Raw genomic sequence first — 57671 nt, forward strand, 5'->3', positions numbered from 1 at the left:
CCCTGCAATACAGCGAAAAACAGATGGTCGACAAACTCTCCAACCGTGAGCTGACCATCCTGCGGGATTTGGCCCTGGGCATGCCCAACAAGACAATCGCCGAGCATCGGCATTTGAGTGTCAAGACCGTCAGTACCTACAAACACCGATTGATCGAAAAACTGGGGCTGAGCGCAGCGGTGCACCTGCGGGATTTCGCCAAGCGCAATCATCTGATCTGAGTGAGCCCGACCGTGCGCATCTTTCTGATGGCCTTGATGCTGTGCCTTGTGATTCAGGTTCCGCCGGCGCTGGCCGACGAACCGCAGCGGTTGTATCTGCTGGGGCGCTCCACAGTGGAGGGTTTTGAGGTCAAGCTGGATGAAAAGGACTGGCAATGGCTACGCGATAAACGGGTCCTGCGCCTCGGGGTGACGGGGCCGGACTATCCTCCGTTCGAGGTGACGCGCCACCGCGATGAGCTGGAGGGCATCACGGCCGATTACGCCGAGCTGCTGGGGCAACTGCTGCACGTCAAGATCGACGTGCTGCGCTATGCCACTCGTGAAGCCGCCATGGATGCCCTCAAACGCCATGAGCTGGATCTGCTCGGAACATCGAACAACTTCGAGGCGGCCGACCCCGCGCTTACCCGGTCTCGAGCCTATGCCGAAGATCAGCCGATGCTGGTCACCCGAGTGGACGAGCGAATGCCCGTCGACCTGGCCGGTAAACGTATCGCCATGGTCGAAGACTATCTGCCGGCCCAGACGGTCAAGACCTTCTATCCCGACGCGACCTTGCAGCGCTACCCCTCGGCACTCGATGCGCTCGGCGCGGTGGCATTCGGGCCAGACGATGTGTACCTGGGGGACTTTATCAGTGCCAATTACCTGATCAACAACAACTACCTTAATAATGTTCATCTGACGGGGCCTTCCGGTCTGGATGCCAATCCGTTCGGCTTCGCTTTGGCGGCGGATAACCCGCGTCTCAAAGGCATCATCGACAGGGCTCTGGCGGCGATTCCCATGGACCAGCGCTCGGTCATCACGTTGCGCTGGAGTGCTGGCAGGGCCAGTACGGCGGGGCAGCAACAGGTGCGTCTGAGCGCCAGTGAACAACGCTGGCTGGACCGGCATCCGACGGTCACTGTCGGCGCGATCGACGACTTTGCCCCGCTGACGTTCTACGATGCCCAGGGCCGGCTCAGCGGGTTGACCGCGCAGTTGCTGACGCTGATCAGCCAGCGCAGCGGGTTGACCTTTGAGGTGCAACGCGGCCACTCGCTGGACCGGCAAATCGAGCAACTCCAGGACGGTGAGATCGACCTGTTGCCCGTGGTCACGCCCAGTGTCGAACGTGAAGAAACGTTGCTCTTTACCCGTGCCTACCTCAGCAATCCGTTTGTGCTGGTCAGTGCAACGACCCAGGGTAGCCCCAGGATGCTGGATGATCTGGCTGGTAAGCGCCTGGCGATTTATCGCGGTCATCCGTTGTTCGGGTTCATCCAGGCCCAGGCGCCGCAGGTGCGCCTGGTCGAGGTGCAAAGCCCGGCCGAGGGCATGGAGTGGGTGATCGAGGGGCAGGCTGACGCGACGCTCAGTTCATTGATCGTCGCCCGTTACCTGATCGCCCGGCAGTATCGCGAGCGTCTGCGCGTCAGCAGCACCGTAGGCGATCAACCCGCCCACATCGCCTTGGCCACCGCCCGCGATGCGCTGGAGTTGCACTCGATTCTGAACAAGGCATTGCTGAGCATTTCGCCTCAGGAAATGGACGATCTGGTGACGCGCTGGAGCCACGATGTGGTGGTGGATGACAGCTATTGGCTGCGTCATCGCCAGGGCATTCTTCAGGCGTTTGCCGTGGCTGGCGTCTTGCTGTTGCTCGCCCTGGGCTGGATCGCCTGGCAGCGTCGGCAGATCCGCCAGCGCCAGCAATGGTTGCAGCAATTGCAGGACGCCAAGGATCTGGCGGACGATGCCAACCGTGCCAAAACGACCTTTCTGGCGACCATGAGTCATGAGATACGCACGCCGATGAGCGCCCTGATCGGCATGCTCGAACTGGCGCTGAAGCGTGCGGATGAGGGGGTCACCGACCGTTGCGCCATTGAGGTGGCGTCCAGTGCCGCACAACAATTGCTGGCGCTGATCGGCGACATTCTGGATATCGCGCGTATCGAGTCCGGGCATTTATCCCTGATCCCTGAACGGGCCAATCTGCGGGCGCTGGTGGCGTCGGTGTGTCGGGTTTTCGACGGCCTTGCACGGCAGAACGAGCTGGCGTGGCGAATCGATCTGGACGAACACAGCGACTGCGAGGTGTTGATCGATCCCACACGCTTCAAGCAGGTGCTGTCCAATCTGCTGAGCAACGCCATCAAATTCACCCGAGAGGGCGAGGTGAGCCTGACACTGCGGGTGGCGCCCGTTGCGTCGGGGCAGCTGGCGGTCAACGTGCGCATTGAAGACACCGGCATTGGCATCAGTGCTGTCGACCGGCAACGGCTGTTCAGCCCGTTCATCCAGGCTGATAACGGCCGACAATCAGCTCGAAGCGGTTCTGGCCTGGGGTTGGTGATCAGCCGCACCCTGTGCGAAATGATGGGTGGCCGCTTGCAACTCGACAGCGTCCTCGGACAAGGCACGCAGGTTGATATCAACCTTGAGCTGATCGCGTTGCAACCGTTGCCTTCCAGTGTGGGGAGCAATATCGGGTTGCAGGCGCCGACGCGGCCACTGACGATTCTGGTGGTTGACGATCACCCGGCCAATCGATTGTTGCTTTCACGGCAGCTGAGCCACTTGGGGCATCGTGTTCTGGAGGCTGAAGAGGGCGCGCGGGGGCTTGAGCTGTGGCGCGAACATGAGTTCGATCTGGTCGTTACCGACTGCCACATGCCGAGGCTCAGTGGTTATGAGCTGGCCGGTGCCATACGCGATGAAGAGCGTGCCCAACGCTTGCCGCCGACGCTGATTCTGGGGTTTACCGCCAATGCGCAGCCCGAGGAGAAGCTGCGCTGTCTGGAGTCGGGCATGGACGACTGCCTGTTCAAACCCATCCTGCTAGCGGATTTGAACGCTTGGCTGGCGTCCAGGTTTGCCAGTCAGGTGCCAGAACCTATTGAGGAACCCTCAACGCCGGAAATGGACCTCAGTGGCTTGGAGCAATACGTCGGTGCGGACCGTACGTTGATTGATTGTCTGGTGCGCGAACTGACGGTGACCAACCGGGTGGATCGGGATGATCTGCTCCAGGCGCACGCCAGTGGCAATCGCCCAGGCCTGCAAGAACTGGCGCACCGCATCAAGGGCGGTGCGCGCATGGTTCGGGCGCAGCGCTTGATCGAGCATTGCGAGCAACTGGAGCGTGTCATCGACGTGGGGGATTCGGCGCTGCTCGACGAAGCTGTCGATCGATTGCAGCTCGCGATGTCAGTGCTGGATAAGCACTTGAGCCAGGGTTGAAACTCAATCCCACTGCGGCGCAATACCCTTGGGGCTGGTCAGCCGCAGGCCGCGATCCAGGCCCGCGATCAGCGCCATGTCGGCGTCGCTCAGGGTCAGGGTGCAGGCGTGCAAATTGCTTTGCAGGTTGGCGTGTTTGGTGGAAGAGGGGATCACCGCGTACCCCAGTTGCATGGCCCAGGCCAGGGTGACCTGGGCCGGTGTTGCCTGAAGGCGATCGGCGATCTGCAAAATGACCGGATCCTTCAGCACTTCGCCGTAGGCCAGGGTCATGTAAGAGGTGATCTGGATGCCCTGGCGTTGAGCGAATTCGACGACCTTGCGGTTTTGCAGGTACGGGTGCAGCTCGATCTGGTTGGTGGCGATGTTCTCGGCGCCAATCGCGGCAATGGCCTGCTGCATCAGGTCGACCGTGAAGTTGGACACGCCGATCTGCCGGGTCAGGCCCAGTCGTTTGGCTTCGAGCAGCGCGTTCATGAATTCTTCGACCGGCACCTGATCTTCCGGCGACGGCCAGTGGATCAGCGTCAGGTCCAGGTAATCGGTTTGCAGTTTGTTCAGGCTCTCTTTGAGGCTGTCGATCAACCGGTCTTTGGCAAAGTTGGCGACCCAGATTTTGCTGGTAATGAACAACGCTTCACGGGCAATGCCGCTGGCGGCGATGGCTTGGCCGACTTCGGCTTCGTTTTCGTAGATTTGCGCGGTGTCGACGACCCGGTAGCCCAGTTCAAGACCGGTGCTCACCGAATCGATGACCACCTGGCCTTGCAGGCGAAACGTACCAAGACCGAATGCAGGGATAGACATCAATGACTCCAGGGGTTGCAGTGGGAACAGGCGGGAGTATCCCCGGCCGGACCCTTGAGAAAAACCGCTGGATCGGCAAAGCACTGTTTACCGTAAGTCATGAATGGGTGAGGGTTCAGTGGCATTGATGGTGTGTGGTCTTACGCCTTCGCGGGCTTGCTCGCGAAAGGCGCGACTCGGTGTCGGAATTTAACCCCGCCCCTAAGCCATATCGCTGTGGCTGAATTCCTCGCCCAGAAAGTCGATCAAGGTACGAACCGACGGCAGCAACCCGCGTCGTGAAGGGAAGATCGCATGCACGATCCCGCACTTGGGTGTCCAGCCCGGCACCAGTTCCACCAGCCGACCGGCGGCAATCTCATCACGCACCACCACTTTGGGCAGGTGGGCGATGCCGACCCCGGCGAGCACCGCGTGACGCAAGGCCAGCAAGTCGTCGGTGACCATTCGCGGGGTATGACGAATCAGCGCGCTGGCACCGTCGGCGCCGAACAACTCCCACTGATATTCACGCTGCGCGCCACCCCAATGCAGGCTCGGCAGACCGCTGAGGTCGGCCGGCGTGGGCGGTGACGACAAGCGCTGCACAAGCGCGGGAATGCCCACCAGGCATTGGGTGCTGTTGCCCAGCACTTTCATCACCATGTCGGTGTTTTCCAACGGCGGAAAACGCACCCGCAGAGCGATGTCGAACCCCTCGTGGATCAGATCGACCCGGCGGTTGGTGCTTTCGATGAACAACTCGACCAACGGGTACTTGAGCATGTAACGGGTCAGCATCGGCCCGACCCAGGTGTTCAACAGCGCGGTGGGGCAACTGATGCGCACCAGGCCCTGGGGTTCGGAACGGTTGCGTTCGATCAGCTCGGCGGCACTTTCGGCTTCCACCCGCATGGCCAGGCAACGCTGGTAATAAGCCTGGCCGATTTCGGTCAACGAGCAATGCCGGCTGGTGCGGTGCAGCAGCCGCACACCGAGGCGTTCTTCGAGCTCGGCAATGCGTCGGCTGAGCTTGGATTTGGGCATGTCCAGCGCGCGCCCGGCCGGGGCGAAACCGCGGTGTTCCACCACTTGGGTGAAGTAGTAAAGGGTATTGAGGTCTTCCACCATCGTTCTCCAAATAGAACGCTAAGGCTGATTTTTGCAGTCTAGCGCACCAAGTGCCGCGGTTTTAAGCTTTGTTCATCGCGCTACACAACAGTTTCGGAGGAAAGATGAAAAACATCATCGGTATCTACACCAGCCCACGAGCCCATTGGGTCGGCGACGGTTTTCCGGTTCGCACGCTGTTTTCCTACGACAACCTGGGCAAACACATCAGCCCGTTCCTGCTGCTGGATCACGCCGGTCCCGCCGAATTCACCCCCACCACCGAGCGTCGTGGCGTCGGCCAGCACCCGCATCGCGGTTTCGAAACGGTGACCATCGTCTACAGGGGCGAGCTGGAGCACCGCGACTCCACCGGCAGCGGCGGCAAGATCGGCCCCGGCGACGTGCAATGGATGACCGCGGCCTCGGGGATTCTCCATGAAGAATTCCACTCCGAAGGTTTCGCCAAAACCGGCGGCACGCTGGAAATGGTTCAACTGTGGGTCAACCTGCCGGCCAGGGACAAGATGGCCGCCCCCGGTTACCAGACGATTGTCGACGGTGACATCCCGAGCCTCCCGCTCAAGAACAACGCTGGCAGCCTGCGTTTGATTGCCGGTGAGTTCGACGGCCATCGCGGCCCGGCGCGGACCTTCACGCCGATCGACGTGTGGGATGTTCGCTTGAACGCCGGCAAGTTGCTGACCCTGGATCTGCACGAAGGGCGCAACACGGCACTGGTGGTGCTGCGTGGCACGGTTCAGGTCAACCAAAAGGAACGGGTGCGTGAAGGGCAGTTGGCACTGTTCGAGCGCGACGGCGATCAGCTCAGCCTGGAAGCCAGTTACGACGCCGTGGTGTTGCTGCTCAGCGGCGAGCCGATCGACGAACCCATCGTCGGCCACGGCCCGTTCGTGATGAACAGCGAGCAGGAGATTCATCAGGCCTTCGCCGACTTCCAGTCCGGTCGGTTCGGCCGGATGAGCGGCTGAAATCATTGTTGTAAGGCTGTGGCGTGCCGGGCTTGACTCACTACGCTTGCTTGGCCGCGGTTTAACGAAAAATCAGTGTTCACTCACGCCGGCCCGTTCGGCATCGATAAAAAGCGAGGATTACCCATGACTACTTCCTACAAACGTCTCGACAAGGATAACGCCGCCGTTCTGCTGGTCGATCACCAGGCGGGTCTGCTTTCTCTGGTGCGCGACATCGATCCGGACCGTTTCAAGAACAACGTGCTGGCCCTGGCCGACCTGGCCAAATACTTCAAGCTGCCAACAATTCTGACCACCAGTTTCGAAACCGGTCCTAACGGCCCGCTGATGCCGGAACTCAAGGCGTTGTTCCCGGATGCGCCGTACATCGCTCGCCCTGGTCAGATCAATGCCTGGGACAACGAAGACTTCGTCAAGGCGATCAAGGCCACCGGCAAGAAACAGCTGATCATCGCCGGTGTGGTGACTGAGGTGTGCGTGGCGTTCCCGGCGCTGTCGGCCCTGGCCGAAGGCTTTGAAGTGTTCGTGGTGACCGACGCCTCCGGAACGTTCAACGAACTGACCCGTCAATCGGCGTGGGACCGCATGTCGTCGGCCGGCGCCCAGTTGATGACCTGGTTCGGCCTGGCCTGTGAACTGCATCGCGACTGGCGCAACGACGTGGAAGGTCTGGCGACCCTGTTCTCCAACCACATCCCGGACTACCGCAACCTGATGACCAGCTACAACACCCTGACTAACAGCAAGTAAACCCTGGCAGCACATACACACATAACTTGTGGGAGCGGGCTTGCCCGCGATAGCGGTCGATCAGTCAACATCCCGGTGACTGATCAATTGCCATCGCGGGCAAGCCCGCTCCCACAGTGTTTTGTGGTGTTCTGAAGACATCAAATCCTCCTACACTGTGCCCATCCGTACTATTGCTGGAGTCGCTCGATGCTGTCACTGCTCACCGAACACCCATTGATCAGCGCATTGATTCTGATCCTGATCGATCTGGGATTGTGGCGTTTGATCGCGGCCAGCGGCAGCAACTGGAAACTGGCGGTGCGGGTGGTGATTTTCGCGCTGTTCAGCATGCTGCTGTTCAACGAAGGCATGAACCCCATGGAGACGGCGCCCTGGGTCGACAACGTCCCGCTGCATCTGGCGGCCACCGGTTTGCAGATTGGCTGGTGGCTGTTTGGCGCGCGCACTCTGACGGTGCTGATCGGTGCGGTGATGATGCAACGGGTCGGGCACACCGGGCGCTTGCTGCAGGATTTGCTTGGCGCGGTGATCTTCCTGATCGCGATTATCGCCGCCCTCGCGTATGTACTCGATCTGCCGGTCAAGGGCGTGCTGGCAACGTCCGGCGCGTTGGCAATCATCGTCGGCCTGGCCTTGCAAAGTACCCTCAGCGACGTGTTTTCCGGGATCGTCCTCAACACCACCAAACCCTATCAACTCGATGACTGGATCTCCATCGACGGCACCGAAGGCCGGGTCATCGACATCGACTGGCGCGCGACGCGCCTGCAAACGGCCCAGGGCAGCATGGCGGTGATCCCCAACTCCCTGGCCGCCAAGGCCAAGCTCATCAACTTCAGCCGGCCCAGTGACATTTTCGGCGTCTCCATCAGCTTGCAACTGAGCCCGCACGCACGTCCGCAAACGGTGATCGACGCGCTGGAACGGGCGATGCAAGGATGCCGCTATCTATTGAATAAACCGGCGCCGTGCGTAGCGTTGAAAGGCTCCAGCGCCACGGGCGTGGAATACGAAATCAGTGGTTTCGTCGTCTCGATGGACCAGAAACGCATGGTCCGCAATCTGCTGTTCGACCTGGCGTTCCGGCACTTGCAGGCCAGCGGTGTCAGCCTGTTGTCGAACGTCGAACCGAATGCACCTGCCAACCTGTCGCGGCCACGGGCATTGCTGGACGCCTCGAACATTTTCTCGACCCTGCGTCAGGAAGAGAAAGAAACCTTCAGCCAGAACATGACACTGCAAACTTTCCGCCCCGGTGAAATGATCCTGCCGGCGGGGGAGGTCAGCGATCATTTGTTCATCATCGAATCAGGCGTTGTGTCGGTGGAGCTGAGTCGTGGCGGGGTCAAGTTCGAAACCGGGCGCATGGGGCCGGGAGAGGTGATCGGCGAGGGAGGGATTTTGTCCGATACGGCGATGCCGGCGGACTTTAGCGCCAAGACGGTCTGCACGTTGTACCGGATCGAGAGGGAATACCTCCAACCATGCCTGGATGCGCGGCATGACATCGGCGAAGCGATGAAGGCGTTGCTGGATTTCCGCTTGAACAAGGCTCAGACGCTGATTCAGGAAACACCCAAGGTGGTGGAGAAGAAGGGGTTTTTGCAGTGGTTGCGCCAGCGTAGCGGCTGATGTGTTGGTGGCCTGTTCCGGCCCTTTGCGAGCAGGCTCGCTCCCGCCTGGATTGCGCGTTATTTACTCGTTGTTAATCAGCGAATCTTCCTACATCCATTTCCACCTTTCCCGACTTCTTTCCTGATCGATCCCCCGCACAGTCCCCGCGCCTAATTTTCTGCGCGAGGGATTGCTCATGTTCGACTCCTTTTCTCTAGCAACTCCGTACTTTTCGGTGCGTTGATGGAGCACGTTATCCGCATCGAGCAGGAACTCGACAGCTTCCCGCACACCCTTTCGCTCTATCGCGAACAGCTCAAGCATTGGTTCAACCGAGCCGCCGACAAGGCCAGCCACGTGGCGGATCTGCCTTCGCTGATGGGCATGGAGCGGATCATCCGGTTCGGAGGCTCTAGCACCGTTGTCAGCAGCGGTGACGACAAGTTTATCTCCACCGTCGTGCAGTGCCCGAAAGGCGGAAAGCTCGAAATCGAGAGCAAGTTCGAATCGGTTTATGACATTCCCGTGGGGAATATTCAGGTCGATGTGATTGCGCAGGAGAGCGGGGAGTCGACGCCGGTCACACTCGATAAAAACGGCAAGGGATTGTTCCGAGGGGAAGAGGGCAAGTTCTACCGCATTCACGTCCACAACGAAGTGACGCCGCAGCAAGTTGAAGATCTTTTCGCTTCCTACGATGGCCTGACGAAGGAACTCGACAGCTGGCTGCACGATGAATGGCGGACGTTCAAGCCGAAGTGGTCGCAATCGTCTTCGGTGGCTGTAGGCAATGGAATGCTCGCGGGCAGTTGGGCGGCCATTGAAGGTGTGTGGGACGGCATCAGCCTGCTGTCAGACATTCTCAAGGATCCGGCGAGGTTCGCAGAGCGGTTGGGTGAAAGCGTCGCAGAGCTGGAGAGGCTCGCCAAAACCGCACCGGATGTCATGGAAAAAGCCCAGTTGCTAGCCAGTGACGAAGCAGCGCTGTGCCTGCTGGTGCGCTGCGCCAGCCTGTGGTTGGACATGCTGCCACCGAGCGAAATCGCCGGCAAAACCGCCGAAGCGGTGTCGATGGTGGTGGTGCAGCTGTTGATCGACATCCTGATTGGCATCGTCCTGACGTTCGCCGGGGCGGGCGCCGGCATCGCCTATTTGACGATGCGCTTGGCTGATCGAGCCGCGCAGTTACTCAGTGCCGTTCTGCGTCTCGTGAAGGCGATTTTCACGATCATCAATAACTTCATCAGCTACGTCGACCGCTACAAAAAAGTCGCCGCGCGTGGCATCGCGGCGGGCATGAAAAAAGGCCGGATGCAATTGAGCTGGAGCGCACGTCGCAACGCTTCGCTGAAGAAAGACGAACACCACGACGACTCCCCCGATCAAGCGAAAAACCCCAACGGTGACAGCGCCACTTGCGCGCCGTCGACCTGCAAAAATGGCTGCCCGGTATCGATGGTCACCGGTGAAGAACTGCTGACCCTCACCGATGGTTCGCTGGACGGCATCCTGCCGTTTGACTTCACCCGGCTCTATCGCACCAGCGCCGCCGAGATCGACTGCGGCCTGGGTTTTGGCTGGAGCCATTCGCTCGCCCATCGACTGGAAATCGACGGTGATCAGGTCATCTGGATCGACCACGAAAACCGCCGCACCACTTTCCCTATCCCGTCCGCTGAACGCCCGGCGATCCACAACAGCCTCTCGCGCGCCGCGATTTATCTCGGCGCTGCCCCCGAGGAATTGATCCTCGCCCAGGCTGGCGAAGATGCACGTTTTTATCACTTTCATCACGGTCGGCTGACGGCGATCAGCGACGCGTACGACAACCGCCTGCGCCTCACCCGCGACCGCCAGGAACGCATTCAACGCCTCGATAACGGCGCCGGTCGCGCCTTGCTGTTGCGTTATGACCGCGCTCATCTGATCGCCGTCGACTATCAGGTGTTTGTCCCGGCGCAGACCCTCGCCGAGGCCTGGCACACCGAGCAGACGCTGGTCAGTTACCGCTACGACGAATGCGATCAACTGATCGAGGCGAGCAACGCCGCCGGCGAGAGCGAACGCTACGACTACGACGACCAGCACGTGATCCTGCAGCGGCAATTGGCCGGTGGGGCGAGTTTCTTCTGGGAGTGGGAACGGTCTGGCAAGTCGGCCAGATGTGTTCGGCACTGGGCGTCGTTTTCGCAGATGGACACCCGGTACGTCTGGGATGACGAGGGCAGCGTCACCGTCCAGAACATCGACGGCAGCGAAGAGGTTTATGTCCATGACGACCGGGCGCGGCTGGTGCGCAAGGTCGAGCTGGACGGCGGCGAACACCTCAAGGCCTATGACGATCAGGGCCGCTTGCTGGCCGAGCAGGATCCGCTCGGCGCCGTCACTGAATACCGCTATGACGAAGTCGGACGGTTGGTGGCGCTGATTCCGCCGGAAGACGAGCCAACGGCCTACGAATACCGCAACGGTTTCCTGCATGCGCGCTATCGCGGCAACGCGATGTGGAAGTATCAGCGCAACGCGCAGGGGGATGTCACCGAAGCCACCGATCCCGATGGTCAGGTCACCCATTACCACTACGATGCTCAGGGGCGGTTGCTGTCGATCCGTTACCCGGACACCAGCCGGCATGTGTTCGTCTGGAATGCCTTGGGCCAGTTGCTCGAAGAGACCTTGCCCGACGGTGGGCAGCGAAAGTTTTCCTACGATGCGCTGGGGCGGCAGACGACCCGTCAGGACGAACACGGTGCGGTCACCCAGTACCAATGGGACGCCGTTAGCCGACTGGTTCAGACGACGCTTCCTACCGGTGCCACTCGCGCCTTCAGCTACAACGCCTACGGCAAGATCACCGCCGAACGCGATGAACTGGGCCGCGTCACCCGCTACGAATACGCCGACGACCTGCACCTGGTCAGCCGCCGGATCAACCCCGACGGCACCCAACTCAGGTATCGCTACGACAACGCGCAGCTACTGCTCACGGAGATCGAAAACGAATCTGGCGAAACATATCGCCTGGACTACACACCCAACGGATTGATCCGACAGGAAACCGGCTTCGACGGCCGCCGCACCGCGTACGTCTACGATCTCAATGGCCACCTGCTGGAAAAAACCGAGTTCGGCGATGACGGCTCGCAGCGGGTTACGGGGTATCAACGGGACTCGGCCGGACGGTTGCTGACCAAGACCCTGCCCGACGGCATCCAGGTCGACTATCGCTACGACTCGCTGGGCCGACTGACCAGTGTCGACGACGGCCACGACCATCCGCTGGAATTCGAGTACGACCAACAGGATCGCCTGATCACCGAGCACCAAGGCTGGGGCACCTTGCGTTATGGCTACGACGCCTGCGGCCAACTCAACCGCCTGCGTCTGCCGGACGGCAGCAAGCTCGATTACCACCACGCCAAGGGCGGCGCGCTGACGGCCATTGACCTCAACGGCACACGCCTCACCACCCACCAATTCGCCTTCGGCCGCGAACAGCAGCGTCAACAAGGTCAGCTCACCAGCCAATACCACTACGACGAACAAGGCCGGTTACAAGCCCACGCCATCAACCAGCAATCCAGTCCGCTGTACATGCGCCATTACGGGTATGCGGTCAACGGCAACCTGGCAACCATCGCCGACAGCCGTCATGGCCAGCGCAGCTATTACTACGACGCACTCAACCGCCTGACCCGCGTGCGCCACACCCGCGACGACCCACCGGAAACCTTCGCCCACGACCCGGCCGGCAACCTGCTGATGCAGGACCGCCCCGGCGCCGCGAAGGTGCTCGGTAATCGCCTACTCATGCAGGGCGACCGCCACTACGACTACGACGCCTTCGGCAACCTGATCCGCGAACGCCGCGGCACCGCACAGAAACTCGTCACCGAATACCGCTACGACTGCCAGCACCGGCTTATCGGCGTCACCACCCCGGACGGTCGTTGCTCAAGCTACCGCTACGACGCCTTCGGCCGCCGCATCGCCAAAACCGTTGACGGCAAAACTACCGAGTTCTTCTGGCAGGGCGACAACCTCGTCGCTGAAAGTAGCCACGAGCATTACCGCAGCTACGTCTACGAGCCGGGCAGTTTCCGTCCGCTGGCGATGCTCGACGGCAAAGGCCCGCGCAAGGCTTGCCCGTTCTACTACCAACTCGATCACCTCGGTACGCCGCAGGAACTGACAGATTACGGTGGTGAGATCGTTTGGTCGGCGAAGTACAACGCCTATGGCAAGGTCACGCATCTGGCGTTCGGAGGGGGAGAGCAGCTCGATCAGCCGCTGCGTTTTCAGGGGCAATACTTCGACGTCGAAAGCGGCCTGCACTACAACCGGCATCGGTACTATGATCCGGAGGTTGGTCGGTATCTGACGCCGGATCCGGTCAAGTTGGCGGGTGGGCTGAACCAGTATCAATACACCCCGAATCCGACGGGGTGGGTTGATCCGTTGGGGTTGAGCGGGAATTGTCCGCCGCCGAATAAGCCGGAATGTTCCGCGCCGGATGATGTGGGTAAGGCTAAGGTTGATGAGGGGGAGCCTGAGTTACCGAAGCCGAGTGTTGAGGAGATAGCTAAAAAAGAGATTAATAGACTAAACGACAGCCAGGGCATGCATATGGTTGGGAAACATGGTCCAGAGGTTCCAGATACGCCTTTCAAGCAACGGGCAATTGACGGTACGAATCCGATTACTGGTCAACCTCATCGACGAAGGAGAGGAAACCCGAGTTCTAGATTTCATAGTTATACGCTAATGCATAAAGCTTATATTCTTGCAACAACGAGAACGGAAAATGGGCTCCCACGTTTTACAGGAAAGGACAGTGAGGAAAACGATATTGTCAGAATGAGGCTTCCGGGCGCTGGTGAGGGGTATTTCCCCAATCCCCAGTCGCGGGAGAATCCAGAGCTTATTAGATTGGATGGCTTTGAAATGAAATTCGATTCTGATGGCATCCCATTTACGTTATTTCCGATTAAATAGAGTGAAAAATGCTTATTGATCCTGGAACTGGGCAGCCGTATATCCCTACACCCTCTTATTTTTTGGGGTGTTTTGATATTTATGATCGTGAAGAGACTCTGGGTGAGGAATTGGAGGGGTTCGATCCTAATGATCCGACGGACAGGGAGGAGCTAATTCTTAAATATTGCCTACCCAGAAAGCGATCATATAGGCAAAGATTTTTACTTTACAAATGTCTGGAGGAAGCTCTTCAGGACAGAAATTATGATTTCCAATCATTGCTGAAGTATGACCCTGAGGCGTATTCATCATTTCCTGATGGGTGGGATGAGATGAAAAATACCAGGGCATTTTTTGAAGACATTTTTCGCTTGGCAACTGTTGTGTGGGAAGACGACCTTCAAAAAGCCAGCCTTGAAGATCAATCCACTTGGACGACTATCGGTTAGTTGCGTTGATAGTCGTACATGCTGCGAAATTTCTGGACAAGGTCGTCGGAAGTTTCCTTCAACTCGTAGCGGTTTCCATGAACTGGTGTGAAATGTTTTCCATCGATAGTCTCTGGTGGTCACTGAAGATTCAGTGGCAGGGTGTAGGAACCCTTCAATACCGTTAGAGCTACATTGACGTCGATGCTTGGTTTGCGGCCGTTAACGTGCGTCCGTAATATCTGTTGCGGCGGCTATGCGCGGGCACGCTTCGGCGTGGTCGAGTTTTGCTCTAAGGGTCTCGATATTCCTACCCCGTGCATAGCTGCCACCCTAGCCTGTAGGAAGGCCTAAGGCAGCTCCATTTCTTCCTTGGAGCATCTCAAATGAAAAATCTTCACCCCGATCCACCCTACGAAAAACCAATTCCCCACCCCAAAAACCGCTTCATGGCACTCACCAGCAATTGCACCGACATGCCCACCTGTTCGTCGATACCCACGCGCCGTTGGATATCCTGACCAACGCCGCCAGCTATCGAATTCGCGCAGTCACTCAGGTGCTCGAAAACATGTCCATGCGCGGCTCGGTCGAGTGCGACTCGATCATTCTCAGCGACTTCGCCTTGCTCTGCGCCATTCCGTTACGGGACGGGTGCGATGTGCTGGATGTGATTGGGCGACGGTTGAGGGCACGGCCTTCGGAGTAGCGGCGGGACGGTGCGGCGTTCCGACAAGCTCCCTCGCCACAGGATTTTGAATGGCCGGGATGTTTTGGGGCCGCTTCGCGACCCGAAGGCGGCAAGCCTTAATGAGCATCAGCACTCGGCGCGGCCGGTGGTTGTACCTTGTGCATCAAGGGCACCATCGCCGTGGCGAGGATGAAGCAGACCATGATCATCAGGAACGCGTCACCGTAGGTTTGCGTCTGCGCTTCGCGGTAGGTCAGCAGCCACAGCTGATGCAGGCTGGCGGTGACGCCGATGTCACCGCTTTGGCCGAGGGCGGCAAAGTTATGGCCGACCTGGGACAGCCACTGATTGAGTGCTTCGTTGGTGCTGTTGAGGTTCTCCGCCAACCGGGTGAAGTGCAGGTTGGTGCGGTCATTGAGGATCGTGGCGCACGCAGCGATACCCATCGCGCCGCCGAGGTTGCGCATCAGGTTGAACAACCCCGACGCATGTTTGAGCCGTGCCGGTGCCAACCCGCCGAGGGTCAGGGTCACTGCAGGCGGCACTGCCAGTTGTTGCGCGATCCCGCGCAAGGCTTGCGGCAGCATCAGTTCTTTGGCCCCCCAGTCGTGGGTGATCGGGCTGAAATCCCACATCGACAAGGCGAACAGCCCAAGGCCGGTCATCATGATCCAGCGCAGGTCGACGCGGTTGGCCAAAAAGGCGTACAGCGGAATCGCCAGAATCTGGAACACCCCTGTGGAAAAAGCCGCGAGGCCAATGTCCAGCGCGCTGTAACCGCGCACGCGCCCGAGAAACAATGGCGTGAGGTAAATCGTCGCGAACAGGCCGATCCCCGTGACGAACGAAAAGAAACAGCCGAGGGCGAAGTTGCGGTCCTTCAAGGCACGCAAATCGACGATCGGGTTGGCCACGTACAGGGTGCGACCAATGAAGGCTAATCCAGCCAGGCCGCTGATCCAGGCGGTGCTCAGAATCGTGCTATCGCTGAACCAGTTCCAGCGTGGGCCTTCTTCGAGGGTGTATTCCAGGCAACCGAGAAACACTGCCAGGAACAGCATGCTCAGGTAGTCGGCACCTTTGAGCAGCGACAATTCCGGCTGGTCGATTTTCACCAGCATCGGCACCGCCACGGCAACGAAAATCCCCGGCACCAGGTTGATGTAGAACAGCCAGTGCCAGGACGAAATGTCGGTGATCCAGCCACCGATTTCCGGCCCCAGCGTCGGTGCCAGCGAGGCCACGGCACCAATGGTCGCGGCGGCGATTACCCGTTGTTTGCCGGTGAAGAAAAAGAACGCCGTGGTAAACACCAACGGAATCATCGAACCACCGAGAAACCCTTGCAGGGCGCGGAAGGCGATCATGCTCTGGATGTTCCAGGCCGCGCCGCAGAGCAGGCTGGCTAAAGTGAAGCCCACCGCCGAAGCGCAAAACAACCAACGGGTCGAGAACACCCGGGACAACCAGCCCGACAGCGGAATCACGATGATTTCGGCGATCAGGTAACTGGTCTGCACCCAGGCGGTTTCGTCGGTGCCGGCCGAGAGCCCGCCGCCGATGTCACGCAGCGACGCCGAGACGATCTGGATATCCAGCAGCGCAATGAACATGCCGATGCACATCGTGGCGAAGGCGAACACCTTGGTCGCCGTCGCCATGTTGGCGGCGTTGAACGGCTGCGCGGGGGCGGCGAGGGCGCGGCTCATGGCGCGCTGGCCACGGTTGGGGATTCAGGCTCGGCGCGGGTGTCCACTTCGGCAGTCACCGACAGACCGGGACGCAGATGACCGAGCACGCCATCGGCCGGGTCGAGAAGGATCCGCACTGGCACTCGCTGGACGATTTTGGTGAAGTTGCCGGTGGCGTTTTCCGGTGGCAGTACGCTGAACTGCGAACCACTGGCCGGCGCGAGGCTGTCCAGATGACCGTGGAATTCACGCCCTTTGAGCACGTCTGCATGAACGATCACACGCTGGCCCGGCGTCATTCGGGCCAGCTGATCTTCCTTGAAATTGGCATCGACCCACAGCCCGCTGGCCGGTACCACCGACAACAGTTGCGAACCGGCCTGGGCGTAAGCACCAACCCGTGCCCGGCGATTGCCGATCACGCCATCGACGGGGGCTTTCAACTCGGTGTAACCGACGTTCAACTGCGCCAGATCACGCTCGGCCCGCGCTTGTATCAACGCCGCGCGGGCTTGCTGTTTCTGGGTATCGATCACGTTCAACTGACGTTGCGCGGCCAGCAGTTCGGCCTGGGCCCGGGCACTCTGCGCCTGGGCAGTCTTGAAGGTGGCGTTGGCTCGTTGGGCGCTCTCCACCGAGACGGCGTTGCTGCCAACCAGTTTTTTGTAGCGAGCATCATCGTCCCGCGAGCGGGCGGTTTCAGCGCCTGTGGCATCAATGCCGGCACGGGCCTGGCCGATCACCGCGTGTTGCAGTTGTTCGGTGGCGTCGAGGTTGGCGAGCAGCGCTTCTTCGGCGGCCACCGCACCTTCGGCCTTGGCCAGGTTGGCGCGGTAATCGCGGGCGTCGAGACGAATCAGCACATCGCCGGCCTTGACCCTCTGGTTGTCGGTGACCAGCACCTCTTCGATGTAACCCGCCACCTTCGGCCCGATCACCGTCACATCGCCGCCGATGTAGGCGTCGTCGGTTTCTTCGATGAAGCGGCCGGCGGTCCACCAGTGAGTTGCGTACAGCCCGGCGAACACCAGGGTCGCGATGGCCGCCGTCAGCAGCACCAGCCGTTTGAGCAGGGGAGGCTTGGGTGGGTTCACCGTGACAGCGAGGTCGGGTTCAAGGCTGGGCATGCTGGTCATGGAGATTACCTGTGAGAAACGCTTCTTTATTACGGGCGTAATATGTCGCAGGTAATATTTACTGGCAATGGGTATCTGCTGCCGGTCGTCGTTTATTTAATCCACGCGCCAGGGGGGATGCCGGTCATGTCCTTGAAGAACGCCATGAATCAGTTTGCGACGTCTCAAACCTTCAACACCTTCCCGCCAATCGCCACGGCCACCAGCAATACCGCCATCAACCCAAAGGCAAAACTCAAACTGCTGCCATGGGCGATAAAGCCGATCACTGCGGGCCCGGCGAGAATTCCTGCATAGCCCAACGTGGTAATGGCCGGCACGGCGATGCTTTCCGGCATGACGGTCTGTTTGCCCACGGCGGTATAGAGCACCGGCACAATGTTCGAACAGCCAGCCCCCAGCAGCGCATAACCCACCAGCGCCGCTTCCCAGCTTGGTGCAAGTGTCGCCAATGTCAGGCCCGCCGCGGCCGTCAGGCCACCAAACACGATCACTCGTGTGGCACCGAGGCGCCGGACAATGGCATCGCCGGTCAAGCGCCCGACGGTCATGGTCAGCGCAAACGCCGCATAACCCAGCCCCGCATACGCCGTGTCGATCCCACGCTCCTGCGCCAGGAACACCGCGCTCCAGTCGAGCGCCGCGCCTTCGGCCAGGAACACGATGAAGCACATCCCGCCAATAAACAGCACGATGCCATGGGGCACGGCAAACGCCGGGCCGGAGCTTTCACTGCCGTAAGGCAACAGGTGCGGCGCGGCTTTAAGCAATGCCAGCACTAGAACCACGATCACCACCAACATCGCCCCCAGCGGCGAAAAACCCAAACCGAGCAGGGCGCTGACACCCGCCGCGCCGACGATCCCGCCGAGGCTGAACAGCCCATGAAAACCCGACATCATGGTCTTGCCGCTGGCTCGCTCGACGATCACCGCTTGCAGGTTCACCGTCGAATCCACCGTGCCCAGCCCGGCGCCAAACATGAAGAGCGCGGCGATCAACGCCGGAATCGTAGACACCGTAGCCAACAGTGGCAGTGCCGCGCAGATCAACAAGGTCCCGCCGCTCAACACCCGACGGCAGCCAAAACGCGAAGACAGAATCCCGGCCATCGGCATCGCCAGAATCGAGCCCACCCCCAGACACAACAGCAACAGCCCGAGGGTGCCTTCATCCAGCCCCACCCGCGCCTTGGCGTAAGGCACCAGCGGAGCCCAGGCCGCGATGCCGAACCCGGCGATGAAGAAGGCGATGCGCGTGGACATCTGCTCCAGACGTCCGGGAACGAAGGTGGCTTGGGTGTTGAGGTTGGTCATATCGATCCTTGGCAAAAAACGTCGCGTCCCCAAAGGACAGTGAGCAACCGCATAGGGTTCGATCGTCACGTCCGGTTGGGTCGCAGTCAGGCAGGGTGACATCCTTGCACAGCCAGCCGTTGTTTCGCGATATTGTCGACGGATCAATTGTTCATACAGGGGGGCGCCATGACGCGGATGTACGATGCTCGGGGCAATATCTACGCGGTGGTGGCGCCTGACGCCCTGCGCAGTAGCGGTATCAAGCTGCCTGAACAGGCTAGCCAGGCCGCGCAAACCCGTGAGGCCTGGGCGTTGTCGGCCATCGAGGCATTCTGCGCCTGGGCGCCCGGTACGCAACCGCCCGGCAGCAAGGCGTATCGCTGCGATGGCTTGCTGGTGGGGCCGTTTCAATCGTCGCCGCCTTTTGACCTGCTGATCCTCAACACCGACGGCACTCTGGCCGAGCGCAGTGGCAATGGCTTGACGATTTTTTCCCAGGCCCTTAGCGAACAAGGGCTGATGCCGACGGAAGAGGCCTGTCTGCTCCGGGTTCATCACGACAAGAGCGATGCGGTTTCGCCAGTGGAGACTTCAGTGAAACCCGCTGAAATCGATGGCGTGCAAGGGTTCTGGCTGGACCTGGGACAGCCGTCGTTCGGGCCTGAAGCGGTGGCTGCGCAAGGGGTTGAACCCGTGACGTTGATGGGGCGCGAAGTCAGTCATGTACGGCCGTTGTCGGTGCTCGATCCTGCCTGGAATCACAGCCAGTTTGTGCGCATCGGCAATCCGCATTGCGTGACGTTGGTGACAGCCGCCGATGCGTTGCCAAGTAACACCCGGATGCGCGAGCCGGAATTGGCCGAAGGATTGACCCGCATCGCCTATGCCATGCCGACCGGGGCAGGGCAGCCGTGTGTGGCAGGGGTGAACCTGCAATGGGCGATGCTTGAATCCGAGGGGCGAATCGTTGCGCGGGTGTTTGAGCGCGGCGAAGGGCCGACCGCCTCGTCGGGCACCAGCGCCAGTGCGGTGGCGTGCGCCGCGTGGCGAGTGGGGTGGGTGGTGGCCGGGGAGGTGAAGGTGGTCATGCCTGGCGGCACGGCGCCGATTTTGCTGGAAGAACAGGGTGGCGAATTGAGTCGGGTGAGGTTGTTTGGTACGGCGCGGTTGATGGGGTGAATTCAACATCGCCATCGCGGGCAAGCCCGCTCCCACAGCTTCAGCGTGATCCCTGTGGGAGCGGGCTTGCCCGCGAAGAGGCCCGCACAGTCAGTGAAAACTCAGAGCTGATCCGCCCATTCCACCACCGGCATCTGCCGCTTCATCAACACCTTGCCCCCGCGAACCGAATACAGCGGCAGACCCTGACTACGGATCACCTCGTAATCGCTGTCCGCCGACAGAATCAGCAGATTCGCCGGTCGCCCTTGTTCCAGCCCATACCGATCTCCCAACGCCATGGCCTTGGCACTGTTGTCGGTCACCAGATCCAGCGCACTTTGCAGATTGCGATAACCGAGCATGTGGCAGATGTGCAACCCAGCCTCGAGCACCCGCAGGATGTTGCCGTTGCCCAGCGGATACCACGGATCGACGATCGAGTCCTGACCGAAACACACGTTCATCCCCGCCTCGAGCAACTCATTGACCCGGGTCACGCCCCGGCGTTTCGGGAAGCTGTCGAAGCGTCCTTGCAGGTGAATGCTTTCGGTGGGGCAGGAGACAAAGCTGATCCCTGAATGCCCGAGCAGCCGAAACAGTTTGGCGCAGTAGGCGTTGTCGTAGGAGCCCATGGCCGTGGTGTGGCTGGCGGTGACCCGTGAGCCCATGTCGCGGCTGCGGGCCTCTTCGGCCAGCACCTCAAGGAAGCGTGAGTGCGGGTCGTCGGTTTCGTCGCAATGCACGTCCACCAGACAACCGGTGCGCTCGGCCAGATCCATCAGGAACTTCACTGAACTCACGCCCTGATCCCGGGTGTACTCGAAATGCGGAATGCCCCCGACCACATCGGCGCCCAGGCGGATCGCTTCTTCCATCAGTTCCCGACCATTGCGGTACGACTCGATGCCTTCCTGAGGAAACGCGACGATTTGCAGGTCGATCAGGTGGCGGCTTTCCTCGCGGACTTCGAGCATCGCCTTGAGCGCGGTCAGTTCCGGATCGGTGACATCGACGTGGGTGCGCACATGCTGGATGCCGTGGGCGGCGAGGGTCTGGATGGTCTTCTTGGCGCGGGTCTTGGTGTCTTCCTGGGTGATCGTTGCCTTACGCTCGCCCCAGCACTCGATGCCTTCGAACAGCGTGCCGCTCATGTTCCAGCGCGGCTCACCGGCGGTCAGGGTGGCATCGAGGTGAATGTGCGGCTCGACGAAGGGCGGCACCACCAGATTGCCGCCGGCGTCCAGATCATCAGGCCCCAGGGACGGGGCTTCGGTTTGCCGGGCGATGGTGTGAATCAGGCCGTTTTCCAGGTGCAACTCATGCAGGCCTTCTTGGTTGCGCAGGCGGGCGTTGATGATGTGCATCAGGCGAGTCCTTTTAGAGATCTTGGAGTGGTGCGTCGGCGGTACGGGCACCCAGTACCCCGGTCAATAGCACATACGTTAGCGCGGCGGCGGCAATCCCTACCAGTGGCGCGACCCACGGCGAACTGAATGCCGCCACTGTGCCGACCGCGTAAGCGCTCAGCCCCGGCCAGTTGAACGCGGGCAACTGTGTGTCGGCAAAACGAGGGTAGCGGCCTCGATAGCGAAAGAAAAAGTCGGCCATGATCACCCCGCCAATCGGCGGAATCACCGTGCCCAGCAGAATCAGGTAAGGCACCAGCATGTCGTACATGCCCAGCAGTGCCAGCAGCGTGCCGATCACCGCACCGGCCAGGGTCACGGTTTTGCGCCGGCTGGTGCGCAGCAGGTTGCAGCCGGCGACGGCGAAGTTATAGATGGTGTTGTCCTGGGTGCTCCAGATGTTGAGCAGCAACATCGCCATCGCGGCCATGGCGAAGCCTTGCAACAGCAGCACTTCGACCACGTCTGGTTGCTGATAAACGATGGCCCCATAGGCACCGATCAACACCATCAGACCGTTGCCGACAAAAAACCCGATCAGGCTCGCCAGCACCGCCACCCGCGCCGAACGGGAGAAGCGCGTCCAGTTCGTTGCCTGCGTCGCGCCACTGACGAACGTGCCGAACACCAGGGTAATGGCGGTCGACCAATCCAGGGTTCCCGTCGGAACCACCGCGAGCAAACCCTCGAGGCCGCCGACCTTCACCGTCGCGGCCCACATCGACAGCGTCAGCAGCAACATCATGGCCGGCACGGCGATGTACGACAGAATCTCCAGCCCGCGATAGCCGATGTACGCCGTGGCGCAGAAACCCAGGCCGAACAGCGCCATCAGCCCCAGAACGGTGCCCTCGCTCAGTTCGAAATATTTGCCGAGTACGACGGCGGCGGTCGCGGTGCCCCAGGCGTACCAGCCAATCTGGGTGAAGCCGAGGATCAGGTCGCTGAGCTTGCTGCCCACTTCACCGAAGCAGAAACGTCCCATCAGCACCGAGTTGAGGCCGCTCTTGAAGGCGATGTAGCCAAGGCCCGCAGCGTAGATGCCCAGCAGCAGATTGCCGAGGATTATCACTGTCATCATCTCGCCGAAACTGAATGCCACACCGAGTTTGCCGCCGGCAAACATGGTCGCGGTGAAGAAGGTAAAACCCAGCAGCACCATGGCCGTGGAGGCGAGCCCTTTGCGGGCATGCATCGGGACTTCGCTTAAGGGGTAATCGTTGCCCGGATCGTTCTGCGTCATGTGGCGTTCCTTGCTGGATGGAGGACGCGGGGGGTGTTGCAGTGCTCGTGCCAATGGCGCGAGGGTGCTGTTACTTATAGCCGAGCAGGCGAATTTGGCCGCAGAAGGGCTCGAAAGCGGTGCACCTGAAGGAACACAGGACTCATGTGGGAGCGAGCCTGCTCGCGATAGCGGTCCGCCAGTCACCCTTGATGCTGGATGTGCCATTGCTATCGCGAGCAGGCTCGCTCCCACAGTCAATGCGGTTTTTTCAGGGGGATGTATGTTGCGGCAAAAACCGCAGCAGCGCCGCCACAATCACCTCCGGGGCATCCTCCTGAACCAGATGCCCCGCATTCGCAATGGCATGAAACTGCGACCCGGCAATCATCTGATGCAACGCCCGTCCGCGCTCGATGGGAATCCACTGATCGTCCTCCCCCCAAAGAATCTGCACCGGGCAGCGAATCGTCGGGTACAGGCCTTCAACCTCGCGGGTATAACGTTCATCCATCTGCGCGATCTGCCGATAGAACGCCGCTTGCCCCGGCTCCCCCAGCCAAGGCCGCACGTAGGGCGCGAGTTCATGATCGGGAATCTCGCGCTTGATCGCGCCACGAATATAGGCCGGCACAATCGCCTGCTGAATGTAATCGGGCAATCCGCTGAACGCCGCTTCATGCTCATGCACATGCTGCACGAACGGTGACCCCCAGGGCGACAGCGCCACCGGGTCGATCAGTGTCAGGCTGCGGTAATCCTTGCCGTTCAGCAGGTGTGCGCGCAACACGGTGGCGCCGCCGAAATCGTGGGCCACCACGTCTGGCTGTTCCAGGCCCCAGTGCTCCAGCAATTGCGCCAACAGTTGGTTTTGCACGCCTAGAGACACATCCCCATTCGGCTGTGTGGATTGCCCGTAACCCAGCAAGTCGAAGTAGTGCACTCGGTGCGTGGTAATGAAATGCGGCGCAATCCGGTGCCACACATAAGAAGAGAAGGGCGTGCCATGCACGAACACCAGCGGCGGGCCGTCGCCACGTACGGCGTAGCGAACGGAGTGCCCGTTGAAGCGATAGGTTTGAGCCAGCGGCCAGTCAGTCATGGGGGCGTCCTCTTGGCGTGTGCGAACCCAAAAGCATAGGCATAAAAAAACAGCCATTGAAGGCTGTTTCTTTATTCACTGACGAAACGCAGTTCTTGTGTGATCGGCTTGTGTGGGAGTCGGGCTTGCCCCGGGCGGCGATCCGACGATGCAGACGGCTCGGTTTAATGTCGAACGGGGTTGATGCCATCGCAGGCAAGCCAGCTCCCACAAAAGCCCGCTCCCACAAGGGATTTTCGTTGTCTTTAGCTCGGTTCACTCACCGCGATAGATGCAGCCGCTGGTGCAGGTCTCATGAATCCGGATCGTGCTGAGTTCCGGCAACAACGGCTTCAACTCATTCCAGATCCACTTGGCCAGTACTTCGCTGGTCGGGTTTTCCAGGCCGGGAATGTCGTTCAGGTAATTGTGGTCCAGGCGCTCGTAGAGCGGCTTGAAGATCTCTTTGATCTCCGAAAAGTCGCGGATCCAGCCTGTGTGTGGATCGAGGTCGCCGCTCAGGTGAATCGCCACTTTGAACGAGTGACCGTGCAGGCGGCCGCACTTGTGGCCGTCCGGCACATGGGGCAGGCGGTGGGCGGACTCGAAGGTAAATTCTTTGAAGATTTCCACAGTGATGTTCAGCTCTTTCAGGTGGCGATCGCCGCGGCGATGCAGGCAGGTGGCGAGTTTACCAGAGCTCTGGGCAAAACACTGACTAAAGGGTCAGCAAGCGCTCGCCGAGGCGACCGTTGGCGGCCAGTTCAAGGAACTCATCGCCCAGGCGACGGCTTTCGTCCATCGTCGCGCGCCAGTACTTCTGCCGGCTCGGGGCATCGCCCATGAAACGCTTGAAGTCGTTACGGTCCGGCAGTTTGCCGTAGGGCAGGCGCGACAGGTATTCCTTCGAAGGCGCCAGCAGCAGAACATCCTGCAAGCGCGCCGGGCAGGCGCGGCGCCACGGCAGCGTCTTGTCGAACCAGCCGGGAATCACCCGGTCGGTGAAGTGCGGGTACAGCACGATGTCGTTGCCGCTGTAGGGCAGGTCGAGGTGATAGTCCAGCAGACCGCCATCGCGGAACGTCCCCGCGCCTGCGCCCGGCAGGTCGCGCACACCTTGCATGACCATCGGGATCGAGCCCGAGGCGAGCAAGGCCTGGCGCAGGTTCCCGGCATCCAGCGAGATGAAGCGCGACGGGAAGTCATTCAGCGCGTTGACCGGTGGTGACAGGCGAGGGTCGTGGATGATCAGCCGCTCGAAATGCCGTGACAGCCGTGCCCGCCCGCGCAGGTTGTCGGCGATCACCGACGACAGGCCCAACCCCAGTCGGCCGCGATGATCGTCGGCCAGCAGGCCGTGGCTTTTGACCACCATGATGTTCAGTCGGTAGTGGGTATTATCCAGAATCGAGGCATCGCGGCCGTCGAGCAAGTCATCGAGCATGCGCCGGGAACTCTGGCTGATCTGCGCCATGGTCACACCCTTGGCGAAGTTCTGTTCGGTGTACAGATGACCGAGGCGGCGCAGGCCTTCGGCGGCATCCGGCAGGCAGGCGCTGGCGAACCGCCAGGCACCCACCGACGCGCCGATCAGCGAGCGCTCCCGGGGCGCCGCCGGCAGCCACTCGCCGAACAGCGCCAGGTCCAGACCCTGAATTCCCAGCGCTTTCGGACCACCGGCGGCGCCTGGCAGCGTACCGACATCGGCAGCGCTCAAACCGTTGGCACGGATGCGCGCCAGGGCACGTGGGCCGGCCTTGAGGGTCAGGGATGGGAACTTGATGTGGAACGCGGTCATACCGGTCTCGATGTCTGGCAAGCGGGGGATTATGTGGGAGCGGGCTTGCTCGCGAAAGCGCTGTAGCAGTCGACATTTTTTTTGAATGTTGAACCGCTTTCGCGAGCAAGCCCGCTCCCACAGGTTTTGTATCGGGTTGCGATGTCGTGTTGCCATCTTTGATGATGGCAATTCAGTTTCAATTAAGTTCGAATCGCTAAGGTAGCTCCCGTAGGCAACACATAAAAAATACGGAACCACCCCATGAAAATCCTGACTGCCCTGTTCACCGCCTCCATCATTGGCCTGACCGCCAGCATCGCCCACGCGCGTGACCTGGGCCCCGACGAAGCCCTGAGGCTGCGCGACGCTGGTACCATTGTGTCTTTCGAGAAGCTCAACGCTACCGCATTGGCCAAACATCCCGGTTCGACCGTCACCGAAGCCGAGCTCGGAGAAGCGTACGGCAAGTACATCTATCAAGTGGAATTGCGCGACGCTCAGGGCATTGAGTGGGACCTGGAATTGGATGCCGTCAGCGGGCAGGTTCTCAAGGATCATCAGGATACGTAATGAAGGTGTTTTTTTTAAATCGACGTGCCAGCAGTCGCATGGCGCTGGTACTTCTGGCTTTTTGCTCGACGGTCATGGCCCGCGACCTGGATCAGGACGAGGCCCTGCGCCTGCGCCAGCAAGGGGTGATCCTGCCGCTGGAGCAGCTGTTGCAGCAAGCGCTGGACCGTTACCCCGGGGCCAAGCTGCTGGAAGCCGAGCTTGAAGAAAAACACGACGTTTATATTTATGAGGTCGAGCTGCTGACCACTGAAGGCGTGGTGCGCGAACTGGACCTGGACGCCATCACCGGCCATTTATTGAAAGACAAGGAAGATTGACCGATGCGTTTGCTCCTGGTGGAAGACCACGTGCCGCTGGCGGACGAATTGATGGCCGGCCTCAACCGGCAGGGTTACGCCGTGGACTGGCTGGCCGATGGCCGCGACGCGGTGTACCAGGGCAGCAGCGAACCGTATGACCTGATCATCCTCGACCTCGGCCTGCCGGGTTTGCCGGGGCTCGAGGTGCTGGCGCAGTGGCGGGCCGGTGGCCTGGCCACGCCAGTGCTGATCCTCACGGCGCGGGGTTCCTGGGCCGAACGGATCGAGGGCCTCAAGGCCGGCGCCGACGATTACCTGAGCAAACCCTTCCATCCGGAAGAACTGCACCTGCGCATTCAGGCGTTGTTGCGCCGCTCCCACGGCCAGGCCAATCAGCCGACGCTCAAGGCCGCCGGGCTGCACCTGGACGAAGGTCGCCAGTGCGTGACCCGCGACGGCGCCGACATCCAGCTCACCGCCGCCGAGTTCCGCCTGCTGCGCTATTTCATGCTGCACCCCGAACAGATCCTTTCCAAAAACCACCTCGCCGAACACCTTTACGACGGTGAAACCGAGCGCGATTCCAACGTGCTGGAAGTCCACGTCAACCACCTGCGCCGCAAGCTCGGCCGCAGTGTGATCGAAACCCGGCGCGGTCAGGGTTATCTGTTCGGCGGGCAAGCCCAGTGAGGTCGATCCAGCGCCGTTTGAGCCTGGGCCTGATCAGCGTAATGGTGATCGTCGGCCTGGTGCTGGCGCAAACCAGCCTGTGGCTGTTCGAAGTGGGTTTGCAGCGCTACCTCGAAGCCGGGTTGCGCAACGACAGCGAAAACCTGCTGGTGGCGCTGGTGCGTGGCCCGCAGGGGTTGCAACTGGATGAGCGGCATTTGGCGCCGGCCTATCAGCGACCGTTTTCCGGGCATTACTTTCGCATCGACTTTGCCGACAGCCAATGGCGTTCCCGCTCGTCATGGGATCAGGACCTGCCGCGGCTCGACCATCCCGGCTTGCACAGCAATTTGCAATTGGGGCCGGGAGGGCAGCAGTTGTTGGTGTTGCGTTCGGACTATCGTCGGCTGGGCCAGGCGATCTCCATCAGCGTTGCTCAGGATTACACCCCGGTGCGTGAGAGTTTCCGGCGCATGCAACAGGTCGGCCTCGGGCTGGGGCTGGCGGGGTTGTTGCTGATTTTGCTGTTGCAGCGGATCACCGTGCGCCGCGCCTTGCGCCCGCTGGAAAAGGCCCGCGAACAAATAGCCCAGTTGCAGCAGGGTCAGCGTTCGCAACTCGACGAAGCAGTGCCGGTGGAGCTGGAACCGCTGGTGGCGCAGATCAACCATTTGCTGGCCCACACCGAAGACAGCCTCAAACGTTCGCGCAATGCGTTGGGCAACCTCGGCCATGCCTTGAAAACGCCGTTGGCGGTACTGCTGAGCCTGGCTTCAAGCGAGCAACTCGATGCGCACCCGCAGCTGCGCAAAGTCATTCAGACGCAACTGGAACAGGTCCGGCAGCGACTCAATCGCGAACTCAACCGCGCCCGCTTGTCCGGTGATGCGCTGCCGGGGGCATTGTTCGATTGCGACGCCGAACTGCCGGGGCTGCTGGCCACGTTGAGCATGATTCACGGTGAACACCTCGACCTGAGCTACCGGGCGCCGGCCGGTTTGCAACTGCCGTGGGATCGCGAAGATTTGCTGGAGTTGCTGGGCAACCTGTTGGACAACGCCTGCAAATGGGCGGATGCCGATGTGCGCTTGAGTGTGGTCGAAACGGCAGAAAGGTTTGAGTTGAGCGTGGAAGACGATGGACCGGGGATTCCCGAAGACCAGCGCGAACAGGTGTTCAGTCGCGGTACCCGGCTCGACGAACAGACCGATGGGCATGGACTGGGGTTGGGCATCGTGCGCGACATCGTCGACACTTGGGGCGGGGTGTTGCAGTTGCAGGAGAGCGAGTGGGGTGGGTTGAAGGTGACGATCGAATTGCCAAAACGCTAACACCACTCTGAAGGACCCTGCAGAACCTGTGGATCTTCAGTGGACGCAGAATTTACGTCACTCGCGAAACTGATCCATCAAGCGCTGTTGCTGATTCGCAATCCATTACATATCGGCAATGGCCGTTCGCTTTGACAAGGGAACGATGCTGCGGCACAGTGCGCGCCCTCTAATAAAACCCTTCCTTTAATCCGCTGGCGGCTCATGCAGACTGCCGGCCGGACTCATTCCGTTTGCCTTGAGGTAACGATGATTAATGCAGTAATTGCCGCGGTCGGCATCATGCTGATACTCAGCCTGTCCCGCGTGCATGTGGTGATCGCGCTGATCGTTGGCGCGCTGGTGGGTGGCTTGACCGGTGGTCTGGGCATCGACGCGACGCTCAAAGCCTTCAACAACGGCCTCGGCGGCGGGGCGACGGTGGCGTTGTCCTACGCCTTGCTTGGCGCGTTCGCGGTGGCCATCGCCAAGTCTGGCCTGGCCCATGCGCTGGCCGACAAAGCCCTGGCCATGGTCGATCGCCAGCACGCCAACGGTGGCGGCAATGTCAAATGGTTGCTGATCGGTTTGCTGTGGGTGGTGGCCATTGCCTCGCAGAACATTTTGCCGATTCATATCGCTTTTATCCCGTTGCTGGTGCCGCCTCTTTTATATGTGCTGACCAAACTGCAACTGGACCGTCGGTTGATCGCCTGCGTCATCACCTTTGGGCTGATCACGCCGTACATGTTCCTGCCCGTGGGCTTCGGCAATATCTTCCTCAATGAAATCCTGCTGGCCAACGTCGCCCGTAGTGGCGTAGACATCAGCGGCATCAACGTCACCCATGCCATGGGCATTCCGGCGCTGGGCATGGTGTTTGGCCTCGGGGCAGCGTTCATCAGTTACCGCAAGAAGCGGGTTTACGACCTGGAAAAGATCGAGCAGGTCGAACAGGTCGCGGTGCAGTACAACCCGTTGAGCCTGATGGTCGCCGGGCTGGCCATTGCCGCCGCGTTCATCATTCAGCTGCTGCTGGACTCGATGATTATCGGGGCGCTGGTGGGTTTCCTGATCTTCTCGGCATCGGGCATCGTCAAGTGGCGTGAAACCGATGACCTGTTCACCGAAGGCATGAAAATGATGGCGATGATCGGCTTCATCATGATCGCCGCGTCCGGGTTTGCCGAAGTGATGAAAGCCACCGGTCATGTGCAGACACTGGTGGAGTCCTCGGCCTCATGGATCGACCACAGCAAAGGCATCGGTGCGCTGTTGATGCTGCTGGTGGGCCTGTTGGTGACCATGGGCATTGGCTCGTCGTTTTCCACGGTACCGATTCTGGCGGCGATTTTCGTGCCGTTGTGCGTACAGCTGGGCTTCAGCCCGATCGCCATCGTGTGCATCGTCGGCACTGCCGGCGCATTGGGCGATGCCGGCTCACCGGCGTCGGATTCGACCCTGGGCCCGACCTCCGGTCTGAACATCGACGGCCAGCATCACCACATCTGGGACACCGTGGTCCCGACTTTCCTGCACTACAACCTGCCGCTGCTGGCGTTCGGCTGGGTGGCGGCGATGGTCCTGTAAAACACCCCGCTCCCACAAGGACCACATTCAACTTTTGCTGCGGCGTGCCGTTATAGACTTTAACCACGCCAACAAAATCACAGAGTGAACGTCATGCGCATGAGTCTGAAGGCCAAAGTTCTGTCCCTTGCCGTCCTCCCGGTGCTGCTCTTTGCGCTGGTCATCAGCCTGACCACACTGTTCATTCTGCAAGAGCAGGCCAGCAAGGAAGTCGAGGAAACCCGTCAGCGCCTGCTCAGCGATGCCAAGGCGACCTTGCAAAGCTACGTCGCCGTGGCCATGACCACGATCAAACCGCTCTACGACGCGGCCGCCCCCGGCGATGACGCGGCGCGGGCCCAGGTGATCAAGTTGCTGTCGAGCATCACCTACGGCAAGGACGGCTACTTCTTCGGCTACGACTCCAACATCGTGCGTCTGTTCAAGGCCAACAGCCCTGAAGGCCTGGGCCAGAGCTTCAAGGACAATCGCGACCCGAACGGGGTCTACATCAACCGCGATCTGGTGAAAGTCGCCAAGGACGGTACCCACTACCTGCAATACAGCTCGACGATGCCCGGTAACACCCAAGTGCTGGTACCCAAGCTTGGCTACACCGAATACCTGCCCAAGTGGGACATGGCATTCGGCACCTCGATCAATCTCGACGGCATCGAGGCTCAAGTGGCGGTGGTCGAGGCCAAGGTCCAGGAACGCATGCAAGGCGTGGTGCTGAGCATTGTCGGGATTGCCGTGGTGGTGCTGCTGGTGATCGCCGCTGCCGGGATGCTGCTGGCCAATACCATCCTGCGTCCGCTGAACCTGATGAAGGCCAACCTCGATGACATCGCGGCGGGCGAGGGCGACCTGACCCGGCGCCTGACCATCACCAGCCAGGATGAACTCGGCGAACTGGCTGGCTCGTTCAACCGTTTTGTCGACAAGATCCACGGTTTGGTGCGTCAGATCACCGAAATGACCTCGCAACTGACCGGGTTGGTAAATCAGGTGTCCGATCAGGCTCAGCGCTCGGATCAGGCCATGGAACGTCAGCGTCACGAGACCGATCAGGTGGCCACGGCGATCAATGAAATGTCGGCGGCAGCCCAGGAAGTGGCCAAGAGCGCGCAAAACGCGGCCGTCGCGGCCCAGCAGACCGACGAAGAGGGCCAGGCCGCCAAGCGCGTGGTAGCCGGCAGCATCGTGAAGATTCATGCGCTGGTGAACGACATTCGCAGCAGCGGCGTGTCCCTCGACAGCCTGCAGAAAGATGTGTCGTCAATTGTCAGCGTGCTCGGGGTGATCCGCTCGATTGCCGAACAGACCAACCTTCTGGCGCTCAACGCCGCCATTGAAGCGGCTCGCGCCGGTGAGGCCGGGCGTGGTTTTGCGGTAGTCGCCGACGAAGTTCGGGCGCTGGCCAGCCGCACACAAATCAGCACCCAGGAAATCCAGGGCATGATCGACCGCTTGCAGGCCGGCACCCAATCGGCGGTCGAGTCCATGCGCCGCTCCAGCGAGGCCGGCGACGGCACCTCGGCCCAGGCCAACGAGGCCGGGGCCTCTCTGGACGCCATGGCCCAGCTGATCGGCACCATCAACTCGATGAATGCCCAGATTGCCAGCGCCGCCGAAGAGCAAACCGCCGTGGCCGAAGAGATCAACCGAAGCGTGCACCAGATCGCCGTGGCGGTGGACAGCGTCGCCGACGAAACTCAGCTCGGCGCCCAGACCTCGCGCAGCCTGGCTGATCTCGGCCAGCGCCTGGGGCAACTGGTCGGGCAATTCCGCATTTGATGCTGTGAACAGGGCAGGGCTGACTGCAACTCCTACACTGGTAATACGGTGCGCATCCGTCGCACCCGGACGACCATCACCATGGAGTCAGACTCATGAACGACGGTACCTGCGACTGCCCCAAATGCTCATGCAAACTGGGTGAGCACCCCATCGTGCGTCACGGCAAGCACTATTGCTGTGAAGGCTGCGCCAAACATCACGAACACGGCGAAGAATGCTCTACCAAAGGCTGCAAGTGCGCTAAGCACTGACTATTCAGCCAAAAAAGTGGAGCCATTGGGAGTCTGTTAAGGGGCGGAACCTGTGGGAGCGAGCAAGCCCGCTCCCACAGGAATTGCGTTTAGCTGCCCAGCATTAGCTCAATGGCTCCTCCCTTTCAAAGCTCAACTCGCCGGTCGCCAGGTAACGTTCTCGACGCCGAATTTTTCCGCCAGCGGTTTACTGGTCTTTTGCACCTTCTCGCGGCCAAAGCGCGGGATCCGTCCGACTCCGGCGTCGCAACTGGCCCAGTGCCAAGCCTCTGCGTTGTCCATTTTCTCCAGGCGAATAATGAAAGACTTGGGTTTGCCGTGAAGGGTGTACTCAATGACGAATAGTTTTGCGTTGTTCATAAAGCCTGTTTTCCTCCCTGTTGTAATAGAAGGATCGCGGGGCGCGCGAAAAATTCAGTCGGATTGTCAGTTGCCATAACCCAATCAAAGTGGGAACAAGCTTGCTCCCACTTTGGGTTTTGTAGCGTCAGATCAGGCTTCAGGCACGCCTTTTTCCCAAACCGACCAGTTCTGCAAAATATCCTGCACCAGCGGATTTCCCGTGCGGTACAGGTTCTCCAGTGCCGGCACAAACCCGCCCTGATCGGCATATTTGAGCAAGTTATCCACCTCGCTCTGGCCCGGTGCCGGTCGGTCGAAGTCGGAACCGGCGCGCACCACCGCCAGACGCCGGACATCCACCAAGCCTTCGCGGCTAGCGCGCAGTAGCGCCTCGTAGGTGGAGTTGTCTTCCTGCTGAGTGGTGCAGTAGACACCTTCGTTGTTGGTCAGCAGCCGGGTCCAGACTTCCGCCCGCTCACTCAACCGCGTTCCGGAAAACCAGGTATTACCCGCCAGCGTGTCGCACCGGGTCACTACCGGCGGCTGATTGGCCGGGGCCGAGGGGTATTTCAAGCGCCACGCCGCCGACTCCTTGCTCTCGCTCAGCTCGACCTTGTGGCTCAGGGCGAAGGCCTTGGCCTGCAACTTCGGATTGAGTTCGAACACTTCAGTCTTGTAGTCCAGCGGCGGCTTTTCGTTCGGGCCTTTGGTGTTGATGCCCAGATAACCGGTCGGCCAGTCTTTCGGCGCGTCCCGGGAATCCAGTTCCCACTGGGTGCCGAACTCCACCAGATAGTGCGCCCACGCGGTGGTGCCGAGGGTGCCGTGTTTCGGGCTGATACCGGCAATCCCGGCGATCAGGAAGTAACTTTTACGCAGGTCGAATTTCGGCGACAGCGCCAGGGCCAGGGTCGAGGCGGCGGCGTTGGTCTGGCCCATGCCGGTGACCATCAGGCATACCTGTTGGGTGTTGCAGCGAATGTTCGGGTACTCGGCGGACAGGCCCGGTACGCGCACTTCTTGCTTGAGTTCCAGGCGATCGATCCAGTTCTGCGCCTCGGGGGCGAACATGGTGATCAGCATCACTTTCGGCTGGATCGGTGCTTCTACCGCCCAGGCAGAGGAAGAGAGCAGGGTGCTTACCGCAAAACCGACAGACAGGGAAAGACGCGTCATTGCCTTCATAAAACCTCCTGATTCAAATAAGCCTTAAAACTGATAGCCAACACCGGCGTAGTAGCCCCAGCCGTTGGAACGGGCGCGGAAGTTTCCGTCGCCGAAATTCAACTCACTGCCGTCCTCCCAGTTGCCGCCGTTGTGGAAGTAACGGCCGACCAGGGTGAATCGCAAGTGGGTGAAGGCGTAGAGCAACACGTTGGTGGCCACGGTGGCATTGGCGGTACGGGCCGGGTTGTCCTTGTGCAGGTCGGAGCCGAAGTCGAAGTTGGTAAAACCGATATAGGTCAACGAAGCGCCGTTGCTGAAACTGCTGATGGGCACGATGTATTTGAGTTGGGCGCGGTAGCCGTCCCACGAATACTCGTTGCTGGCGCCGTAGTTTTCCCACTGGTAACGACCATAGAAGTTGGCCGACAGGTTGACCCGCGAATGGGTGTCGATGTCGGTGCCCAGGCCGCTGTACAGCGTGTTGGCGCGGTTGGCGCTGTTGCTGCCGTGGTCGTAGATCCAGTCGAACGCCACGTACCATTCCTTGAATGGCCCGACGGCCAGGCTGCGGCCGGCCAGGTAGTCGATGGAGATGCGCGGTTCGTGCTCCATGAATACCGGCGAGCCGTGGTCCCACACGCCTTTGTCATGGCTGTTGCCGATGTCGAAGATCTTCGGAATGTCGATGTAGCCGTACAACTCGAACGGCCCCTTGCGACCGAAGTACTCGTATTCCAGATAGATATCGTCGGCCGGTTGCGGGCCGAAGCTGATGTCTTTGCTGCCGATGACGGTCAGGTCCTGGTTGAACCAGTCTGACAGGTACGCGCCTTTTTTCGGCAGGTTGGCTTCAGGGCTGAGGGCTTCGCCCTGGGCGGATTCTTCGGCGGCGGCCGGTTGGGCCAAAACGTGGCTGCTGAGTAGTCCTGTAACGCTGGCCAGCAGCAAGGAAACAGCAAACGTGCGCGAGCGAGTCCCGCGGTTGGAGGTGCAATGCATTAAAAGTCCCTTTTCGTGCGGATCGAAGGCCCGGTGGTGCGGGCCTGCGCGATTAAGTGGCGAACAGGCCGGTATCGGCGACTCGCAAACGTTTGCACAAGGCATACCAGTTTATTCAATACGCTGAAAAATAGAGGGAATTGGTGGTTTTGCTGTCCTTTCGGTCAAGGATCTCGGGGAATAGGGCAAAGGAGACCTACCTGAGTGCACCAAAGCGAGTGTCGTTGCACAAAGATCGTACTTACGCGCCCTCCTACAAATGGGGGTTGCTGTAGAATCCTGGGCATTGACTTCACAAGGTGCATCCCATGAGCGAGCCGATTCGTCTGACCCAGTACAGCCACGGCGCAGGGTGTGGCTGCAAGATTTCACCCCAGGTGCTGGAAGTGATTCTGGCCGGCAGCGGGGCGCAGAATCTGGACCCGAAACTCTGGGTCGGCAATGCCTCGCGCGATGACGCGGCGGTGTATGCCATCGACGAAGAGCGCGGCGTGGTGTCGACCACTGACTTCTTTATGCCGATCGTCGACGACCCGTTCGATTTCGGCCGCATCGCCGCCACCAACGCCATCAGTGACATTTACGCCATGGGCGGCGATCCGTTGATGGCGATTGCGATCCTCGGCTGGCCGGTCAATGTGCTGGCACCGGAGATTGCCCGGGAAGTGATTCGTGGTGGGCGTTCGGTCTGCGATGAGGCGGGGATTCCTCTGGCCGGTGGCCATTCCATCGACGCGCCGGAACCGATCTTCGGCCTGGCCGTGACCGGGCTGGTGGAAAAGCGCCACATGAAGCGCAACGACACCGCCACCGCCGGGTGCCTGCTGTACCTCACCAAACCCTTGGGCATCGGCATCCTTACCACGGCCGAGAAGAAGGGCAAGTTGCGCCATGCCGACATCGGCCTGGCCCGCGACTGGATGTGCACCCTGAACAAACCCGGCAGCCGTTTCGGCAAACTCGATTGCGTGACCGCGATGACCGATGTCACCGGTTTCGGCCTGCTCGGGCACCTGGTGGAAGTGGCCGACGGCAGCAACGTGACCGCCCGCATCGGCTATGACCGGGTGCCGCGCCTGCCGGGTGTCGAGTATTACCTCGATCAGGGCTGCGTGCCGGGCGGCACGCTGCGCAATTTCGACAGTTACGCCAGTAAGGTCGGTCGGCTCCAGGAGTTGCACAAACGCGTGCTCTGCGACCCGCAGACCAGCGGCGGCCTGCTGATTGCGGTTACCCCTGAAGGCAACGAACACTTCCTCACGGTTGCCGCCGAGCTTGGCCTGAGCCTTGAGCCGATCGGCGAACTGGTTGACCGACAGACCCACGCGGTAGAGGTGGTTTGATGTCCAGCGAATTCACCGATTACCGCGACATCTTCCTCAACGGCCGGCCGATGATGGATGTGCGCGCGCCGGTCGAATTCCTCAAGGGCTCATTTCCCGGCGTGATCAACCTGCCGCTGATGAATGACCACGAGCGGCAACGGGTCGGCACTTGCTACAAGCAGCACGGTCAGCAAGCGGCCATTACGCTGGGGCATCAATTGGTGGCCGGCCAGATCAAGGCCGAGCGCATCCAGGCCTGGGCCGATTTTGCCCGGGCTCATCCGGAGGGTTATTTGTATTGTTTTCGCGGCGGCTTGCGTTCGCAAATCGTTCAGCAATGGCTGAAGGACGAAGCGGGTATCGACTATCCGCGGGTCGGTGGCGGCTACAAGGCCATGCGCACCTTTTTGCTCGATACGCTCGATCAGGCCGTTGCCCAGTGCGATTTCGTTTTGCTGGGCGGCATGACCGGCACTGGCAAGACCGAGGTGCTCACGCAGTTGAGCAACGGGCTGGACCTTGAAGGTCACGCCCATCATCGCGGCTCCAGTTTCGGCAAGCGCGCCACCGGCCAACCCTCCAACATCGACTTTGAAAACCGTTTGGCCGTGGACGTGCTGAAGAAGCGCGCCCGCGGCATCGAACAGTTCGTGCTGGAAGACGAGAGCCGCGCGATTGGCAGTTGCGCCTTACCGTTGCCGCTGTATCAGGGCATGCAGCAGTTTCCGATGGTTTGGCTGGAAGACAGCCTGGAAGGGCGGGTCGAGCGGATCCTGCGTGATTACGTGGTGGACTTGTGCGCCGAGTTCATTGAAGTGCATGGCGATGAAGGCTTCGCGCTGTTTTCCGAACGTTTGCTGGCGAGCCTGAACAATGTCCAGAAACGGTTGGGTGGCGAACGTCATCAGCGGATGTTGACCTTGATGGAAGATGCGCTGGCAGAACAGGCGAACAGCGGTGCGGTGGATTTGCACCGGGGCTGGATCGAAGGGTTGCTGCGCGAATATTACGACCCGATGTATGCGTTTCAGCGGGAGAAGAAGGGTACGCGGATTGAGTTTGTCGGGGAGCGGGGGGCTGTCATTGAGTATCTGCGGGAGCGGGCTTGCCCACGATGAGGCCGAGAAAGGCACTATAAAACTCGAAGCCACCACGATCACAGCTTACGTCGGACAGCTCTCCCGACCGTTATCCAGCCCCTGCTTGTAGCTGTGACTCTGCAGACTGGCCTTGCCGTTGTGCCAGGTCAGCGTGAGCACGTACAGCGAGTCGTAGTCGCTCGATTCCCAGTCATCGGTAATGTTCTGTTTTGTACCGACGGCTTCCCCGGCGACTTTGTTGATCAGCTCGGGCAGATAGCCGTGGGACCAGGCCGTATAAATGACCGAATTGTGATACTTGTCGTGCAGCAGTTCATCCGCCAGATCGCTGGTGTCGTTGGCCGAGAAGTTGATGTTCACCGGCAAGCCGAGCTTGATCGCGCTGGGGCTGATGGTCATCAGGGGGCGAATGTAACTGTAGGAGTTATCCAATTCGCCTTCCTCGACATTGCGCGTCGGGTTGGCGGCAAACACGTAATTGGCTTTGCCGAATTTTTCCGGCAACAAGGTGGCCAGGTCGATGGCGCGGTTCAGCCCCTGACAATTGAGCTGACCCAGGCCGCCGGCGGGTTTTTCCGCGTGGCGCAGAAATACCAGCGTCTGAGTGCCGTCCGCCGGTTGGGCGCGGCTTTCGCTGGACTCAAGCGACAAAAACAATGCGCTGACCGCCAGCAGGGAGGGCAGGAAGACGTAGGCGCGATGTTGGAAACGTTTGGCGAATTTCAAAGGATTCATCATCGAATTAGTGATCTTCAGCGCATTCGGTTAAGGCTGACAAACCTTGACACCGCGAGCTTTCAGCATCGGGTGTATCCCATGTCGTTGACCCGGTCCGTTTTCTACAGGGCAATGCTCAGAGTCCTCCGAAGCCCTTTGGTTCGATCCGAGCGAGGTGCCTGGCACTTTAGCGGCAACCTTGAACGGATTGGGGGAAAGGTTATCGACAGGATGTTGCGGATTTAAGTAAACCATTGGTGGCCATGAAAAGATTACAACCGTCGGTCGGTGATCCTGGATTATGCTCAGCCTTTTCTTTGTACCGGATGCCCCTCATGACCGATTTGTCTGCATTCCCCATCACCCGAAAATGGCCGGCCCGGTACCCGGAGTGGATTCAGCTCTATTCCTTGCCAACGCCCAATGGCGTCAAGGTTTCGATCATGCTAGAAGAGATCGGAATGCCCTACGAGCCGCATCGCGTGGGCTTCGACACCAACGATCAGCTGTCCCCCGAATTTCTGTCACTGAACCCCAATAACAAGATCCCGGCGATCCTCGACCCCCACGGTCCGGGGGACCAACCGCTGGCGCTGTTCGAGTCCGGGGCGATTCTGATTTACCTCGCCGACAAGAGCGGGCAACTGCTGGCGCAGGAATCGGCGGCGCGTTACGAGACCGTTCAGTGGTTGATGTTTCAGATGGGCGGTATCGGGCCGATGTTCGGTCAGCTCGGTTTCTTCAACAAATTCGCCGGCAAGGACTACGAAGACAAGCGTCCCCGTGATCGCTACGTCGACGAAAGCAAGCGCCTGCTCAACGTCCTGGATGACCGTCTGCAAGGGCGTGACTGGATCATGGGCGAGCGCTACACCATCGCCGACATCGCGACCTTTCCGTGGGTGCGCAACCTGATCGGCTTCTACGAGGCCGGCGATTTGGTGGGCATCCAGAATTTCCCCAATGTCACCCGCGTGCTGGAGCGTTTTCTGGCAAGGCCGGCGGTGATTCGCGGGCTGGAAATCCCCAAACAACCTCTTTGAACCCCTCACCACCAAGGCAGGCAATGAGCTCATTCGATTTCAAGCAAGTAGATGTCTTCAGCCGTGTCGCGCTCAAGGGCAACCCGTTGGCGGTGGTGTTCGGCGCCGACGAGCTCAGCGATGAGCGCATGGCGGCGTTCGCAACCTGGACCAACCTCAGCGAAACCACTTTCGTGCTCGAACCCCTGGACCCCCGGGCCGACTATCGGGTGCGTATCTTCACCACCCTGCGAGAGTTGCCGTTCGCCGGTCACCCGACGTTGGGGACCTGTCATGCCTGGCTCGAGGCCGGTGGGGTGCCCAAGGGCGAGGAGATCATTCAGGAGTGCGGTGTCGGCCTGGTGCGGGTACGTCGGCAGGGGGCGGAGCTGGCGTTTCTCGCGCCACCGCTGATCAGGTCCGGCCCGGTGGACGCCGAGCTGGTCGAGCGCGTACGGCGCGCCCTCGGATTGGCGCCGGGCGCGATTGTGCGCACGCAATGGGTCGACAACGGCGCCGGCTGGCTGGCGGTGATGGTCGAGGATCGGCAGCAGGTGCTGGGCTTGCAACCGGATCATTCGCAGATGCTCGGCCTCGCGGTCGGTGTCATCGCACCGTGGCACCCCGAGCGCGATGGCGCTGATGCGCAGTTTGAAGTGCGTGCGTTCATCTCCGGCGACGGCATGCTGGAAGACCCGGCCACTGGCAGCCTGAACGCCGGAATTGCCCAATGGTTGCTCAACGAACGGCTGGCTCCGGCGTCTTATGTCGTCAGCCAGGGCCTGACCATGGGGCGCGCCGGGCGGATTCAGGTGGAGCAGGTGGGGGATGAGATCTGGATTGGCGGCGCGGCGGTGACCTGTATTACAGGGACGCTGACGATTTAACCTGTGGGAGTGCGGTGATTGTTACCGAAGCGGTAAGGGTTTTTCTGCTGCGCAAGGTTTGTGCGCTATGCCGCACTGGGCATAAGCTTCGCCCCCTACGACTTTCGTCTCACCCGCCGTTTTCAGGAGGGCCCATGCCCAGTCAGTTCCCCGAAGCACGTCCACGCCGTCTGCGTCGCAATGCGAGCCTGCGCAGCCTGTTCCAGGAAACCGAGTTCAGCTTGAATGACTTGGTGCTGCCGATTTTCGTCGAGGAAGAGATCGACGAATTCGTGCCGATCAAGAGCATGCCCGGCGTGATGCGCATTCCCGAGTCGAAGCTGGCCGGTGAGATCGAGCGTTACGCCCGGGCCGGGATCAAATCGGTGATGACGTTTGGCGTGTCCCATCATCTGGACGGTAACGGCAGCGATACCTGGCACGACAACGGCCTGGTGTCGCGCATGTCGCGCATTGCCAAAGACGCCGTGCCGGAAATGATCGTGATGTCCGACACCTGTTTTTGTGAATACACCGACCATGGCCATTGCGGCGTGCTGCACCACCACGAAGTCGACAACGACCAGACCCTGATCAACCTCGGCAAGCAAGCCGTGGCCGCCGCTCGGGCCGGTGCCGATGTGATCGCGCCGTCGGCAGCCATGGACGGGCAGGTCCAGGCCATCCGCCGGGCGCTCGATGAAGCGGGGTTCAGCCAGACCGCGATCATGGCCTATTCGACCAAATTCGCCTCGGCGCTCTACGGTCCGTTCCGCGAAGCCGGCGGCAGTGCCCTGAAGGGCGACCGCAAAAGCTATCAGATGAACCCGATGAACCGCCGCGAAGCGGTGCGTGAATCGTTGCTGGACGAACAGGAAGGTGCCGACGCGCTGATGGTCAAACCGGCTGGCGCGTACCTGGACATCATCCGCGACATCCGTGAAGCGTCGCGTCTGCCGTTGTCGGCATATCAGGTGAGCGGGGAGTACGCGATGATCAAATTCGCCGCCCAGGCCGGGGCGATCGATGAGGATCGCGTGGTGCGTGAGAGCCTGGGGGCGATCAAACGGGCGGGAGCGGATTTGATCTTCACTTACTTCGCGATGGACCTGGCCTTGGCCGGGATCTAAAAACCACCCCATAACCCTGTGGCAGCGGGCTTGCTCGCGAAGGCGGTGTGCCAGTCGATATTGATGGCGACTGATACACCGCCTTCGCGAGCAAGCCTTCTCCCACATTCGATCTTCGTTGGCCTCGGGTTCAGCTGATGAAAGGCCGTATCCCATGATCGCGGAAGTACCGCTCGATCACCTTCGGATCGGCGCTGTAGTCGGCGATCGCCACATAGGTATCCGGCCGCAGCAGGTAAAACCCGTTGCGCGCCAGCCCCACTGCTTCAAACACCGGTCGCCAGTCGAACACCTGCAACGGCAGGCGATGCTCGAGGCACCAGGCGATCATCTCGTCGCTGGTGTCGCCGTAAACATGCACCTGCCAGGTCAGGTTTTTCAGCGACTCGAAATTCTCCCCTTCATCGTCGTGGGCCCAGGGCAGGCGATCACCGCCGTGAACATGGCCGGCAACGCCCTCGCTCAACGGCATGCCACGATAGTTGAGGGTGGTCTGTGACACCGTGCGAAACATGAACTCTCGGGCTGCCTCGAACGAGATCATTTTCGGGATCAAAAAGGGGGCCACGCGCATGCGCATCACGTCGGCAATTGGCCCATCGGCGGTGACGAAATTGAACACCCGGTCAGTGGTGGCCACCAGGCGCCGGGCAAAGGCGATGCGTTCGGTTTCATAACTGTCGAGCAGTTTGGTCGTGGCGCTGCCACTTAACACCGCCGCGAGTTTCCAGGCCAGATTGATCGCGTCGCCGATCCCGGTGTTCATGCCCTGGCCACCCGCCGGGCTGTGGACATGGGCGGCATCGCCCAACAGAAACGCGCGCCCGGTGCGAAAGTGATCCGCTACCCGGTGATGCACGCGGTAGGTCGAGAACCAGTTCACCTGATCGATCTGCACCTTTAAATGCTCAATGGCCCGGCTGCTGACGTCTGCAAACTGGAGGGTTTCGGCACGGTCGGCGCGTTCGTCGCGAACCGTGCCGATCAGACGGGCGCGACCTTCGCCGCCCAAGGGAAAAATGGCGAGGAAGTCGGCTTCGTCGAGATCCACATGCAATTCACCGTTGAACGTCGGGCCACGGGCCTGTACATCCGCCACGTAGAAAATCTGCTGGTAGGTGCCCCCCGGAAAACCGGTGTCCAGGGTTTTTCGCACAATCGAGCGGGCGCCGTCGCAGCCTGCCAGGTAACAGGCCTGACAGGTTTGCTGCTGGCCATCGGGCAAGCGCAGCGTTGCGGTGATGCCGTCGCCGGTTTCCTCGAAATCTTGCAGTTCGGTGTTGCGCTCCACCGTAATGCCGAAGGTCTCCAGGCGTTCGATCAGCAGCTGTTCGTGCTCGTCTTGCGGATAGATTTCCAGGAACGCATAGGGCGTCAAACCCTCGCCGATGGCGCTCAGCGGCAGGTGTGCGACCGGTTCGCCCTTGACCCAGAAATTCGCTGCGCACACTCGATGGCCGTTCTGCACCACGGCGTCGCTGAGGTCGAGCTGGCGATACAACTCCAGCGTTCTGGCCTGTACTGCCAACGCGCGTGAGGTGGTGCCGGGGGCCGAGGTCTTGTCGATAATCCGCACCTCAATCCCCAGTTTGCTCAGCCACAGCGCCAGTACCAGCCCGGTCGGGCCGGCGCCGATGATCAGAACGTCGCTACGGTGCATGAGCCTGTCCTCCTCGGTCTGTGGATCAAATATGGTTCAACCCGAATGCCCCCGCCGCTCGGCTGCCCAAAGGCCCCTCCGTAGCAGCTGCCGAGCCTGCGAGGCTGCTACGGAACAGGGAGAGGGCGCCACAGTCATAGCCTGCGCCATGCCATTGATCGTATGGTTAACCCGGCTCAACGGATTTGATGGAGCATCATGCAAGTCAATCGATTGATCGTGAGTGTCGCGGCGCTGTTGGTACTGGCCGGTTGCGGTACTCAGCGCACTCAGGAACCGCCGGCCCGCAAGCCTGCCGAGGTCAAGGCCGAGATCGTGCGTCTGCTGCCGGCCAAGACGGTCGACCGCCAGGGCTGGGCCACGGATATTTATGCAGCGTTTGCCGCACAAAAGATTTCGCCGACCACGCAAAACCTGTGTTCGGTACTCGCGGTCGCCGAGCAGGAGTCGACGTTTCAGGCGGATCCTCCGGTGCCTGGCCTGGGCAAGATCGCCCGAGACGAGATCGACCGCCGCGCCGCCAAAGCCCATATTCCCAGCCTGCTGGTGAGCGGCGCCTTGCAGGTCAGTTCACCCAATGGCAAAAGTTACAGCGACCGGCTGAATGCCGCGCGCAGTGAAAAAGAACTCAGCGCGATTTTCGATGACTTCATCGGGATGGTGCCCATGGGCCGGACCTTATTCGGTGGGTTCAACCCGGTGCACACCGGCGGACCGATGCAGGTCAGCATTGACTTTGCCGAACAGCAGGCGCGGGATTATCCCTACCCGGTGGACGGCTCGATTCGCCACGAAGTGTTCACCCGTCGAGGTGGCCTGTATTTCGGTATCGCCCACTTGCTCGGTTATCCGGTGAGCTACAAACAACCGCTCTATCGCTTCGCCGATTTCAACGCCGGTTGGTACGCCAGCCGCAATGCGGCGTTTCAGAACGCGGTCAGTCGTGCGACGGGTATTCCGTTGGCGCTGGATGGCGATATGGTGCGCTACGGCTCGATCATGCCCGGCACCACGGAACTGGCCGTGCGCACCCTCGGCAAGCAATTGGACATGCGCAACCCGACCATTCGGGATCAGTTGGAGGAGGGAAAAGGTCTCGAATTCGAGGACAGCCAGCTCTATCAGCGCGTCTTCGCCCTGGCTGAACAGGCCGAAGGCCGGCCATTGCCCCGCGCAGTGTTGCCGGGAATCGTGCTGCAAAGCCCGAAAATCACCCGCAAACTCACCACGGCGTGGTTCGCCAAGCGGGTCGATGAGCGTTATCAGCGCTGTATGAAGCGCGCGGGGGGGTAACCGAGCTGCCAGTTTAGGTGCGCAAATTGTGGGAGCGGGATTGCTCGCGAAGTCGGCGGCACAATCAACATTGACGTCGCCTGACACACCGTCTTCGCGAGCAAGCCCGCTCCCACAGGGTTCGCGCCCTGACTGATTGGTATTGGCTGATCAGGTATTCGAGCACAATCTTCGGCAGCTGCTACAAAGAGAGAGTCGCAGAGGAGATTTAGTCATGTACCAGCTCTACGGGCATCAGAATTCGGGTGCGGCCGCCATCGAAGCCGCGCTGGAGCTGTGCGAGGTTCCTTATCGCTTCATCGATGTATCATCGTCCCCGGAGGCGATTCAGGCGTTGGAGAAGCTCAACCCGCTCAAGCAGGTTCCCACTCTGCAACTGCCCGATGGCGGCGTTCTCACCGAGAGTGCGGCCATTCTGATTCATCTGGGCCTCACGTTCCCGGAGTCGAACCTGCTGCCAGACAACCCGCTCAAGCGTGATCAGGTGATTCATGGCCTGGTGTACATCGTGAGCAATTGCTATCCCGCCATCGGCATCATCGATTACCCCGAGCGCTGGCTGGCCGAGGCAGACGAGTCGTCCAGAGAAAACCTCATGGCCGGTGCCCGCCAGCGCCTGCATTGGCATTGGGAGGTGTTTGCCGATCAGTTCGCCGGCAAGTTGTACCTGGGCGAGGGAGCACCAGGCGCGCTGGATATTCTGGCGGCGGTGGTGACGCGCTGGGCGGGCACCCGGGAGCACTTGCGCCTGGCGCGACCGGGTTTTTTCGCCTGGCTCGAACGCTTCGACCGCCACCCTGCATTGGCGCCGGTCTTCTCACGGCATTGGCCATAGGAACACCGCTCCCACAAGGGGATCACTCGCCGCGAATGTACTGTTCCAACTGCCGAATCAGTTCAGCCTGTTCAGCGATGGCTTCCTTGACCAGGTCGCCGATCGACAGCAAGCCCAGCAACTCGCCGTTTTCCACCACTGGCAAGTGCCTCAGGCGTTTGTCGGACATGATGCCCATGCAGGTTTCGACGGTTTGATGGGTGTCCACGGTGATCACCGGCGACACCATGATTTCGCTGACCGGTGTGCCGACCGAGGAGCGCCCCTTGAGCACCAGTTTGCGAGCATAGTCCCGCTCGCTGATGATGCCGACGACCTTTCCATCCTTCAGGACCGGTAACGCCCCGACGTTTTTTGCGGCCATCACCATCAGCGCTTCCAGCACCATTTGATGGGGCGCAATGGTATGGACTTCCTGATTCTGTTGGGCCTTTAACTTGAGCAGTTGGGCGACGGTTTTCATGGCAGTTTCTCAGGTGTAGTCGTTGTTCTTGAAGAATCGTAGAGACGGGCTCACAGAGCAAGGCGCAAAGCGGCAGATAACACGCAAAAAGCGTCATTCAGCGATTTTTCTTTGATAGAAGTCCGACACCTACAGATTTGTGGGGAGGGGGCTTGCCCCAATGCCAGTCAGTCAAGGTATGAAACCTGTGGGGTCGATCACGCGTAGAATCACCACTTGAATCAGATTGTTGAGGTTGCAGTGGTGGATTTACAGCAGGGCTTCGTCCTGACCCGGCATTGGCGCGATACCCCGGCGGGCACGGAAGTCGAGTTCTGGCTGGCGACCGATGCCGGTCCCCGGCGTATCCGCCTGCCGCATCAACCGTCGGTCGCATTCATTCCGGCAGCCCTGCGTGAGCAAGCCGAAGTGCTGTTGCGCGGCGAGAAGAACGTCGAGCTGCGACCGCTTGCCCTTCAGGATTTCGAGCACCGCCCGGTGCTTGGCTTGTACTGCCAGCAGCACGGTCAGTTGATGCGTCTGGAAACGGCGTTGCGCAAAGCAGGCATCGATGTATTCGAAGCCGACATCCGTCCGCCGGAACGCTACATGATGGAGCGTTTCATCACTGCCCCCGTTTTGTTCGGCGGCACACCCAGCGCCGATGGCCTGCTGCTCGACGCGCAAATGAAACCCGCGCCCGGTTACCGACCGAATCTCAGGCTGGTCTCGCTGGACATCGAAACCACCGCCCAGGGTGAGTTGTATTCCATCGCCCTGGAAGGCTGCGGCGAGCGTCAGGTGTACATGCTCGGGCCGCCCAATGGTGATGATGCCGAGGTGGATTTCCAGCTCGAATACTGCGACTCGCGAACCCTGCTGCTAAAAAAACTCAATGAATGGTTCGCCCGGCACGACCCCGACGCCATCATCGGCTGGAACGTCGTGCAGTTCGATCTGCGCGTACTGCACGAACATGCTCGCCGCCTGGCGGTGCCGCTGAAGCTGGGGCGTGGCGGCGAAGAAATGCAGTGGCGCGAGCACGGCAGCCGTAATCATTATTTCGCTTCGGCCGCTGGCCGGTTGATCATCGACGGCATCGAGTCGCTGCGTTCGGCGACCTGGAGCTTCCCGTCGTTCAGCCTGGAAAACGTCGCGCAAACCCTGTTGGGCGAGGGCAAGTCGATCGACAACCCGTACCAGCGCATGGACGAAATCAACCGCATGTTCGCCGAGGACAAGCCAGCCCTGGCCAAGTACAACCTCAAGGACTGCGAACTGGTGACGCGGATCTTCGCCAAGACCGAGTTGCTGACCTTCCTGCTGGAGCGGGCCAGCGTCACCGGTTTGCCGGCGGACCGCAGCGGCGGCTCGGTGGCGGCGTTCACTCACCTGTATATGCCGTTGATGCACCGTCAGGGCTTCGTCGCGCCGAACCTCGGCGGCAAACCACCGCAGGCCAGCCCCGGCGGTTTTGTCATGGACTCGCAACCAGGGCTGTATGAATCGGTGCTGGTGCTCGACTACAAAAGCCTCTATCCGTCGATCATCCGCACCTTCCTGATCGACCCGGTGGGTTTGATCGAAGGGCTCCGGCATCCCGACGACAGCGAGTCGGTGCCGGGCTTTCGCGGTGCCCGTTTCTCAAGAACCCGGCATTGCCTGCCGGCCATCGTCGCCCGGGTCGCCGAAGGCCGCGAAACCGCCAAGCGCGAACACAACGCACCGCTGTCCCAGGCCCTGAAGATCATCATGAACGCGTTCTACGGTGTACTCGGTTCCAGCGGTTGCCGTTTCTTCGATACACGGCTGGCCTCGTCCATCACCTTGCGCGGGCACGAGATCATGTTGCGCACCCGCCAGTTGATCGAAGCCCAAGGGCACGCGGTGATCTATGGCGATACCGACTCGACCTTCGTCTGGCTGCGCCGCCCCCACGGTCAGGCAGAGGCCGCGCAAATCGGCCACGCGCTGGTGGATCACGTCAATCAATGGTGGCGCGAGCATGTGAAACAGGAATACGGGCTGGAAAGCGCCCTGGAGTTGCAGTTCGAAACCCACTACAAGCGCTTTCTGATGCCGACCATTCGCGGCGCCGAGGAGGGCAGCAAGAAGCGTTATGCCGGGTTGGTCACCCGCGCCGATGGCACCAATGAAATGGTCTACAAAGGCCTGGAAACGGTGCGCACCGACTGGTCGCCGCTGGCCCGGCAATTCCAGCAGGAGCTGTACCTGCGCATCTTCAATCGCAAGCCCTATCAGGATTACGTACGTGACTATGTGCGCAAGACGGTGGCCGGTGAGTTCGACGAGCGCCTGATCTACCGCAAACGCCTGCGTCGGCCCCTCGATGACTATCAACGCAACGTGCCGCCCCATGTGCGGGCCGCGCGCATCGCCGACGATTACAACGACCGGCAGGGGCGGCCGCGGCAATATCAGAACGGCGGCTGGATCAGCTACGTGATCACCGTCGCCGGCCCCGAGCCGCTGGAAATCCGCAGCGCGCCCATCGATTACGACCATTACGTCACCCGGCAGCTGCAACCGGTGGCGGACGCGATCCTGCCGTTCGTGGATGACGATTTCTCAACGCTGATTGGGGGGCAACTGGGCCTGTTTTGAGTCCAGCAGCGACAACGTCCAGTCATCCGGTATGCCGTGAAAGTATTGATCCAGTGCCTGATGGAACAGGCTGCCTTTTGGCGACACTTGGGCGAACAGCGTCATCGATGAGTGAAACTTGAGGTCGTCGGGATGCCCGAAAATCTTGCCAATCGAGCTTTGAGGGATGTCCAGGACCAATTGCGTGCAGGTATGCAAGCGTGGGCCCAGTAACGGATGCTCCAGGTACGCTGCGGCTTCCTTGCTGGAGCGAATGGCAAAGTAACGGGACATCTCGCTGTCGCCCAACCCGGAAAACTGCGGAAAGATAAACCACATCCAGTGCCGGCGCTTCTGGCCGGCGCGCAGCTCCTCCTGTACCCACTCGAACACAGGGTCCTGCGCCTGAACGAAGCGTGGCAAATTGAAAGTGTCGAGCTGATCGGTACTTCTCATGCCGATGCCCTCTTACAGAACCGCGATGGCTCAGACCATGGCCAACCGCTGCTTGCGTTGTGGCGCGCGAAACGCTTGGTCCAGCGCCTCCAGATCCCCCGCTTCAAGGCGCAATTGCGCTGCTTGCGCGTTGAGCTGCACATGCTCGGGACGGACCGCTTTAGGGATGGCGATCACGTCGTTCTGATGCAGAATCCATGCCAGCGCTACCTGCGCAGGTGTCGCCTCATGACGGGCGGCCACCTGCTTGAGCGTCGAATTGGCCAGCATGGCCCCGCCCTGGCCGATCGGACAATAGGCCATCACCGGCATCCTTTGATGCTGACACCAGGGCAGCAGATCGAATTCGATGCCGCGCTCTTCCAGGTTATACAGCACCTGATTGGTGGCGCAGGCCGGTGAGGCCAGTTCATCCAGGTCGTTCAGGTCGAAGTTGGACACGCCCCAACGGCCGATCTTGCCGTCTTCGCGCAGGCGTTCGAAGGCTTCGACGGTTTCCTCCAGGGGATACTCGCCGCGCCAGTGCAACAGGTAGAGATCGATGTAATCGGTATTGAGCCGCCGCAGGCTGCGCTCGCAAGCTTGGGGGATGCCTCTGCGGCTGGCGTTGTGAGGGTAGACCTTGCTGACCAGAAAAACCTGATCGCGCAGGCCGGCAATGGCTTCACCCACCACCTCTTCGGCGCCCCCTTCAGCGTACATCTCAGCGGTGTCGATCAGGGTCATGCCCAACTCGATGCCCAGGCGCAGCGCTGCAACTTCCTTCGTGTGCCGGGAGCGCTCCTCTCCCATGTGCCAGGTTCCTTGGCCGATGACCGGCACAGGGCTGCCGGCCAACTCAAGAGTACGCATGAATCCTCCTTGTCGAAGTCCGATCGATACTACAGTTGGCAGTAAAATAGCAGGGTGGTTCCGTCTGGTAAGATCAAAAGATCACAGCCTTCGGCAGCGATCTTTTGATCTTACCGGGCGGAAAACCTGAACACGGTGGTCTGGGCATAGGTCTTGCCCGGATCCAGCCGCGTGGACGGGAAGCCCGGCTGGTTCGGCGAGTCCGGATAGTGCTGGGTTTCCAGAGTAAAGGCACCCCAATGCGGGTAAATCTTGCCAGCCTTGCCCTTGACCGTGCCATCGAGGAAGTTGCTGGTGTAGAACTGCACGCCGGGTTCAGTGGTGTAGAGCTGCAACCGACGGCCAGATTGCGGATCGCTGACATCGGCGGCGAGTTTGCCCACATCGCCCTTGGCGTCCAGCACCCAGTTGAAGTCAAAACCACCTTGTTTCGGTTCAGCGAATTTCAATTGCGGGTGATCGACCTTGATGTGTTGACCGATGGCCGTCGGTTGGGTGAAGTCCATGGGCGTGCCAGCGACCGGGGCCAGTTCACCGGTGGGGATCAGTTTGCCGGTGACCGGTGTGTAATGGGCGGCGTGCAAGGTCGCCAGTTGCTTCAACACATCGCCGTTACCCGCGCCGGCCAGGTTGAAATAACTGTGGTTGGTCAGGTTCAGCACTGTGGGCTTATCGGTGCTGGCCTTGTAGTCGATGCGCAGCTCATTGTTCTCGGTGAGGCTGTAGGTGACCTCGGTTTTCAGGTTGCCGGGAAAGCCCATTTCACCGTCCGCCGACAGATACGTCAGCGTCACGCCCACTGAATCCTTGCCCTTGCTCGGTTCGGCTTTCCACACACGCTTGTCAAAACCTTGAGCTCCGCCGTGCAGCGAATTGCTGCCGTCGTTGAGTGGCACCTGAAAACGTTTGCCGTCCAGCTCGAAGGCGCCGTTGGCCAGGCGATTGCCAAAGCGGCCGATGGTCGCGCCGAAGAACGCCGTGCCACTTTGATAACCCTGCACGTCGTCGAAACCCAGCACCACATCGTCGAGCTTGCCGTTTTTGTCCGGCACTTTCAGCGACTGGAGAATCCCGCCGTAAGTAATGACCGTGGCCTGCAGGCCGTGGCTGTTGCGCAAAATGTATTGCTCGACGGGCGTGCCGTCATTGGTTTTGCCGAAGGCTTTTTGTTCGCTGGACAAACCAGTGGCGTGAGCGGAGAGGGTGGCGATCATCAGGGACAGTCCGAGGCCGGAGAGCAGGTGTCGGGATTGAAGCATGGTTGACCTTCCTTTTTGTTGTTTTTAAGAAGTAGTCATACTAATGATCGTGTTTTAGCGCGATCAAGGAAGGATTTATAGTCTATTTCTCGAGTATTTCAATTATAAAGTATGACTAATATGGGGTCGCCTTTACGGTAGCCAGCGCTCACGGACCACCGGCACTGCACTTTTTCAGCTTTCACGGTTCTACTCTTGGCCAGCCTGCGGCGATCCCCACCGCTGGCCCATGCCCAAGTTCAAGAACCCATGGCTCGAGTTTTACCCCGCGTTACCCTGCGAATTCGCCGTCATTGCTTGCTGCTGATGAGCCTGTCGATACTCTTCGCCAGTGGCTGCAGCCATCAACCGGGCAACGATGTCGTCAGCCAGTTTCGCAATGGCAAACCCCAGGAATTCCTCCAGACCAGCGTCGACCGCATGGCGACCCTGACGATGCGTGACAACCTCGAAAGCCTCTACCTGCTGATGAACAAGCTCTACCTGCGCAACCCGCAGGAGCTGAAGAAATCCGGCTTCCTCGATATAGGCACCGCGGAAAAACAAGTGCGCATGGCCATCGAACAGCAAGAGCCGCTACCCACCCTCGGCGGCAAAAAAGACCTCGCTGCACTGAGCTTCGCCATGAGTCCGGAGTTTCTCGGCGACCGGGTCGGCGCATTCATCTATGCCATCGGCAGCATGCTGGTGACGGCCCATGGCAATCGGCTGGAGTTCTACATGACGGATGCGCTCAACCCGACCTTCGTCAGCAATGCCGCGCGCAACATCGAAAAAGCCACCTGGATCTTGAGCCAGCGGCAAAACAGGCAAGGCGAGCCGTTGCTGTTTTCCAACGAAGTCTCGGAGGAGGGCAGCAACCTGAGTTTTGCCGTGGAGTTCGGCAAGATCGTCGCGCGGCTGGACCTGCTGACCCAGATGCTCGACGAGCGCTACCGGCGGATCGGCCTGAACTACGCCCAGAGTCTGCTGTTCCTGAATTTTTTGCCGGTGCAGTGAGCCGCGTGGATTTTTACTGTGGTTATGCGGCTGGTTGATCCGGAGGAAGTTTGCTCCTGATGCGGTCAAGCTCACACATGAATTCTGCTAAGTCGTCAGATGGGATTTCCAAGACAAAGGATAATTTGTTTCCATAACCCCCAAAAGACGTCCCCATGAGTGTTGCTGTGTCGTTGTCTCTTATGATTACGCGGTCATGAATTTCAGTGGTTTCATGGCATAAGATTTTAGTGCCTTGTGACTTTATTCTCTGATTGAATTTTTTTTGGATGCCGCTGTTGGGGCCTGGGAGTAAGAATAGTTCTAGTTTTTTTAAGTGTGGTGGGACTAGGCTGGCAATAAAATCAATGTAGTCATTTTCGGTTTTATAGACTCTGTTTGGGCCGCTCCACTGAAAAAAGTAAGGGTCGCATATTATGAGTAAGTCGTTGGAATAAGCCTTTTTCTTGATGTGTTTTTGGGCTTTTGCAAGTTTTCCTGACGCACCAACAAGTAGCTCGGTGTAGTCTCCTTGACTGCCCGCTAGGGCGCAGCGGGCTGGCTTTTCATGAACCGCCAGCCGAAGGCGATATAGCTGCTCTTCTAATTCGCTCAGTCGGTCGATTAAGTGTCGGGGTGAAAGGTACCCAAAGTAGAATTCTTCCTCGATAGAATCTGTAGGGACTTCTGGATTCTTAAGTATCTCTAGTGTGCGGGTTAAATGTTCAATTAGCTTTTGTCTACGATAGTTCATGCGAGTTTCCAGGTTGGTGGGGGCGTATATGGTTGGTAGGCGTTGTGGTGAAGGTTTGGCTTGGTGTGCTTTTTGTTGTGGCTAGTTTCGATTCAAGCCGAATTCGCGCGTCATAAGTTTGGATTTCCATAGCCCTTCAGCTCTGATGATTTCCGCTTCCGATGCGGCAGATGAAGCAACTTCAAGTATCGAAACTTTAAAGTCATGATTGTCGAGTAACTTCATTTCCACGTTTCCGCCATGGCCGCTGGACCGGTAATACTCCCACCGCGCCCAGAACCCTCCAGTGCCGTAAGCAGAGCCAACATATTGTTTCCCGGTTACCCGGCAGGTGATCAGATAAACTCCAGACACCGCAGAAAGCGCTCCTCGCCAGGACACCGGCACAGACGCTAGCTCATTGATTGAATGGCTGAACGTATCAAAACCAGGGAAGGGAGGTTCGATGGCTGTTCTGCGTATCTCGACGATAGTTTTGTCTTGGTTGTCGGCTCGCTGGACCCATGATCGTAAGCCCGGCCCCCAGTCGAATACGATTTTGCCAACCATATCCAAGAATCGAGGGTCGGGTTTCATCTCATAAAAGTGATGGCCTTCAACGTTGATACCAGTTACTGGGTCTTTTGATCCTTCCGGTGCAAAACCTTTGTGGGTGATTTCATAAACACCCACAAACAGTGTTTCTCCAAGAGGGGTCCCAACGCAGGAGATAATCCAGTCGCAGGCCTCAAACACATTGCGTGATTGCAGTGACTGGTAGAACTCGAAACGTCCGTCTCCTGCAGTCCAAAGCGCGTGAGGCGAAAGCTCTTTTCCACCTCTGTGATCCTGATGGCGCACATAGCGCGCTCTGGCAAGGTCTAGCCCCTTGGCGATCAGTAGCGAGTTCATTCCAATCACAGCTCTTGCTCCATGCATAATCGATTTTGATCCATCACATGCGCGCTGGCCGTAACTCTTGACTAGCGGCTACTTGATATCAGATGCGGGACATCATCCACAATTCTTCCTGAAGGAATTTCTCTGAAACCGTCTGCTCCTCAGAGAAAAAGCATAACGATAGACCGCATCGATATATGTGGTTATAAGAAAAATCGCTATGCTGCTGACCGGTTTGTTTATTGCGAATTTCTGGACGTATTAATGGATTTCGGTAATTTCGGGTTGGTCGTGGCAGGTCTGGTGGTCGGCTTTATTGTCGGCATGACCGGCGTCGGGGGCGGTTCGTTGATGACGCCGATCCTGCTGTGGTTCGGCGTTAACCCGGCTACGGCGGTGGGCACGGACTTGCTGTACGCGGCCATTACCAAATCCAGTGGTGTACTGGTTCATCGCAAAAACAAGAACATCGACTGGGCGATCACCGGCTGGTTGACCCTCGGCAGTGTGCCGGCGGTAGCCCTGACGCTGTGGTTCCTGAGCACTTTGCAAACCTCGCCCGAGGCGATGAACGCCGTCATCAAACAGGCGCTGGGCTTCGTATTGTTCGCCACGGCGCTGGCGATTTTTTTCAAGAAGCGCTTGCTTGATTTCGCTCACAAACGGGCGGGTGGCCAATATAACCCCAGCGGTTCCCGGTTGAATGCACTGACCGTGATCACCGGTCTGGTGCTAGGCACCATGGTGGCCCTGACCTCCATCGGCGCTGGCGCCCTGGGCACCGTCGCGCTGTTCATCCTGTATCCGCTGCTGCCCACCCGTCGCCTGGTCGGCACCGAAATCGCTCACGCGGTGCCCCTGACCCTGGTCGCCGGCCTTGGCCACGCAAGCATGGGCAACATGGATTGGCACGTCCTGGGCTTCTTGCTGGTCGGTTCGTTGCCTGGGATTTACCTGGGCAGCCATTTGACCGGGCGCATCTCCGACGAACTGCTGCGTCCGTGCCTGGCGACGATGCTGGTGCTGATCGGCTATAAACTGGCGTTCTGATCCGATACCGCTTCCCGAGTAAAAATCTCCAGCAGATGCCCGTCCGGGTCATCGAAATACACCCGCCGGCCACCGGCGTAATCATTGATTTCGTTCGGCCGCTGCTTGCCCGGATCGGCCCACCAGGGCTGTTTGAGCGCTTGCAGACGAGCGAAGGCCGCATCGAAGTCGTCGTCGCCAATCAAGAACGCATAGTGCTGGGACGCGATGGGCGGGTCGTTGTTGTAGAAATCCAGCGACACCCCGTTATCGAACTTGACCACCAGCATCGGCCCGAACGGCTCGGGATCAGGCAGGCCGAGGAGGTCGGTCAGTAGTGCGCCGAGGCCTGTTTGTCACGGCACCAAACGATGGTGTGGTTCAGATGAGCGCTCATGGATAAACCCTCACGATGAATCAGCTATGAGATTAGCTCAGGCTGTTGCGCAATGACCGCCCTGACCTAAGCTTGGGCAAGGCGGAACACAATCGCGGTGCATCGCCCGGAACGATCACCGCGATGCGCAATCATTAGAGCGTGGATATCAAAAGGAGATGCGCATGCTCATCAGGTCTTTGACCCTGGCTACTCTGTTGGCTTTCGTCGGTCCTTCATTCGCCGCCGATGACGATTCCCCGCTGGTTAAAGACGTGGGCAGGGCCCGTCCGCTGATTGTCATCGCGCCCAGTTCAGTCGACCCCACCTGGCTCAACCTGAAAAAATCACTGGACGACTCCGCCAACCGCAAGGGTTTCACCGATCGAAACATGGTGCTGTACACCGTGATCAATACGATGGGCCAACGGGATGGCAAAGACCTCGACCCGCAATCGACGATGGCGTTGATCCGCTCGCTCAAATTGGGTGCCGGTGCGAAGAGCAAAATCATCCTGATCGGCAAGGATGGCGAAAAGAAGCTTGAGCAATCGAATACGGTCGAGTTGAAAGAGATTTTCAACACCGTCGACCAGCTGCCGACCGCCGAGAAGGAAGCGACAGTACCGGTGCCAGCGCCAGTGGCTGAAGTTGCACCGGCCAAAGGTGCCAAAGGCAAACCGGCGAAGCCCGCCAAACCGCCTGAAATGCCGGATGATTGAATTTTCTGTTGAACCTTTGTGGTGAGGGGGGGCTTGCGCCAATGCCAGTCAGTCAAGCCCGCTCCCACAGGTTCTGTCTCGGTGATTTGATGGATGTGATCGGGCGACGTTTGCAGGCGCAGGTTTCAATTCAGTAACGAAAATGGGCGACCTCAGAGGTCGCCCATTTTGTTTGCCACCGCTGAACCCTGTGGCGAGGGGGCAGCCTCAATGAGTGGTTGAGATCATTCAGCCAGCGCACTCAATATTTCGTGGGCGATTCTGACTCGCTCCGGGTTCGGGTAGTTTTTGTTGGCCAGGATCACGATGCCGATGTCTTTGGCCGGGATAAAGGCGACGTAGGCGCCGAAGCCGCGGGTTGAACCGGTTTTGTTGATCAGCACGGTGTCGCGTTGAGGTTGCGGCGGGGTCAGCCACTGGACTTCATGAGCCTCAAATGCCATCTGCGACGAGTTGCCGGCCAGTAATGTGTTGAGCGTCACCGGGTAGTTGTAGAACTCCCAACCCAACCCTTGAGTCATCTCGCCAACCTTGTAATAGCCGGTGTGAGTGGTGGCGATGGCCTGCTGCAAGGGTTTTTCCAGCGAAGCGGGATTCATGTTCGCCTCAACATAGCGAAGCAGATCCGCGGCGCTGGTTTTCACGCCATACGCTTCGGAATCCAGCACACCCGGCTCGACCCGCGCAGGCCTGTCCTCCTTGGTGTAACCCTGAGCGTAAAGTGCCATCTGATCCTGCGGAACCTTGAGGTAGCTGTGCTTGAGGCCCAGTTTCGGCAGCAAGGTTTTTTCCATCAACTCATCGAACGGTGCACCCATGCTGCGGGCCGCCAGGTAGCCGAACAACCCCAGGCTGGGGTTTGAATACTGGCGATGAGTGCCGGCGGCGTAGGTCGGTTTCCACTGTTTGAAGTAGCCGAGCATTTTGTCCTGATGGTCTGCCTCACTGGGGAGTTGCAGCGGCAGGCCGCCGGCGCTGTAGGTGCCAAGTTGCAGCACACTGATACTGTCGAACACGCTGCCGCGCAAGGCCGGCAAAACCTGACTGGCGTTGTCCGACAGGGCCAGTTTTCCGGTCGCCTGTGCATAGGCGGCGAGGGTGGCGGTGAAGGTTTTACTCACCGAACCGATTTCGAACAAAGTGTCTTTGGTGACGGCTTTGCCGTTTTCTTTTGAGGCCACGCCGTAGTTAAAGTAATGCGGTTGGCCATTGACGGTAATTGCGACCGCGATGCCGGGGATTTGCTGTTGCTGCATAACCGGTTCGACGGCAGCCTTCACGATGGCTTCGATGCGCTCGTCAGCAAAGCTGTGACTGACTCCGAGGAGAAGTGCGAAAGCACTGTAGGATACGAGCTTGTTCTGATTTTTCTTAGGCATGATTGAGTCAATTTCCATGATTGTTCGTGGTGTTAACCGCTACACTCCGAGCGGTTTTTCAAGCCGGTCCGCTGCTGGGCGAGCCAAATCTAGGCAGTTTGGCGAGCGCCGACAAACGACGATATTTCGGATGAGCCATTAGAAAATTTTGGGAGTGGGCATGATTCGACCTCATCTGCCGCTGAATGCGCTACGTGCTTTCGAGGCTTCGGCGCGCCATTTGAGTTTCACGCGAGCGGCGGTGGAGTTGTGCGTCACGCAGGCGGCGGTGAGTCATCAGGTCAAAAGCCTTGAAGCCCAGCTTAACGTGACCTTGTTCAAACGCCTGCCCCGCGGCCTGATGCTGACCAGCGAAGGTGAAACCCTGTTGCCGGTTTTGCGCGAATCCTTCGACCGGATCGCCGAAACCCTGGAGCGTTTCGAGGGCGGGCATTTTCGCGAGGTGCTGACGGTGGGCGCTGTGGGGACTTTCGCGGTTGGTTGGCTGTTGCCGCGATTGGCGGACTTTCAGAAGAAACATCCGTTCATAGATTTGCGCCTGTCGACCAACAACAACCGGGTGGACGTGGCCGCCGAAGGCCTGGATTACGCCATTCGCTTTGGCGCGGGGGCGTGGCACGGGATTGAAGCGGTGCGGTTGATCGAGGCGCCGCTGTCGGTGCTCTGCGTTCCAGAGATCGCCCGGCAATTGCACACGCCTGCGGACCTGTTGCAACAAACACTGTTGCGCTCCTACCGCACGGACGAATGGCCGGAGTGGTTTCAGGCGACCGGTTTTTCGGCCCATGCCGTGCTGCCCCGGAGTATCGTCTTCGACTCGTCGCTGGCGATGATGGAGGCTGCGCTGCAAGGTGCGGGCGTTGCCTTGGCGCCGCCGCTGATGTTTGCCCGGCAACTGGCGGCGGGTGCAATCGAGCAACCGTTCGCCATCGGTATCACCACCGGCAGCTACTGGCTGACCCGCTTGCAGTCGCGCGCCGAAACCTCCGCGATGGCCGTGTTCAAGGACTGGTTGCTGCAAGCTTCGATTTAATACAAAACCCTGTGTGTGGGCTTGCAGTGTTCTCGAGGCCTAGCGCACCAGGCACGGCCGCTTGTTATCGAATGTCCACCCCGGAATCAGAAACTGCATCGCCACGCTGTCATCCCGCGCGCCGAGCCCCATGCTTTTGTACAGCTCATGGGCCTTGGCCAGTTGATCCACATCCAGCTCAACCCCCAGGCCAGGTTTTTTCGGCACCTGCACGCAGCCGTCGACGATGTGCAGCGGCGCTTTGGTCAGGCGCTGGCCGTCCTGCCAGATCCAGTGGGTGTCGATGGCCGTGATCTCACCCGGAGCAGCCGCCGCGACGTGGGTGAACATGGCCAGGGAAATATCGAAGTGGTTGTTGGAATGCGAACCCCAGGTCAGGCCCCATTCATGGCACATCTGC

49 protein-coding genes and 4 pseudogenes (2 of these 53 cut by a window edge) are annotated in these 57671 nt (G+C 59.9%); 29 read left to right on the forward strand and 24 right to left on the reverse strand.

The window, feature by feature from the left end; translation table 11 throughout:
- Window positions 1–221 carry the 3' portion of a response regulator transcription factor gene (locus LOY38_RS10150; RefSeq protein WP_258699904.1) on the forward strand. It extends 400 nt beyond the left edge of the window, so 221 of the gene's 621 nt are visible here — the last part of the coding sequence; the start codon falls outside the window, past its left edge; it ends in the stop codon at window positions 219–221.
- On the forward strand, window positions 222–3452 hold the full coding sequence (locus LOY38_RS10155) for a transporter substrate-binding domain-containing protein (RefSeq protein ID WP_258699905.1): 3231 nt from the start codon (window positions 222–224) through the stop codon (window positions 3450–3452).
- A 3-nt stretch (window positions 3453–3455) separates the two neighbouring features.
- Here LOY38_RS10155 and dkgB read toward each other — a convergent pair whose 3' ends face one another.
- Entirely contained in the window at window positions 3456–4259 is an 804-nt protein-coding gene (dkgB, locus tag LOY38_RS10160) for a 2,5-didehydrogluconate reductase DkgB (RefSeq protein WP_258699906.1), read from the reverse strand.
- A gap of 201 nt (window positions 4260–4460) precedes the next feature.
- Window positions 4461–5369, reverse strand: a complete 909-nt coding sequence (locus LOY38_RS10165; protein ID WP_258699907.1) for a LysR substrate-binding domain-containing protein — start codon at window positions 5367–5369, stop codon at window positions 4461–4463.
- Between the two features lie 104 nt (window positions 5370–5473).
- Between LOY38_RS10165 and LOY38_RS10170 the strand changes: the two genes are divergently transcribed.
- The 6 genes and pseudogenes from LOY38_RS10170 (at window position 5474) to LOY38_RS10195 (ending at window position 14824) form a co-directional block, all read left to right on the forward strand.
- Complete coding sequence (locus tag LOY38_RS10170; RefSeq protein ID WP_258699908.1) at window positions 5474–6340, forward strand: pirin family protein; 867 nt, start codon at window positions 5474–5476, stop codon at window positions 6338–6340.
- Between the two features lie 126 nt (window positions 6341–6466).
- The gene (gene ycaC / locus LOY38_RS10175; protein ID WP_258699909.1) at window positions 6467–7093 is read left to right on the forward strand and encodes an isochorismate family cysteine hydrolase YcaC; all 627 of its coding nucleotides are present in this window, start codon (window positions 6467–6469) and stop codon (window positions 7091–7093) included.
- A gap of 189 nt (window positions 7094–7282) precedes the next feature.
- A complete protein-coding gene (locus tag LOY38_RS10180; RefSeq protein WP_258699910.1) occupies window positions 7283–8728 on the forward strand; it encodes a mechanosensitive ion channel domain-containing protein in 1446 nt (481 codons plus the stop codon).
- A gap of 225 nt (window positions 8729–8953) precedes the next feature.
- The gene (locus tag LOY38_RS10185) at window positions 8954–13705 is read left to right on the forward strand and encodes an RHS repeat protein (RefSeq protein ID WP_258699911.1); all 4752 of its coding nucleotides are present in this window, start codon (window positions 8954–8956) and stop codon (window positions 13703–13705) included.
- A gap of 8 nt (window positions 13706–13713) precedes the next feature.
- Complete coding sequence (locus LOY38_RS10190; protein WP_258699912.1) at window positions 13714–14136, forward strand: hypothetical protein; 423 nt, start codon at window positions 13714–13716, stop codon at window positions 14134–14136.
- Between the two features lie 365 nt (window positions 14137–14501).
- Window positions 14502–14824, forward strand: a pseudogene (locus LOY38_RS10195) (hypothetical protein).
- Window positions 14825–14922: 98 nt separating this feature from the next.
- Here LOY38_RS10195 and LOY38_RS10200 read toward each other — a convergent pair.
- The 3 genes from LOY38_RS10200 to LOY38_RS10210 all read right to left on the reverse strand — a co-directional run bounded on the left by LOY38_RS10200 (window position 14923) and on the right by LOY38_RS10210 (window position 18949).
- Window positions 14923–16515: a DHA2 family efflux MFS transporter permease subunit gene (locus LOY38_RS10200; RefSeq protein ID WP_258699913.1), complete on the reverse strand. Its 1593-nt coding sequence runs from the start codon at window positions 16513–16515 to the stop codon at window positions 14923–14925.
- A complete protein-coding gene (locus LOY38_RS10205; RefSeq protein WP_258699914.1) occupies window positions 16512–17633 on the reverse strand; it encodes an HlyD family secretion protein in 1122 nt (373 codons plus the stop codon). Before LOY38_RS10205 ends, LOY38_RS10200 begins: the two co-directional genes overlap by 4 nt.
- Before the next feature lie 164 nt (window positions 17634–17797).
- A complete protein-coding gene (locus LOY38_RS10210) occupies window positions 17798–18949 on the reverse strand; it encodes an MFS transporter (protein WP_258699915.1) in 1152 nt (383 codons plus the stop codon).
- 168 nt (window positions 18950–19117) lie between these two features.
- On the opposite strand from LOY38_RS10210, the gene LOY38_RS10215 reads away from it, so the two are divergent.
- Entirely contained in the window at window positions 19118–20110 is a 993-nt protein-coding gene (locus LOY38_RS10215; RefSeq protein ID WP_258699916.1) for a diaminopimelate epimerase, read from the forward strand.
- A gap of 101 nt (window positions 20111–20211) precedes the next feature.
- Here the strand turns inward: LOY38_RS10215 and codA are convergent, their stop codons facing one another.
- From codA to LOY38_RS10240, 5 genes are all read right to left on the reverse strand, one after another.
- Entirely contained in the window at window positions 20212–21456 is a 1245-nt protein-coding gene (gene codA, locus LOY38_RS10220) for a cytosine deaminase (protein ID WP_258699917.1), read from the reverse strand.
- Between the two features lie 13 nt (window positions 21457–21469).
- Window positions 21470–22741 (reverse strand): cytosine permease, encoded by a 1272-nt coding sequence (gene codB / locus LOY38_RS10225; RefSeq protein WP_258699918.1) that lies wholly within the window; start codon window positions 22739–22741, stop codon window positions 21470–21472.
- A 250-nt stretch (window positions 22742–22991) separates the two neighbouring features.
- Window positions 22992–23822 (reverse strand): alpha/beta fold hydrolase, encoded by an 831-nt coding sequence (locus LOY38_RS10230; RefSeq protein ID WP_258699919.1) that lies wholly within the window; start codon window positions 23820–23822, stop codon window positions 22992–22994.
- 255 nt (window positions 23823–24077) lie between these two features.
- Window positions 24078–24434 carry a 6-carboxytetrahydropterin synthase QueD gene (gene queD / locus LOY38_RS10235; RefSeq protein ID WP_258699920.1) on the reverse strand — a complete coding sequence of 119 codons (357 nt, stop codon included), beginning with the start codon at window positions 24432–24434 and terminating at the stop codon, window positions 24078–24080.
- A gap of 85 nt (window positions 24435–24519) precedes the next feature.
- Window positions 24520–25599, reverse strand: a complete 1080-nt coding sequence (locus LOY38_RS10240; protein ID WP_258699921.1) for a patatin-like phospholipase family protein — start codon at window positions 25597–25599, stop codon at window positions 24520–24522.
- A 243-nt stretch (window positions 25600–25842) separates the two neighbouring features.
- On the opposite strand from LOY38_RS10240, the gene LOY38_RS10245 reads away from it, so the two are divergent.
- The 8 genes and pseudogenes from LOY38_RS10245 (at window position 25843) to LOY38_RS10275 (ending at window position 32052) form a co-directional block, all read left to right on the forward strand.
- Complete coding sequence (locus tag LOY38_RS10245; RefSeq protein ID WP_258699922.1) at window positions 25843–26151, forward strand: PepSY domain-containing protein; 309 nt, start codon at window positions 25843–25845, stop codon at window positions 26149–26151.
- Entirely contained in the window at window positions 26151–26471 is a 321-nt protein-coding gene (locus LOY38_RS10250; protein ID WP_258699923.1) for a PepSY domain-containing protein, read from the forward strand. Before LOY38_RS10245 ends, LOY38_RS10250 begins: the two co-directional genes overlap by 1 nt.
- 3 nt (window positions 26472–26474) lie before the next feature.
- On the forward strand, window positions 26475–27143 hold the full coding sequence (locus tag LOY38_RS10255) for a response regulator transcription factor (RefSeq protein ID WP_258699924.1): 669 nt from the start codon (window positions 26475–26477) through the stop codon (window positions 27141–27143).
- Window positions 27140–28453 (forward strand): sensor histidine kinase, encoded by a 1314-nt coding sequence (locus LOY38_RS10260; protein ID WP_258699925.1) that lies wholly within the window; start codon window positions 27140–27142, stop codon window positions 28451–28453. The genes LOY38_RS10255 and LOY38_RS10260 overlap by 4 nt, the downstream gene beginning before the upstream one ends.
- 252 nt (window positions 28454–28705) lie before the next feature.
- Window positions 28706–30022: a Na+/H+ antiporter family protein gene (locus LOY38_RS10265; protein ID WP_258700694.1), complete on the forward strand. Its 1317-nt coding sequence runs from the start codon at window positions 28706–28708 to the stop codon at window positions 30020–30022.
- A gap of 99 nt (window positions 30023–30121) precedes the next feature.
- Window positions 30122–30892 (forward strand): annotated as a pseudogene (locus tag LOY38_RS30295) (cache domain-containing protein); the annotation flags it as partial.
- 315 nt (window positions 30893–31207) lie between these two features.
- Window positions 31208–31798 (forward strand): annotated as a pseudogene (locus tag LOY38_RS30300) (methyl-accepting chemotaxis protein); the annotation flags it as partial.
- A gap of 95 nt (window positions 31799–31893) precedes the next feature.
- On the forward strand, window positions 31894–32052 hold the full coding sequence (locus tag LOY38_RS10275) for a metallothionein (protein WP_223488708.1): 159 nt from the start codon (window positions 31894–31896) through the stop codon (window positions 32050–32052).
- A 132-nt stretch (window positions 32053–32184) separates the two neighbouring features.
- On the opposite strand, the gene LOY38_RS10280 is transcribed toward LOY38_RS10275, so the two are convergent.
- The 3 genes from LOY38_RS10280 to LOY38_RS10290 all read right to left on the reverse strand — a co-directional run bounded on the left by LOY38_RS10280 (window position 32185) and on the right by LOY38_RS10290 (window position 34560).
- On the reverse strand, window positions 32185–32412 hold the full coding sequence (locus LOY38_RS10280; protein WP_258699927.1) for a DUF6555 family protein: 228 nt from the start codon (window positions 32410–32412) through the stop codon (window positions 32185–32187).
- A 132-nt stretch (window positions 32413–32544) separates the two neighbouring features.
- A complete protein-coding gene (locus LOY38_RS10285) occupies window positions 32545–33579 on the reverse strand; it encodes a purine nucleoside permease (RefSeq protein WP_258699928.1) in 1035 nt (344 codons plus the stop codon).
- A 24-nt stretch (window positions 33580–33603) separates the two neighbouring features.
- A complete protein-coding gene (locus LOY38_RS10290; RefSeq protein WP_258699929.1) occupies window positions 33604–34560 on the reverse strand; it encodes a nucleoside-specific channel-forming protein Tsx in 957 nt (318 codons plus the stop codon).
- Window positions 34561–34868: 308 nt separating this feature from the next.
- Between LOY38_RS10290 and selD the strand changes: the two genes are divergently transcribed.
- On the forward strand, window positions 34869–35903 hold the full coding sequence (gene selD / locus LOY38_RS10295; RefSeq protein ID WP_258699930.1) for a selenide, water dikinase SelD: 1035 nt from the start codon (window positions 34869–34871) through the stop codon (window positions 35901–35903).
- Window positions 35903–37003 (forward strand): tRNA 2-selenouridine(34) synthase MnmH, encoded by a 1101-nt coding sequence (mnmH, locus tag LOY38_RS10300; RefSeq protein WP_258699931.1) that lies wholly within the window; start codon window positions 35903–35905, stop codon window positions 37001–37003. The genes selD and mnmH overlap by 1 nt, the downstream gene beginning before the upstream one ends.
- A 45-nt stretch (window positions 37004–37048) precedes the next feature.
- On the opposite strand, the gene LOY38_RS10305 is transcribed toward mnmH, so the two are convergent.
- The gene (locus LOY38_RS10305; RefSeq protein WP_408980623.1) at window positions 37049–37720 is read right to left on the reverse strand and encodes a histidine phosphatase family protein; all 672 of its coding nucleotides are present in this window, start codon (window positions 37718–37720) and stop codon (window positions 37049–37051) included.
- A gap of 317 nt (window positions 37721–38037) precedes the next feature.
- Between LOY38_RS10305 and LOY38_RS10310 the strand changes: the two genes are divergently transcribed.
- From LOY38_RS10310 to hemB, 3 genes are all read left to right on the forward strand, one after another.
- Entirely contained in the window at window positions 38038–38745 is a 708-nt protein-coding gene (locus LOY38_RS10310; RefSeq protein ID WP_258699933.1) for a glutathione binding-like protein, read from the forward strand.
- A 23-nt stretch (window positions 38746–38768) separates the two neighbouring features.
- Window positions 38769–39611, forward strand: a complete 843-nt coding sequence (locus tag LOY38_RS10315; protein WP_258699934.1) for a PhzF family phenazine biosynthesis protein — start codon at window positions 38769–38771, stop codon at window positions 39609–39611.
- A gap of 134 nt (window positions 39612–39745) precedes the next feature.
- On the forward strand, window positions 39746–40720 hold the full coding sequence (gene hemB, locus LOY38_RS10320) for a porphobilinogen synthase (protein ID WP_258699935.1): 975 nt from the start codon (window positions 39746–39748) through the stop codon (window positions 40718–40720).
- A 130-nt stretch (window positions 40721–40850) separates the two neighbouring features.
- Here the strand turns inward: hemB and LOY38_RS10325 are convergent, their stop codons facing one another.
- Window positions 40851–42380 carry an FAD-dependent oxidoreductase gene (locus LOY38_RS10325; protein ID WP_258699936.1) on the reverse strand — a complete coding sequence of 510 codons (1530 nt, stop codon included), beginning with the start codon at window positions 42378–42380 and terminating at the stop codon, window positions 40851–40853.
- 198 nt (window positions 42381–42578) lie between these two features.
- Between LOY38_RS10325 and LOY38_RS10330 the strand changes: the two genes are divergently transcribed.
- Window positions 42579–43673 (forward strand): DUF1615 domain-containing protein, encoded by a 1095-nt coding sequence (locus tag LOY38_RS10330; RefSeq protein ID WP_258699937.1) that lies wholly within the window; start codon window positions 42579–42581, stop codon window positions 43671–43673.
- 214 nt (window positions 43674–43887) lie between these two features.
- Window positions 43888–44508 (forward strand): glutathione S-transferase, encoded by a 621-nt coding sequence (locus tag LOY38_RS10335; protein ID WP_258699938.1) that lies wholly within the window; start codon window positions 43888–43890, stop codon window positions 44506–44508.
- Between the two features lie 22 nt (window positions 44509–44530).
- On the opposite strand, the gene LOY38_RS10340 is transcribed toward LOY38_RS10335, so the two are convergent.
- Window positions 44531–44971: a CBS domain-containing protein gene (locus tag LOY38_RS10340; RefSeq protein WP_258699939.1), complete on the reverse strand. Its 441-nt coding sequence runs from the start codon at window positions 44969–44971 to the stop codon at window positions 44531–44533.
- Between the two features lie 243 nt (window positions 44972–45214).
- Here LOY38_RS10340 and LOY38_RS10345 point away from each other — a divergent pair, with 243 nt between their 5' ends.
- Window positions 45215–47575: a DNA polymerase II gene (locus LOY38_RS10345; RefSeq protein ID WP_258700695.1), complete on the forward strand. Its 2361-nt coding sequence runs from the start codon at window positions 45215–45217 to the stop codon at window positions 47573–47575.
- Here LOY38_RS10345 and LOY38_RS10350 read toward each other — a convergent pair.
- From LOY38_RS10350 to LOY38_RS10360, 3 genes are all read right to left on the reverse strand, one after another.
- Window positions 47540–48010: a DUF1810 domain-containing protein gene (locus LOY38_RS10350; protein WP_258699940.1), complete on the reverse strand. Its 471-nt coding sequence runs from the start codon at window positions 48008–48010 to the stop codon at window positions 47540–47542. The genes LOY38_RS10345 and LOY38_RS10350 overlap by 36 nt on opposite strands.
- A gap of 30 nt (window positions 48011–48040) precedes the next feature.
- Window positions 48041–48862: an aldo/keto reductase gene (locus tag LOY38_RS10355; RefSeq protein WP_258699941.1), complete on the reverse strand. Its 822-nt coding sequence runs from the start codon at window positions 48860–48862 to the stop codon at window positions 48041–48043.
- 110 nt (window positions 48863–48972) lie between these two features.
- Window positions 48973–50121 (reverse strand): aldose epimerase family protein, encoded by a 1149-nt coding sequence (locus tag LOY38_RS10360; protein WP_258699942.1) that lies wholly within the window; start codon window positions 50119–50121, stop codon window positions 48973–48975.
- A gap of 249 nt (window positions 50122–50370) precedes the next feature.
- Between LOY38_RS10360 and LOY38_RS10365 the strand changes: the two genes are divergently transcribed.
- Window positions 50371–51120 carry a hypothetical protein gene (locus LOY38_RS10365; protein ID WP_258699943.1) on the forward strand — a complete coding sequence of 250 codons (750 nt, stop codon included), beginning with the start codon at window positions 50371–50373 and terminating at the stop codon, window positions 51118–51120.
- A gap of 22 nt (window positions 51121–51142) precedes the next feature.
- Here LOY38_RS10365 and LOY38_RS10370 read toward each other — a convergent pair whose 3' ends face one another.
- Together LOY38_RS10370 and LOY38_RS10375 are read right to left on the reverse strand one after the other, a co-directional pair.
- A complete protein-coding gene (locus tag LOY38_RS10370) occupies window positions 51143–51853 on the reverse strand; it encodes a hypothetical protein (RefSeq protein WP_258699944.1) in 711 nt (236 codons plus the stop codon).
- A gap of 81 nt (window positions 51854–51934) precedes the next feature.
- Window positions 51935–52744, reverse strand: a complete 810-nt coding sequence (locus LOY38_RS10375; protein ID WP_258699945.1) for a GIY-YIG nuclease family protein — start codon at window positions 52742–52744, stop codon at window positions 51935–51937.
- A gap of 252 nt (window positions 52745–52996) precedes the next feature.
- Here LOY38_RS10375 and LOY38_RS10380 point away from each other — a divergent pair, with 252 nt between their 5' ends.
- Entirely contained in the window at window positions 52997–53782 is a 786-nt protein-coding gene (locus LOY38_RS10380; RefSeq protein ID WP_019648385.1) for a sulfite exporter TauE/SafE family protein, read from the forward strand.
- Here the strand turns inward: LOY38_RS10380 and LOY38_RS10385 are convergent.
- Window positions 53764–54158, reverse strand: a pseudogene (locus tag LOY38_RS10385) (VOC family protein). The gene LOY38_RS10380 and the pseudogene LOY38_RS10385 sit on opposite strands and share 19 nt — an antisense overlap.
- A gap of 164 nt (window positions 54159–54322) precedes the next feature.
- Between LOY38_RS10385 and LOY38_RS10390 the strand changes: the two are divergent.
- Window positions 54323–54859, forward strand: a complete 537-nt coding sequence (locus LOY38_RS10390) for a DUF4174 domain-containing protein (RefSeq protein ID WP_258699946.1) — start codon at window positions 54323–54325, stop codon at window positions 54857–54859.
- 224 nt (window positions 54860–55083) lie between these two features.
- Here the strand turns inward: LOY38_RS10390 and ampC are convergent, their stop codons facing one another.
- A complete protein-coding gene (gene ampC / locus LOY38_RS10395; protein WP_309475869.1) occupies window positions 55084–56238 on the reverse strand; it encodes a class C beta-lactamase in 1155 nt (384 codons plus the stop codon).
- Between the two features lie 160 nt (window positions 56239–56398).
- On the opposite strand from ampC, the gene LOY38_RS10400 reads away from it, so the two are divergent.
- Window positions 56399–57271, forward strand: a complete 873-nt coding sequence (locus tag LOY38_RS10400) for a LysR substrate-binding domain-containing protein (RefSeq protein ID WP_258699948.1) — start codon at window positions 56399–56401, stop codon at window positions 57269–57271.
- A gap of 39 nt (window positions 57272–57310) precedes the next feature.
- Here LOY38_RS10400 and gudD read toward each other — a convergent pair whose 3' ends face one another.
- Window positions 57311–57671: the 3' end of a glucarate dehydratase gene (gene gudD, locus LOY38_RS10405; RefSeq protein ID WP_258699949.1), read on the reverse strand. Its footprint extends 983 nt past the window's final position; the window shows 361 of its 1344 coding nt (coding positions 984–1344); its start codon lies off the right edge, out of view; the stop codon is at window positions 57311–57313.

The sequence above is a fragment of the Pseudomonas sp. B21-015 genome, from assembly GCF_024749285.1.
Lineage (GTDB): Bacteria > Pseudomonadota > Gammaproteobacteria > Pseudomonadales > Pseudomonadaceae > Aquipseudomonas.

Excerpts from the sequence above, each read along its gene's own strand:
- dkgB (WP_258699906.1), bottom strand. The coding sequence starts at position 4,259 with ATGTCTATCCCTGCATTCGGTCTTGGTACGTTTCGCCTGCAAGGCCAG.
- LOY38_RS10165 (WP_258699907.1), bottom strand. The coding sequence starts at position 5,369 with ATGGTGGAAGACCTCAATACCCTTTACTACTTCACCCAAGTGGTGGAA.
- LOY38_RS10170 (WP_258699908.1), top strand. The coding sequence starts at position 5,474 with ATGAAAAACATCATCGGTATCTACACCAGCCCACGAGCCCATTGGGTC.
- ycaC (WP_258699909.1), top strand. The coding sequence starts at position 6,467 with ATGACTACTTCCTACAAACGTCTCGACAAGGATAACGCCGCCGTTCTG.
- LOY38_RS10180 (WP_258699910.1), top strand. The coding sequence starts at position 7,283 with ATGCTGTCACTGCTCACCGAACACCCATTGATCAGCGCATTGATTCTG.
- LOY38_RS10185 (WP_258699911.1), top strand. The coding sequence starts at position 8,954 with ATGGAGCACGTTATCCGCATCGAGCAGGAACTCGACAGCTTCCCGCAC.
- LOY38_RS10190 (WP_258699912.1), top strand. The coding sequence starts at position 13,714 with ATGCTTATTGATCCTGGAACTGGGCAGCCGTATATCCCTACACCCTCT.
- LOY38_RS10200 (WP_258699913.1), bottom strand. The coding sequence starts at position 16,515 with ATGAGCCGCGCCCTCGCCGCCCCCGCGCAGCCGTTCAACGCCGCCAAC.
- LOY38_RS10205 (WP_258699914.1), bottom strand. The coding sequence starts at position 17,633 with ATGACCAGCATGCCCAGCCTTGAACCCGACCTCGCTGTCACGGTGAAC.
- LOY38_RS10210 (WP_258699915.1), bottom strand. The coding sequence starts at position 18,949 with ATGACCAACCTCAACACCCAAGCCACCTTCGTTCCCGGACGTCTGGAG.
- LOY38_RS10215 (WP_258699916.1), top strand. The coding sequence starts at position 19,118 with ATGACGCGGATGTACGATGCTCGGGGCAATATCTACGCGGTGGTGGCG.
- codA (WP_258699917.1), bottom strand. The coding sequence starts at position 21,456 with ATGCACATCATCAACGCCCGCCTGCGCAACCAAGAAGGCCTGCATGAG.
- codB (WP_258699918.1), bottom strand. The coding sequence starts at position 22,741 with ATGACGCAGAACGATCCGGGCAACGATTACCCCTTAAGCGAAGTCCCG.
- LOY38_RS10230 (WP_258699919.1), bottom strand. The coding sequence starts at position 23,822 with ATGACTGACTGGCCGCTGGCTCAAACCTATCGCTTCAACGGGCACTCC.
- LOY38_RS10240 (WP_258699921.1), bottom strand. The coding sequence starts at position 25,599 with ATGACCGCGTTCCACATCAAGTTCCCATCCCTGACCCTCAAGGCCGGC.
- LOY38_RS10245 (WP_258699922.1), top strand. The coding sequence starts at position 25,843 with ATGAAAATCCTGACTGCCCTGTTCACCGCCTCCATCATTGGCCTGACC.
- LOY38_RS10250 (WP_258699923.1), top strand. The coding sequence starts at position 26,151 with ATGAAGGTGTTTTTTTTAAATCGACGTGCCAGCAGTCGCATGGCGCTG.
- LOY38_RS10255 (WP_258699924.1), top strand. The coding sequence starts at position 26,475 with ATGCGTTTGCTCCTGGTGGAAGACCACGTGCCGCTGGCGGACGAATTG.
- LOY38_RS10275 (WP_223488708.1), top strand. The coding sequence starts at position 31,894 with ATGAACGACGGTACCTGCGACTGCCCCAAATGCTCATGCAAACTGGGT.
- LOY38_RS10280 (WP_258699927.1), bottom strand. The coding sequence starts at position 32,412 with ATGAACAACGCAAAACTATTCGTCATTGAGTACACCCTTCACGGCAAA.
- LOY38_RS10285 (WP_258699928.1), bottom strand. The coding sequence starts at position 33,579 with ATGAAGGCAATGACGCGTCTTTCCCTGTCTGTCGGTTTTGCGGTAAGC.
- LOY38_RS10290 (WP_258699929.1), bottom strand. The coding sequence starts at position 34,560 with ATGCATTGCACCTCCAACCGCGGGACTCGCTCGCGCACGTTTGCTGTT.
- selD (WP_258699930.1), top strand. The coding sequence starts at position 34,869 with ATGAGCGAGCCGATTCGTCTGACCCAGTACAGCCACGGCGCAGGGTGT.
- mnmH (WP_258699931.1), top strand. The coding sequence starts at position 35,903 with ATGTCCAGCGAATTCACCGATTACCGCGACATCTTCCTCAACGGCCGG.
- LOY38_RS10305 (WP_408980623.1), bottom strand. The coding sequence starts at position 37,720 with ATGAATCCTTTGAAATTCGCCAAACGTTTCCAACATCGCGCCTACGTC.
- LOY38_RS10310 (WP_258699933.1), top strand. The coding sequence starts at position 38,038 with ATGACCGATTTGTCTGCATTCCCCATCACCCGAAAATGGCCGGCCCGG.
- LOY38_RS10315 (WP_258699934.1), top strand. The coding sequence starts at position 38,769 with ATGAGCTCATTCGATTTCAAGCAAGTAGATGTCTTCAGCCGTGTCGCG.
- hemB (WP_258699935.1), top strand. The coding sequence starts at position 39,746 with ATGCCCAGTCAGTTCCCCGAAGCACGTCCACGCCGTCTGCGTCGCAAT.
- LOY38_RS10325 (WP_258699936.1), bottom strand. The coding sequence starts at position 42,380 with ATGCACCGTAGCGACGTTCTGATCATCGGCGCCGGCCCGACCGGGCTG.
- LOY38_RS10330 (WP_258699937.1), top strand. The coding sequence starts at position 42,579 with ATGCAAGTCAATCGATTGATCGTGAGTGTCGCGGCGCTGTTGGTACTG.
- LOY38_RS10335 (WP_258699938.1), top strand. The coding sequence starts at position 43,888 with ATGTACCAGCTCTACGGGCATCAGAATTCGGGTGCGGCCGCCATCGAA.
- LOY38_RS10340 (WP_258699939.1), bottom strand. The coding sequence starts at position 44,971 with ATGAAAACCGTCGCCCAACTGCTCAAGTTAAAGGCCCAACAGAATCAG.
- LOY38_RS10350 (WP_258699940.1), bottom strand. The coding sequence starts at position 48,010 with ATGAGAAGTACCGATCAGCTCGACACTTTCAATTTGCCACGCTTCGTT.
- LOY38_RS10355 (WP_258699941.1), bottom strand. The coding sequence starts at position 48,862 with ATGCGTACTCTTGAGTTGGCCGGCAGCCCTGTGCCGGTCATCGGCCAA.
- LOY38_RS10360 (WP_258699942.1), bottom strand. The coding sequence starts at position 50,121 with ATGCTTCAATCCCGACACCTGCTCTCCGGCCTCGGACTGTCCCTGATG.
- LOY38_RS10365 (WP_258699943.1), top strand. The coding sequence starts at position 50,371 with ATGGCTCGAGTTTTACCCCGCGTTACCCTGCGAATTCGCCGTCATTGC.
- LOY38_RS10370 (WP_258699944.1), bottom strand. The coding sequence starts at position 51,853 with ATGAACTATCGTAGACAAAAGCTAATTGAACATTTAACCCGCACACTA.
- LOY38_RS10375 (WP_258699945.1), bottom strand. The coding sequence starts at position 52,744 with ATGAACTCGCTACTGATCGCCAAGGGGCTAGACCTTGCCAGAGCGCGC.
- LOY38_RS10380 (WP_019648385.1), top strand. The coding sequence starts at position 52,997 with ATGGATTTCGGTAATTTCGGGTTGGTCGTGGCAGGTCTGGTGGTCGGC.
- LOY38_RS10390 (WP_258699946.1), top strand. The coding sequence starts at position 54,323 with ATGCTCATCAGGTCTTTGACCCTGGCTACTCTGTTGGCTTTCGTCGGT.
- ampC (WP_309475869.1), bottom strand. The coding sequence starts at position 56,238 with ATGCCTAAGAAAAATCAGAACAAGCTCGTATCCTACAGTGCTTTCGCA.
- LOY38_RS10400 (WP_258699948.1), top strand. The coding sequence starts at position 56,399 with ATGATTCGACCTCATCTGCCGCTGAATGCGCTACGTGCTTTCGAGGCT.